The following is a 41,710-nucleotide window of genomic DNA, read 5'->3' as shown; positions in this document are numbered from 1 at the left end:
ACCGCACCCACCGACACCGAACCACCCACCCCGGCCCCAGCGATCCACCCCACCACCTGCTCCTCCGACGCCTCCAACGACGCCATCACCCCACCCGCGGGCAACGCCTGCATCAAACGACCACGAGCAGCCACCACCCGCACCGCATCCTCAAGCGACCACACACCCGCCACATACGCCGCAACCAACTCACCCACCGAATGACCCATCACCACATCAGGACGCACCCCACACCGCTCCAACAACCGGAACAGCGCCACCTCAAAAGCAAACAAGCCCGTCTGCGTATACACCGTCTCATCGATCAACGCCGCAACAGCAGAACCCTCCTCAGCCCACAACACCTCACGCAACGGCACCTCCAACAACCCGTCAAAAGCACCACACACCTCCTCGAACACCTCACCGAACACCGGCAAAGACACCAACTCACGCCCCATGCCGATCCGCTGAGACCCCTGACCCGAGAACACCAGGGCCAAGCGACGGGTGCCCGCGGTGACGTCGCGGACGACGTTCCCGGCCGGCTCTCCGGCGGCCAGGGCCTCCAGGCCCGCCAGGAATTCGGCGCGGTTCCCACCGAGCACGACGGCGCGGTGCTCCATGGCGGAGCGTGCGGAGAGCAGCGACCAGGCGACGTCCATGTCGGACGCCCGCTCCACGGCCACGGACTCCCGCAACCGCGCCGCCTGCCCACGCAACCCGGCAGCCGAACGCGCCGACAACACCCAGGGCACGACGACACCCGAGGATTCCACCGACGACTCGACCGACGGCTCGACCGGAGACACGTCCACGGACACCACCTGATCGGCCGGAGCCTGCTCCAGCACCACATGCGCGTTCGTCCCGCTGATACCGAACGAGGACACGGCCGCCCGACGCGGACGCCCCGTCTCCGGCCACGCACGACTCTCCGTGACCAACTCCACCGCGCCTGAAGCCCAGTCCACATGCGGCGTCGGCTCATCCACGTGCAATGACCGGGGCACGACTCCGTGCCGCATCGCCTCGACCATCTTGATGACGCCCGCGACGCCGGCCGCGGCCTGGGTGTGACCGATGTTGGACTTCACCGAGCCGAGCAGCAGGGGCCTGTCCTCGGGGCGGTCCTGGCCGTAGGTCTCAAGCAGCGCCTGGGCCTCGATGGGGTCGCCGAGCGAGGTGCCGGTGCCGTGTGCCTCTACGGCGTCGACGTCGGCGGTGGTGAGTCCGGCGTTGGCGAGCGCCTGGCGGATGACGCGCTGCTGCGCGGGACCGCTCGGCGCGGTCAGGCCGTTGGACGCACCGTCCTGGTTGAGCGCGGAGCCGCGCACCACGGCGAGGACCTCGTGCCCGTTGCGGCGCGCGTCCGACAGCCGCTCCACCAGGAGCAGGCCCACGCCCTCGGAGAAGCCGGTCCCGTCCGCGTCCGCGGAGAACGCCTTGCAGCGGCCGTCCTGGGACAGTCCGCGCTGCCTGCTGAAGGAGACGAGGAGCCGGGGCGTGGGCATGACGGCGACGCCACCGGCCACGGCCAGGGTGCACTCGCCCTGCCGCAGCGCCTGCACCGCCTGGTGCAGCGCCACCAGCGACGACGAGCACGCCGTGTCCACCGTCACCGCGGGACCCTCGAACCCGAAGGTGTAGGAGACGCGGCCGGAGGCCACGCTGGCCGCGTTGCCGGTGAGCAGGTGGCCGTCGAGACCGTCCTCCGTGGTGAAGAGGTCGGTGCTGTAACCGGAAACGGCGCCGCCGATGAAGATGCCGGTCGGGGTGGAGCGCAGGGTGCCGGGGTCGATACCGGCCCGCTCCAGCGCCTCCCAGGTCGCCTCGAGGAGCAGCCGCTGCTGCGGGTCCATGGCCAGGGCCTCGCGCGGCGAGATCCCGAAGAACTCCGCGTCGAAGTCCGCGACGCCGTCGATGAATCCGGCGGTACGGGAGTAGGAGCTGCCCACACCGGCCGGGTCCGGGTCGAACACGGCGTCCGCATCCCAGCCGCGGTCGGTGGGGAAGTCGCCCATGGCGTCGCGTTCGTCAGCGAGCAGCTGCCACAGGTCCTCGGGCGAGCTGACGCCACCGGGGAAGCGGCAGCTCATGCCGATGATGACGATCGGGTCGTCGTCGGAAGCCACGACCGGTGCGGCAACCGGAAGAACGCGCGCAGGTGCGACGCTCGCGTCCACTCCGAGCCGGACGGCGACTTCGGCCGCGAGGGCGGCGGGCGTGGGATGGTCGAAGACCACCGTCACCGGCAGCCGCAGCCCCGTAGCGGAACCGATCCGGTTACGCAGCTCCACGGCCGTCAGCGAATCGAAGCCCATATCACGGAAAGCACGGTCGACCTCCACCGCACCAGCACTGCCATGGCCGAGCACCAACGCGGCCTGAGCCCGCACCAGCTCCGTCAGCTCACGATCACGGTCGGCCGGAGCCAACGCCGCAAGGCGCTCACCCAGCCCGCCACCGGCAACCACCGTGGCATTGGCGGCGGTTCGCTTGGCCGTGGTGCGCACCAGGGCGCGGAAGAGGGGGTTCAGGGGGCGTTGCTCGCGCAGTGTCGCCAGGTCGAGGCGGACCGGGACGGTGTACGAGTACGGCAGACGCACCGCCGCGTCGAAGAGAGCCAGACCCTCCTCGGTAGCCAACGGACGTATCCCGGCCCTGCGCATGCGGTCCAGATCGGCCGTGCCCAACGCACCCGTCATCGCACTGCGGTCGGCCCACAACCCCCACGCCAACGAATGCGCCGGCAACCCCTGAACACGCCGCTCCTGCGCCAAAGCATCGAGGAAGGAATTCGCCGCCGCATACCCGCCCTGCCCAGGAGAACCGAAAACCCCAGCAGCAGACGAGAACAACACGAACAACGCGAGATCCCGCTCACGCGTCAACTCGTGCAAATTCCACGCCGCATCCACCTTCGGACGCAACACCGTATCCAGACGCTCCGCCGTCAACGCGGAAACCACACCATCATCCAAGGCACCGGCCGCGTGCACGACACCGCACAACCCGTCGAGCCCCTCCAGAAGAGCCCCCAAAGCCACACGATCGGCCGCATCACACGCCTCGACCCGCACCGTGGCACCCAACGCCACCAACTCAGCAACCAACTCCCCCGCACCCGACGCGTCGAGACCCTGGCGGCTGGTCAGGACAAGATCCCGCACACCGTGCTCGACGACCAACCGACGGGCCACCGCAGACCCGATCACACCCGTGCCACCCGTCACCAACACCGTCCCACTCAACCCCGAACGCGGGTTCGTCAGGACGACCTTGCCGACATGACGGGCCTGACTCATGTGCCGGAAAGCCTGCGGCGCCTGACGGGTGTCCCACGCCGTCACCGGCAACGGCACAAGCTCCCCACCAGCAAAAAGCTCCGCGAGATGCGCGAGCATCTCCCCCAACCGATCAGCACCCGCCTCCCCCAGATCAAAGGCCCGATAACGCACACCCGCATGAGCGGCAGCCACCTCACCCGCATCACGGATATCGGTCTTGCCCATCTCCAAGAACCGGCCCCCGCGCGGCAACACCCGCAACGAAGCATCCACGAACTCCCGAGCCAGACTGTTGAGCACCACATCAACACCCCGACCCCCGCTCTGCTCCAGGAACCGATCCGCGAACTCCACACTCCGCGAAGAAGCAAGCCGCTCCGCAGCAACCCCCGACCCACGAACGGTCGGCCACTTGGCCTCGCTCGCCGTCGCATACACCTCCGCCCCCAAATACCGCGCCAACTGCACCGCGGCCATACCCACCCCACCAGCCGCCGCATGCACCAACAACGACTCACCCGCACGCAACCCACCCAGGTCGACCAACGCGTAATAAGCCGTCAAGAACGTCACCGGCACCGACGCCGCCCGAGCGAACGACCACCCACCAGGCACCGGAACCACCATGCGCGCATCCGCCACCGCCACCGGACCCGCATACGCACCCGACAACAACCCCATCACCCGGTCACCCACCGCGAACCCCACCACACCAGGGCCCACCTCGGTCACCACACCCGCACCCTCACTACCGAACAACGCCTCCGTCTCGTCGACGGCACCGGCGCCATCGCTCGGCAGCCCGGCCGTCTTGGCCACGACGCCCAACGACACGAGTACGTCACGGAAGTTGACGCCGGTGGCACGTACGGAGATCCGTACCTCACCGGCTCCGAGGGGCTCGGCGGCGCGCGGGGCGGCCACCAGGCGCAGCCCGTCCAGGGCGCCGCCCGTGTCCAGCTCCACGCCCCAGGCGTCCGCGTCGGGCACGGCGAGGGTGTCGGCGTCGGTGGTGGAGACCCGGCCGAGCCGGGGCACGAGCACCGCTCCGGAACGCAGCGCGAGGGCGGACTCGTCAGCGGCCGCCGCGTCGGCGAGCGCGGCGGGCAGGGCCGCCGCGGACTCCGGGGCCCCGTCCAGGTCGGCCAGGAGGAATCGGCCCGGATGCTCGGAGGACGCCGTGCGGAGCAGGCCCCGCACCGCGGCCTGTCCGGGTTCGGGCCGCTCGCCGGGTGCCACGGCGGCGCCCGCTCGGGTCACCACCGCGAGGCGCGCCTCTTCCAGCTCCGCGAGACCGATCCATTCCTGGACGGTGGCGAGCACGGAGGCGAGCAGCGTGCGGACGGCGGTGGCGGGGTCCCCGGCCGCGGTCCGCGGGCAGGGCAGGAGCACGGTCGCGGGGACCGCGCCGCCGCCGCGGACGCTCTCGGCGAGCGCGGCGAGGTCCTCGTAACGCGGCAGATCGAGCTCCGCCAGACCCTCGCCCAGGACCACGGCGGACCCGGGAACACCGGCGAGGTCACTCGAACCGCCGCTCAGCAGAGCCCAGTTGATCTCGTACAGCGAGTCGACGCTCTGGCCGGAGAACGTGTCGGCGGTGAGCGGGCGCGAGGTGAGCGTGTCGATGGTGAGCACCGGCAGGCCGGTGCCATCGGTCAGCCGTACCGCGAGCGAGTCGGCGCCCGTGGGCGTCAGCCGGACCCGTGCCGCGGTGGCACCGGTCGCGTGGAGGCGAACCCCGGCGTACGAGAACGGCATCATCCGTTCGCCGCCGTCCTCCAGCAGGGTCACCAGACCCGTCTGCAGCGCGGCATCGACCAGCGCGGGGTGCACCCCGAACCGCCCGGCATCCCGCTCGGCACCCTCCGGCAGCACGACATCGGCGAACAGCTCCTCACCGCGCCGCCACACCGCCCGTACGCCCTGGAAGACCGAGCCGTATCCGTAGCCGGTGGCCGCGAGGCGGTCGTAGAACCCGTCGATGTCCACGGCCTCAGCTCCGGCCGGCGGCCAGGCGGTGTCGGCCTCGGCCGGCTCGTCGGCGCGTGCGGCGGGCGCGGCGATCAGCAGCCCCTCGGCGTGGCAGACCCACTCCGCGCCGTCGTCCTCCTGGCCCGGCCGGACCGTGCGGGAGTGCAGCCGCGCCGCGCGCCGTCCCCGCTCGTCGGGGGAATCCACGGCGACCTGGATGTCGACCCCGGCGTCGCCGGTCGGTACGACCAGCGGGGCTTGCAGTACGAGCTCGTCGAGGACTTCACAGCCGACGCTCTCACCCGCGCGCAGCATGAGTTCGAGCATGCCGGCCCCGGGCACCAGGACCCGGCCCTGCACCGCGTGACCGGCGAGCCAGGGGTGCGTGTGCAGGGATATGCGGCCCGTGAAGAGGTGGCCCTCGCCGTTCGCGAGCGTGATTCCGGCAGCCAGCAGCGGGTGACCGAGCGAGGAGAGACCGGCCCCGGACACCTCGGTGGTACCGGCCGCGCCGTCCAGCCAGTAGTGCTGGCGCTGGAAGGCGTACGTGGGCAGCCCGACCCGGCTCGCACCGCTGCCGGCGAACACGCCCTGCCAGTGCGGTTCCACACCCCGCACCCACAGCTCCGCCAGCGAGGTGAGGAAGCGCCGGACACCGCCTTCCTCGCGCCGCAACGTGCCGACCCCGTGCACCTCCACGCCCGCGGCCTCGCCGGTCTCCTCGACCGGGGACGTCAGCACGGGGTGGGGGCTGACCTCGACGAAGGTGGTGTGGCCCGCGGCGATCAGCTCCCGCACCGTGTCGAGGAACCGCACCGGCTGCCGCAGATTACGGAACCAGTACTCCGCGTCGGCCTGACCCTCCGCAAGGAGGTCACCGGTCACGGTCGAGTACATCGGTACGTCACCCGCGCGCGCCACGACCGGAGCAGCCAGCTCCAGCAGGGCCTCGCGCAATTGCTCGACCTGCGGGGTGTGCGACCCGTAGTCCACCGGAATGCGACGGGCCCGTACCCCGTCGCGCTCGCACGCGACCATCAGCTCATCGAGCGCTCCGGCCTCACCGGCGACGACCGTGGACCGCGGGCCGTTGATCGTGGCGACGCTGATCCGGCCCGCCCAGGGCTCGATCAGCTCCTCCGCAGCGGCCTCGTCGACCGGCACGGACACCATGCCGCCCTGACCCGCCAGCTCCCGGCCGATCAGCTGGCTGCGCAGCGCGACGATCCGCGCCGCGTCCTCGACCGACAGCACCCCCGCCACCGCAGCGGCCGCCAACTCACCCTGCGAATGGCCGACAACGGCGGCGGGCCTGACACCCGACTCGCGCCACACCGCGGCGAGCGAGACCATGACCGCCCACAACATCGGCTGGACCACGTCCACCCGATCCAGCGACGGAGCGCCCTCGCGCTCGCGCAGGACATCGACCGGCGCCCAATCGATGTGCGGGGCGAGGGCCGCCGCGCACTCCTCGAAACGCTCCGCGAACACCGGCGAGGAGTCCAGGAGCCCGACCGCCATACCGGCCCACTGCGAACCCTGACCCGGGAAGACGAAGACCACGTCCGGGGCGCCTTCCGACGCCACGCCCGTGACCACACCGGCCGCCGGTTCGCCCTCCTCCAGTGCCCGCAGGGCGGTGAGCAGTTCCTCCTGGTCCGCGCCGAGCAGTACGGCCCGGTGTCCGAGTGCCGCCCGGGACGACGCCAGCGACCAGCCCAGGTCGGCGATCGAAGCCCCGGAGGAGGCCACGAAGGGGCGCAGTCGCTCCGCCTGCCCGCGCAGTCCGGCCGCCGACCGGCCCGAGAGCACCCACGGCACGACGTTCCCGGTGGAGACGAGGCCGGCCGGACCGGATTCGGCCTCGGCCTCGGCCTCGGGGCTCTCCTCGCCCGGGGCCTGCTCGATGATGACGTGCGCGTTCGTGCCGCTCACGCCGAACGACGAGACGCCCGCACGGCGTGCGCGGCCGGTCTCGGGCCACGGACGCTCCTCGGTGACCAGCTCCACGGCGCCCGCGGTCCAGTCGACGTGCGGCGTGGGCTCGTCCACGTGCAGCGTCTTGGGCACCACGCCGTGCCGCATCGCCTCGACGATCTTGATCACGCTCGCCACGCCCGCGGCGGCCTGCGTGTGACCGATGTTGGACTTCAGCGAACCGAGCAGCAGCGGCTCGCCCTCGGGGCGGCCCTGGCCGTACGTGGCGAGCAGCGCGTCCGCCTCGATCGGGTCGCCCAGCTTGGTACCCGTGCCATGTGCCTCGACCACGTCCACCTGCGCGGGAACGAGCCCGGCGCTCTCCAGGGCCTGCCGGATCACGCGCTGCTGCGAGGGGCCGTTGGGCGCGGTCAGACCGTTGGACGCGCCGTCCTGGTTGACCGCCGAACCGCGGATCACGGCAAGGACCTGGTGGCCGTTGCGGCGCGCGTCCGAGAGCCGCTCCACCAGCAGCAGGCCCACGCCCTCCGCCGCGCTCATCCCATCGGCGGAGGCGGCGAACGCCTTGCAGCGCCCGTCCCGCGCCAGCCCCTGCTGCTTGCTGAGCCCCACGAAGACCTCGGGCGTCGACATGACCATCACGCCGCCCGCGAGCGCCATCGAGCACTCGCCGAGCTGCAGCGCGTTGATCGCCAGGTGCAGTGCGACCAGCGACGACGAGCACGCCGTGTCGACCGTGAGCGCCGGGCCTTCGAGGCCCAGGGTGTAGGAGATGCGGCCGGAGATGACGCTGTCGGCGCGGCCGGTGAGGAGATAGCCCAGCGCCTCCTCGGGGGCGGTGGCCGGGTCGCCGTACCCGTGGAAGCTGGAGCCCACGAAGACACCGGTGTCGCTGCCACGGAGCGTGGTGGGGTCGATGCCGGCGCGCTCGAACAGCTCCCAGGAGGTCTCCAGGAGCAGTCGCTGCTGCGGGTCCATGGCCAGGGCCTCGCGCGGCGAGATCCCGAAGAAGGCGGCGTCGAACTCCCCCGCGTCGTGCAGGAAGCCGCCCTCGGCCACGTACGAGGAGCGGGGGCGGTCGCCGGTCACGTCGATCAGCGAGGCGGGATCCCAGCCGCGGTCGGCGGGCAGGCCCGTAATGGCGTCGCCGCCCTCGGAGAGCAGCCGCCACAGGTCCTCGGGCGAGTCGACGCCGCCGGGAAGGTGGCAGCTCATTCCGACGATCGCCACCGGCTCGCTGCCGGCCGACTCCACGGCCTTGAGCCGTGACTTCGTCTCCTTCAGCTCGGCGGTCACGCGCTTGAGGTAGTCGAAGAGCTTCTCTTCATTCGGCATGCGCGGCGGGTCCATTCCTTAGCAGCATCACAGGGTCGGCAGTCGTGTTCCGGGTGGGGTCACAGGGGCGGGGCGCAGGGCCTCCGGCCGGTCCGGATCACGGCTCTCCCAGCTCGTCATCGATCATTGCGAACACTTCGTCATGGGAGGCCCCCTGCAGGTCCCAGCTCTGCGCGGCCCTGCCGCCCGAGGTGACGACCGAGTCGGGGCTCACCCGGCGCAGTAGTTTCTCCAGCCGCTCGGCCACTTCGCCCTTGACCGGGTCGTCGTCGCGCAGGGTGGCCAACTCGAGGTCGAGTCGGTCCAGTTCGACCAGCACCGGGCTGGTGTACGTCTCGTCGCCGACCAACAGGTCGCGCAGATAGGAGACGAGGTCGGCGACCGTCGGATAGTCGAAGACGAGCCCGGCCGGCAGCTTGTGGCCGACCATGGCGCCGAGGCGGTTGCGCAGCTCCACCGCGGTGACCGAGTCCAGACCGAGCTCGGCGAACGAGCGGGTGAGCGACACCGAATCGGCCCCGTCGTGGCCGAGGACGGCCGCGGCGTGGGTGCGGACCGCCTCGCGCAGCACCCGGTCCTGCTCCTTGCGGGCCAGACCGAACAGTCGCTCGGCGAGACCGGGGCCCGCCGTGCCTCCGGTACCCGCCCCGACAGCGGCCGCCTCCTGGGGGCGCTGGACCTCCGCGAGGCCGTACAGCAGCGGACTGGGCCGCGCCGCGGAGTAGGCGCGCTGGAACTTGTCCCACTCGATGTCGGCGAGGACCACGAAGGTGTCGTCGCCCGCCAGGGCCCGCTCCATGGCGAGGGTGGCGCGCTGCGGGTCCATGAGCGGCACGCCGTGCCTGCGGCGCAGATCGGCGACGGCGTCCTTCTCCGCCATGCCGCCCTGGGCCCAGGCGCCCCAGCCGATGGAGGTGGCCACCTGGCCGTGGGCCCTGCGGTACCAGGCCAGCGCGTCCAAGTAGGCGTTGCCCGGGGCGTAGTTGCCCTGGCCCGCGGCGCCGAAGGTGCCCGCCGTGGACGAGAAGAGCACGAAGGCCGACAGGTCCATGTCCGAGGTCAGCTCGTGGAGGTTCCACGCGGCGCCCGCCTTCGAGCGGAACGAGGCGGCTACGCGAGGGAGGGTCAGCGTCTCCAGCGGGCCGTCGTCCAGGGCGGCGGCGGTGTGGAAGACCGCGGTGAGCGGCAGCTCCTGCGGGATGCCGGCCAGGGCGGCCGCCAACGCGTCGCGGTCGCCCGCGTCGCAGGACACGACCGTCACCCGTGCGCCCGCCGCGCCCAGTTCGGCGCTCAGCTCGTCGACGCCCTCGGCGTCGGGGCCGCTCCGGCTCAGGAGCATCAGGTGCTCGGCGCCCTGCTCGGCGAGCCGTCGTGCGATGTGGCCGCCGAGCGCGCCGGTGCCGCCGGTGATCAGGACGGTGCCCTTGGGGGGCTGCCAGGAGCCGTCCCCTTCCACGGAAGCGGCCACGCGCACCAGCCTCCTGGCGAGGACGCCGGACGGGCGCACCGCGAGCTGGTCCTCGCCGGTCGCGCCGGTCAGCAGGGCGCAGAGCCGGTCGACGTCCCGCTCCCCGGGTTCGGCGGGCAGGTCGATCAGGCCGCCCCAGCGGTCCGGGTTCTCCTGGGCCGCGACCCGGCCGAGTCCCCACACCATCGCCTGGCGGGGGCCGGTGAGTTCGGCGCCGCCGCCGGTGGTGACCGCGCCGCCGGTGACGCACCACATGGGGGCGGTGACGGTGGTGGTGGCCAGTGCCTGGATCAGCCCGAGGGTGCGGGTGAAGCCGAGGGGCACGCCCGGGTGCGCCGGGTGGGAGTCCTCGTCCCGTCCGGTCAGCGCGAGGATGCCGGCCGCGTGCTCGTGTCCTTCAACGGCGAGCAGTCGTACGGATATCTCCTCCACGTACGGGAGTTCGCCCGCTGTGGTGGCGTACTCGGCGCGCTCCGCGGGGAGCAGGACCTGGCGCACGGAGCCGCCGCGGCGCTCGATGCCCGCGCCGATGGCCCACACCGTCGGATCGTCGGCGCGCTCCTCGGGCACGACGAGCAGCCAGGTGCCGGTGAGGCGGGCCTCGGTGTCCTGGACCGGCGCCCATTCGATCCCGTAGCGCCAGGCGTCCACGGCGGACTCCTCGCGCTGCTTGCCGTGCCAGGCGGAGAGCGCGGGCAGGACGGTGGCGAGCGAGGAGCGCACGGATTCGTCCGCCACGCCGAGCGCGGCGGCGAGCGATGCGGTGTCGCCGCCGTCGACGGCCGTCCAGAAGGCGCTGTCGACGCCGGAGCCCGCCGTGTCCTGCGCGGTCGCGGGGGCGTCCAACCAGTAGCGCTGCCGGTGAAACGCGTAGGTGGGCAGGTCCACGGTCCTGCCGCCGTCGAAGGTGCTCGACCAGTCCACGGGGGCGCCGGCGACGAACAGTTCGGCGAGGGAGGTCAGGAGTCGGCCGCGGCCGCCGTCCTCGCGCCGCAGGGTGCCCGCGACCACGGGGGCGCTCGCGAGGTCCGCGAGGCTGGCCTCGATGCCGGCGGTCAGGACCGGATGCGGGCTGACCTCGACGAAGACGCCGTGGCCCGCGTCGGCGAGGGCCCGCGCGGTCTGCTGGAAGCGGACGGGGTAGCGGAGGTTGCGGTACCAGTACTCGGCGTCGGCCACCCCGTCCCCGAGGAGCTCGGCGGTGACGGTCGAGTACATCGGCACCCGGGACGGGCGCGGGGTCACGGAGGCGGCGAGATCGAGGAGGGCCGCGCGCAGCTGCTCGACCTGCGGGGTGTGGGAGCCGTAGTCGACCGGGATGCGGCGGGCCCGTACGCCGTCGCGCTCGCACGCGACCATCAGCTCGTCCAGCGCCTCGGCCTCACCGGCGACGACCGTGGACTGCGGGCCGTTGATAGTGGCGACGCTGATCCGGCCCGCCCAGGGCCCGATCAGCTCTTCCGCGGCGGCCTCGTCGACCGGTACGGACACCATGCCGCCCTGGCCGGCCAGTTCGCGTCCGATCAGCTGACTGCGCAGCGCGATGATCCGCGCCCCGTCTTCGAGGGAGAGCACGCCCGCCACCACGGCGGCCGCCAACTCGCCCTGGGAGTGGCCCACTACGGCGGCGGGCTCGACGCCGTGCGCGCGCCAGACGGCGGCGAGCGAGACCATGACCGCCCACAGCATGGGCTGGATCACGTCCACCCGATCCAGTGACGGAGCGTCCTCGCGCTCGCGCAGGACATCGACCGGCGCCCAGTCGATGTGCGGGGCGAGGGCCGCCGCGCACTCACCGAACCGCTCCGCGAACACCGTGGATGAGTCGAGGAGTTCGCTGGCCATGCCCGCCCACTGCGAGCCCTGGCCGGGGAAGACGAAAGCGGTCCTGGTGTCGCGTGCCGCGGCGCCCTGGATCACGCCGGGGGTCTCGTCGCCGTGGCCGAACGCGGCCAGTCGCCGCAGCATTTCCTCGCGGTCGCGGCCGATGACGACGGCGCGGTGCTCGAACTCCGCCCGGGTGGTCAGGAGCGAGCGTGCGATGTCGGCGAGGCCTGCCTCGGGAGCGGCGCTGACGTGTGCGTGCAGGCGCAGTGCCTGCTCGCGCAGGCTCTCGGGGGTCTTGGCGGAGATCACCCACGGCAGGTGGTCGCCGGTCTCCTCGGCGGTCTCGGCCGCGGGCTCCGGGGTGTGTTCGAGGATGACGTGGGCGTTGGTGCCGCTGATGCCGAAGGAGGAGACGGCCCCGCGTCGCGGCCTGCCCGTCTCGGGCCACGGCACGCTCGCGTCGGCGAGCCGCACACCGGCCGAGTCCCACTCGATGTGCGCGGTGGGCTCGTCCACGTGCAGCGTCTTGGGCACCACACCGTGCCGCAGGGCGAGCACCATCTTGATGACGCCCGCGACGCCGGCCGCGGCCTGGGTGTGTCCGATGTTGGACTTCACCGAGCCGAGCAGCAGCGGCTTGTCCTCGGGGCGGTCCTGGCCGTAGGTGGCGAGCAGGGCCTGGCCTTCGATGGGGTCGCCGAGCGAGGTTCCGGTGCCGTGCGCCTCGACGGCGTCGACGTCGGCGGTGGTGAGTCCGGCGTTGGCGAGCGCCTGGCGGATGACGCGCTGCTGCGCGGGACCGCTCGGCGCGGTCAGGCCGTTGGACGCGCCGTCCTGGTTGAGCGCGGAGCCACGGATCACCGCGAGGACGGGATGCCCGTTGCGGCGCGCGTCGGACAACCGCTCGACGACGAGCATGCCGACGCCCTCGGCGAAGCCCATGCCGTCGGCATCGGCGGCGAACGCCTTGGAGCGGCCATCGGGCGCGAGGCCGCTGATCCGGCTGAACTCCACCATCGGGCGCGGGGTCGACATGACGGTGACGCCACCGGCGACCGCCAGCGTGCAGTCGCCGCTGCGCAGGGCGTGTGCCGCCTGGTGCAGGGCCACCAGCGAGGACGAGCACGCCGTGTCGACGGTGATCGCGGGGCCTTCCAGGCCGAGGGTGTAAGCGATGCGGCCGGAGGCGACGCTGTTGGCGCTGCCGTTGCCCAGGTAGCCCTCGTAGCCGCTGAGCAGGTCGGGGAACCGTACGGCGTAGTCGTTGTAGATCAGCCCGGTGAAGATGCCGGTCGGGGTGGCGCGCAGGGTGCCGGGGTCGATACCGGCCCGCTCCAGCGCCTCCCAGGTGGCCTCGAGGAGCAGCCGCTGCTGGGGGTCGGTGGCCTGGGCTTCGCGGGGCGACATTCCGAAGAATCCGGGGTCGAAATCCGCCATGTCGTAGAGGAATCCGCCGACCTTGGCGAAGTGCAGGTCCGGGGCCTCGGCGTTGTGCAGGTCGACGGAGTCCCAGCCGCGGTCGGTGGGGTAGTCGCCCATGGCGTCGCGCTCGTCCGTGAGCAGCTGCCACAGGTCTTCGGGCGAGCTGACGCCGCCGGGGAAGCGGCAGCTCATGCCGATGATGACGATCGGGTCGTCGTCGGAAGCCACGACCGGTGCGGCAACCGGAAGGACGCGCGCCGGTGCGACGCTCGCGTCCACTCCGAGCCGGACGGCGACTTCGGCCGCGAGGGCGGCGGGCGTGGGATGGTCGAAGACCACCGTCACCGGCAGCCGCAGCCCCGTAGCGGAACCGATCCGATTGCGCAGCTCCACGGCCGTCAGCGAATCGAAGCCCATGTCACGGAAGGCACGGTCGACCTCCACCGCACCAGCACTGCCATGGCCGAGCACCAACGCGGCCTGAGCCCGCACCAGCTCCGTCAGCTCACGGTCGCGGTCGGCCGGAGCCAACGCCGCAAGGCGCTCACCCAGCCCGCCACCGGCAACCACCGTGGTATTGGCGGCGGTTCGCTTGGCCGTGGTGCGCACCAGGGCGCGGAAGAGGGGGTTCAGGGGTCGTTGCTCGCGCAGTGTCGCCAGGTCGAGGCGGACCGGGACGGTGTACGAGTACGGCAGACGCACCGCCGCGTCGAAGAGAGCCAAACCCTCCTCGGTCGAGAGGGGCCTGATCCCGGCCCGGCGCATGCGGTCCAGATCAGCCGTGCCCAACGCACCCGTCATCGCACTGCGGTCGGCCCACAACCCCCACGCCAACGAATGCGCCGGCAACCCCTGAACACGCCGCTCCTGCGCCAAAGCATCGAGGAAGGAGTTCGCCGCCGCATACCCGCCCTGCCCAGGAGAACCGAAAACCCCAGCAGCAGAGGAGAACAACACGAACAACGCGAGATCCCGCTCACGCGTCAACTCGTGCAAATTCCACGCCGCATCCACCTTCGGACGCAACACCGTATCCAGACGCTCCGCCGTCAACGCGGAAACCACACCATCATCCAAGGCACCGGCGGCATGCACGACACCGCACAACCCGTCGAGCCCCTCCAGAAGAGCCCCCAAAGCCACACGATCGGCCGCATCACACGCCTCGACCCGCACCGTGGCACCCAACGCCACCAACTCAGCAACCAACTCCCCCGCACCCGCAGCACCAAGGCCCTGACGGCTGGTCAGGACAAGATCCCGCACACCGTGCTCGACGACCAACCGACGGGCCACCGCAGACCCGATCACACCCGTGCCACCCGTCACCAACACCGTCCCACCCAACCCCGGACGCGGGTTCGTCAGGACGACCTTGCCGACATGACGGGCCTGACTCATGTGCCGGAAAGCCTGCGGCGCCTGACGGGTGTCCCACGCCGTCACCGGCAACGGCACAAGCTCCCCACCAGCGAAAAGCTCCGCGAGATGCGCGAGCATCTCACCCAACCGATCAGCACCCGCCTCCCCCAGATCAAAGGCCCGATAGCGCACACCCGCATGAGCGGCAGCCACCTCACCCGCATCACGGATATCGGTCTTGCCCATCTCCAAGAACCGGCCCCCGCGCGGCAACACCCGCAACGAAGCATCCACGAACTCCCGAGCCAGACTGTTGAGCACCACATCAACACCCCGACCCCCGCTCTGCTCCAGGAACCGATCCGCGAACTCCACACTCCGCGAAGAAGCAATCCGCTCCGCAGCCACCCCCGACTCACGAACGGTCGGCCACTTGGCCTCGCTCGCCGTCGCATACACCTCCGCCCCCAAATACCGGGCCAACTGCACCGCGGCCATACCCACCCCACCAGCCGCCGCATGCACCAACAACGACTCACCCGCACGCAACCCACCCAGGTCGACCAACGCGTAATAAGCCGTCAAGAACGTCACCGGCACCGACGCCGCCCGAGCGAACGACCACCCACCAGGCACCGCCACCACCATGCGCGCATCCGCCACCGCCACCGGACCCGCATACGCACCCGACAACAACCCCATCACCCGGTCACCCACCGCGAACCCCACCACACCAGGGCCCACCTCGGTCACCACACCCGCACCCTCACTACCGAACAACGCCTCGGTGTGGGGTACGACGCCCAACGCCACCAGTGCGTCGCGGAAGTTGACGCCGGTCGCGCGCACCGCGATGCGGACCTGACCGGCTCCGAGGGGCTCGGCGGCGCGCGGGGCGGCCACCAGGCGCAGCCCGTCCAGGGCGCCGCCCGTGTCGAGGTCCACGCCCCAGGCCTCGGCCCCGGGCAGGGCCAGGGTGTCGGCGTTGGCCGGGGTGACCCGGCCCAGGCGGGTCACGAACGCGGCTCCGGAACGTACGGCCAGGGAGCTCTCGCCCGCGGCCAGGGCGTCGGCGACCGCGGCGGGCAGGGCGGCGGCGGACGACGGCGCGTCGTCCAGGTCGACCAGCAGGAAGCGGTCGGGGTGTTCGGAGTGGGCCGTGCGCACCAGGCCCTGGACCGCCGCGTGCCCCGGATCGGGCCGCTCGCCGGGGGCCACGACGGCGCCGCCGCGGGTCACCACGGCGAGCCTGGCCTCCTCCAGCTCCGGCAGGGCCAGCCACTCCTGCGCGGCACCCAGCACGGAGGCCAGCAGTTCACGGACGGCGGCGGGGACGTCGGCGGCGCCGTCGGCGTCGGGTCGCGGGCAGGGCAGGAGCACGGTCGCGGGGACGGCGCCGCCACCGTGGACGCTCTCGGCGAGCGCGGCGAGGTCCGCGTGCCGTGGCAGATCGAGGCCCGGCAGCCCTTCGCCGATGATCGCGGTCGATCCGTCGGCCTCGGGGCGCTTCGCATCACCGCTCAGCGGCGTCCAGTTGACCTCGTAGAGCGAGTCGACGCCCTGGCCTGCCAGCGCGTCCGCGGTCAGCGGCCGCGAGGTGAGGGTCTCGATGGTGAGGACCGGCAGCCCGGTGTGATCGGTCAGCTGGACCGACAGGGCGTCCTCGCCCATCGGCGTCAGCCGGGCCCGGACCGCCGTGGCACCGGTCGCGTGGAGACGGGCGCCCGCGAACGAGAACGGCATCATCCGGTCGCCCTGCCCTTCCAGCAGGGTCACCAGACGCGTCTGCAGCGCCGCGTCGACGAGGGCGGGGTGCACCCCGAACCGCCCGGCATCCCGCTCGGCGCCCTCCGGCAGCACGACATCGGCGAACAGCTCCTCACCGCGCCGCCACACCGCGCGGATGCCCTGGAAGACCGGCCCGTAGCCGTATCCCGTGGCCGCCAGGCGCTCGTACAGCCCGTCGATGTCCACGGCCTGCGCGCCGACCGGCGGCCAGGCGGTGTCCGGCGCGGCCGGCTCTTCGACGGGGGCGGCGATCAGCGCGCCCTCGGCGTGACAGGTCCACTCGGTGTCGTCGTCCTGCCCGGGGCGGTACGCCCGGGAGTGCAGCCGCACCGCGCGCCGTCCCTGCTCGTCGGGGGACTCGACGGTGACCTGGAGGTCGACCGCCGTGTCACCGCTCGGCACGACCAGCGGTGAGTGCAGGACGAGTTCGTCCAGCAGCTCGGCGCCCACGCTCTCACCGGCCCGCAGCATCAGCTCCAGTACGGCGGCCCCGGGCACGAGCGCCCGGCCCATCACCACGTGGTCGGCCAGCCAGGGGTGGGTGTGCAGGGATATGCGGCCGGTCGAGACGTGGCCGTTGCCGTCCGCGAGGGCGATGCCGACCGCCAGCAGGGGGTGGCCGAGCGCGGAGAGCCCGGCCCCGGACGCCCCTACGATGCCGGTCCCGCCGTCCAGCCAGTAGTGCTCGGTCTGGAAGGCGTACGTCGGCAGGGCGACCCGGCGGGCATCGCTTCCGGCGAAGACCGCCTGCCAGTCGGGCGTACCGCCGCGCACCCACAGCTCGCCGAGCGAGGCCAGGAAGCGACCGCTGCCGCCCTGGTCACGGCGCAGAGTGCCGCCCGCGAACACCTCGACGCCCACCGCCTCACCGGTCTCCTCGACCGGAGACGTCAGCACCGGATGCGCACTGACCTCAAGGAACGTGACGTGACCGTCCGCGATCAGCCCGCGCACCGTCGCCTCGAACCGCACCGGCTGCCGCAGGTTGCGGAACCAGTACTCGGCGTCAGCCTCGCCCTCCCCAAGGAGGTCACCGGTCACGGTCGAGTACATCGGTACGTCGCCCGCCCGCGCCACGACCGGAGCAGCCAGCTCCAGCAGGGCCGCGCGCAGCTGCTCCACCTGCGGAGTGTGCGAACCGTAGTCCACCGGAATGCGGCGGGCCCGTACGCCGTCACGCTCGCACGCGACCATCAGCTCGTCCAGCGCCCCGGCCTCACCGGCGACCACCGTGGACCGCGGACCGTTGACCGTCGCCACACTGATCCGGCCCGCCCAGGGCCCGATCAGCTCCTCCGCAGCGGCCTCGTCGACCGGCACGGACACCATGCCGCCCTGACCCGCCAGTTCGCGCCCGATCAGCTGACTGCGCAGCGCGACGATCCGCGCCGCGTCCTCGAGGGACAGCACCCCCGCCACCACGGCGGCCGCCAGCTCACCCTGGGAGTGGCCCACCACAGCCGCCGGCTCCACCCCATGCGCGCGCCACACCGCCGCGAGCGAGACCATGACCGCCCACAGCATCGGCTGGACCACGTCCACCCGGTCGTAGGACGGAGCACCCTCGCGCTCGCGCAGCACGTCCTGCGGCACCCAGTCGACGTACGCCGTCAACGCGGCCGCACACTCACCGAACCGCTCCGCGAACACCGGCGAGGAATCCAGCAGCTCCACCGCCATACCGGCCCACTGCGCACCCTGACCGGGGAAGACGAACACCACGCCGTCTTCCCTGTCCGCCCGTACTCCGGACACGACGCCCTCAGCAGGCTCACCCGCCGCCACCGCGTCCAGAGCGGCCAGCAGCTCCGCACGATCCGAGCCCAGCACCACCGCGCGGTGCTCAAGACCCGCCCGAGACGACACCAACGAGTAGCCGACGCCCGTGAGCGACGCGGCCGAAGAGGTCATGAACTCGCGCAACCGCACGGCCTGTTCGCGCAGGGCTGCGGCCGACTTCGCCGAAAGCGCCCACGGCACCACACCGCCACCGGCCACCACGCCGATCCGACCCGGCTCGCCGTCCGCGGCCTCGACCGGCTCCTCCAGCGGGGCCTGCTCCACGATCACGTGCGCGTTCGTACCGCTCACACCGAACGAGGACACGCCCGCACGGCGTGCCCGACCCGTCTGCGGCCACGCACGGCCCTCGGTCGCCAGCTCCACCGCACCCGCCGACCAGTCCACCTTCGGCGTCGGCTCATCCACGTGCAGGGTCTTCGGCACGACACCGTGCCGCATCGCCTCCACCATCTTGATCACACCGGCCACGCCCGCGGCGGCCTGCGTGTGGCCGATGTTGGACTTGAGCGAGCCGAGCAGCAGCGGCCGGTCCTCCGGACGGTCCTGGCCGTACGTCGCCAGCAGCGCCTGCGCCTCGATCGGGTCGCCCAAGGTGGTGCCGGTGCCGTGCGCCTCGACGACGTCGACCTCGGAAGCCTTCATCCCCGCGCTCGTCAGCGCCTGCCGGATCACGCGCTGCTGCGCGGGGCCGTTGGGCGCGGTCAGCCCGCTGGAGGCGCCGTCCTGGTTGACGGCGGAGCCACGGATCACGGCCAGCACCTGTTGCCCGTTGCGCCGGGCGTCGGAGAGCCGCTCGACCAGCAGCAGGCCCACTCCCTCCGCGGCGCTCATGCCGTCGGCGGACGCGGCGAACGCCTTGCAGCGGCCGTCGCGCGCCAGGCCCTGCTGCCGGCTGAACTCCGTGAACAGGTCGGGCGTCGACATGATCGCGACCCCGCCCGCGAGCGCCATCGAGCACTCGCCGTTGCGCAGCGCCTGAATCGCGAGGTGCAGCGCCACCAGCGAGGAGGAGCACGCCGTGTCCACCGTGACGGCGGGACCGGTCAGGCCGAAGCTGTAGGAGATGCGCCCCGAGGCCACGCTGCCCGCGGTGCCCGTCATGGCGTGGCCCTCGACCTCTTCGGGGATCGCGGGCAGCCTGCTTCCGTAGTCGCGGAAGCTGGAGCCGATGAAGACGCCGGTCCTGCTGCCGACCAGGGCATCGGGGGCGATGCCGGAGCGCTCGAACAGCTCCCAGGAGGTCTCCAGCAGGATCCGCTGCTGCGGGTCCATCGCGAGCGCCTCGCGCGGCGAGATCCCGAAGAGGCCCGCGTCGAACTGCCCCGCGTCGTGCAGGAATCCACCCTCCGCCACGTACGAGCTACCCGGGCGCTCTCCGGTCACGTCCACCAGGGATCCCGCGTCCCAGCCGCGGTCGGTGGGCAGTCCGGTGATGGCGTCGCCGCCTTCGGAGAGCAGCCGCCACAGGTCCTCGGGAGAGCCGACTCCGCCGGGGAACCGGCAGCTCATCCCGATGATCGCCATCGGCTCGCCGTCCACCGACTCCGCGGCCTGGAGCCGCGATTGGGTCTCTTTCAGCTCGGCTGTGACCCGGGTCAGGTAGTAACGGAGCTTCTTGGCGTCGTCCATGCTTGCGTGCCCCCGAAAGTGAGACGGAAGTGTGCGTGCGCCCCGCGGGAAGGCGCGTGTCAGAACCGCGGCGTCGATCAGGGGCTCAGGAGATCCCGAACTCTTTGCCGATGTAGTCGAAGAGGTCGTCGTTGCTCGCGGATTCGAGGTCCTCGGCGTCGATGACGTCCTCACCGTCCCCACCTGGTCCGGTCACGGTCCGCAGCAACTGCCTCAGCCGTCCCGCCAGTTCGACTCTGGAGGGATCTCCGTCGGGCAGTTGCCCCAGGAGCGCCTCGAACTGGTCGAGTTCGGCCGCGCCGGGAACCGGCGCGTCCGTGCCGCCTTCGGCTGCACCCTCGTCGCCGAACAGTGCGTCACCGAGGTAGCGCACGAGTTCGTGCACGGTCGGGCAGTCGAAGACGATCGTGGCGGGCAGCCGCAGACCGGTCGCCGCGTTGAGCCGGTTGCGCAGTTCCACGGCGGTGACCGAGTCCAGGCCGAGTTCCAGGAACCGGCGCCGCAGTTCCACCGTCTCCGCGGAGTCGTGGCCCAGTACGGCTGCCACGTGCCTGCGGACCATCGTGCGCAACTGCCGTTCGCGCTCGGCCGGTGCGAGGTCCGCCAGCCGCTCGGCCAGCGTGAGGGCGGCGGCCCCGTCGGTGGTTTCGTCCCGCGTGAGTACGGCGCGGGCCTCCGGCAGTTCGTCGAGCAGACGGCTGGCCCTGGCCGCGGTGTAGGCGTACGCGAACCTCTCCCAGTCGATGTCCGCGATCACGAGGCTGGTGTCGCCGTGGGCGAGCGCCGTCTCCAGTGCGACCGTGGCGCGCTCCGGCTGGAGCAGCGGCACGCCGTGCCGGATGCTGGTGTCGCCGACCACGTCCCGGCCCGCCATGCCGCCCTTGGCCCAGGAACCCCAGGCCACGGAGGTGGCCACGAGTCCCTGCGCACGGCGGTACTGGGCGAGTGCGTCCAGGTAGGCGTTGCCCGGCGCGTAGTTGCCCTGGCCGGCCATGCCGACCGTGCCCGCCAGCGACGAGAACAGCACGAAGGCGGAGAGATCCAGGTCCGCCGTCATCCGGTGCAGTTGGTGCGCACCGGCCGCCTTGACCCGCAGCACTCGGTCGAGCTGTTCGGGCGTCAGCGTGGTGAGCGCCCCGTCGTCCAGTACTGCCGCGGTGTGCACCACGGCGGTCAGCGGGCAGTCGTCGGGCACCGAGTCCAGCAGGCGGCGCAAGGCCTCCGGGTCCGCCACGTCGCAGGCGACCGTGGTGACGCGGGCTCCGGTGGCGGCCAGTTCGGCTTCGAGGTCGGTGGCGCCGGGGGCCGTCCCGCCCCGCCTGCTGACGAGCAGCAGGTGCTCGGCGCCCTGAGCGGCCAGTCGCCTGGCGACCTCGCCGCCGAGTGCGCCGGTGCCGCCCGTGATCAGGACCGTGCCCTTGCCCGGCGTCCAGCCGTCGCCCGGCTCGCCGCTGAGCGGCGCGCGGACGAGCCGGCGGCCGTAGGTCGCGGTCGAGCGGACCGCCACCTGGTCCTCGTCGGCCTCGGCCGCGAGCACGTCGCAGAGCCGCGCGAGGGCGCGTTCGTCCGGCTCCCGGGGGAGGTCGACCAGACCGCCCCAGCGGGTCGGCAGTTCCTGGGCCGCCACCCTGCCGAGACCCCAGACCAGCGCCTGTGCCGGGCTGGTGAGCGGGTCCCGCTCGCCGATGGACACCGCGCCCTGGGTGACGCACCACAGTACGGCGTCCGAGTCGGCGGCCTCCAACTGCTGGAGCAGCGCGAGGTTCTGGGCGAATCCGGCCGGAGTGGCGGGCGCGTCCGCGAGCGGGCTCTCGTCCTGCGCGAGCAGCGACAGCACACCGGCCGCCGCGGAATGCGCGGCCAGCGCCTCGGCCCACGACTGCTCGTCCTGCCCGGTGTCCCCGGCGCCGCGTACGAGCAGCGGCTCGACCACGGCCCCCTGCGTGCGCAGGGCCCCGGCCACCGCCTCGTACAGCGCGCCGTCGAGCTGGTCCGGGGTGACGGCGATCAGCCAGGTGTCGGACAGTGCGGCCTTGGGTCCGGAGGGCAGCGACTTCCACTGCGCCCGGTAGCGCCACGACTCCATGCCGACCGCTTCCGCGTGCCGCTTGTGCCAGGCGGAGAGCGCGGGCAGTACGGACGTCAGACCGGTCTGCGCCTCGTTCAGCCGCAGGGTCTTCGCGAATCCCTCCAGGTCCTCGCGCTCCACCACCTCCCAGAAGGCGGCGTGCGGATCCGCGCCCACCGCGGGGCGGACCGGCGCGGTGTCGAACCAGTAGTGCTTAGTCTGGAAGGCGTAGGTCGGCAGCGCGACCCGGCGGGCCCCGGTACCGGCGAACACCGCCTGCCAGTCCGGCGCTCCACCCTGTGCCCACAGCTGGGCCAGGGACGTCAGCCACCGCTCCTGCCCACCCTGGTCGCGGCGCAGGGTGCCGCCCGCGAACACCTCGACGCCCACCGCCTCGCCGGTCTCCTCGACCGGAGACGTCAGCACCGGATGCGCACTGACCTCGACGAACGTGGTGTGACCTGCGGCGATCAGCTCCCGCACCGTGTCGAGGAACCGCACCGGCTGCCGCAGATTACGGAACCAGTACTCCGCGTCGGCCACACCCTCCGCAAGGAGGTCACCTGTCACGGTCGAATACATCGGTACGTCGCCCGCGCGCGCCACGACCGGAGCAGCCAGCTCCAGCAACGCCTCGCGCAACTGCTCCACCTGCGGGGTGTGCGACCCGTAGTCCACCGGGATGCGACGGGCCCGTACGCCGTCACGCTCACACGCGACCATCAGCTCGTCCAGCGCTTCGGCCTCACCGGCGACCACCGTGGACCGCGGACCGTTGACCGTCGCCACGCTCACGCGACCGGACCACGGCGCGATCAGCTCCAGCGCGGCGTCCTCCGCCAACGGCAGCGACACCATGCCACCACGACCCGCCAACTCCCGGCCGATCAGCTGGCTCCGCAACGCCACGATCCGCGCCGCATCCTCCAGCGAGAGGACGCCGGCGACCGCGGCAGCCGCCAACTCGCCCTGGGAGTGGCCCACCACGGCGGCGGGCTCGACACCGTGCGCACGCCAGAGCGCCGCGAGCGAGACCATGACCGCCCACAGCATCGGCTGGACCACGTCCACCCGGTCGTAGGACGGAGCGCCCTCGCGCTCGCGCAGCACGTCCTGCGGCACCCAGTCGACGTACGCCGTCAACGCAGCCGCACACTCACCGAACCGCTCCGCGAACACCGGCGAGGAGTCCAGCAGCCCGACCGCCATACCGGCCCACTGCGCACCCTGACCCGGGAAGACGAACACCACGTCCGACGCACCCTCGCGCCGCACCCCCGACACCACACCCTCACCAGGCTCACCCGCCGCAACCGCCTCCAGAGCGGCCAACAACCCCTCACGATCCGAGCCCAGCACCACCGCACGGTGCTCAAGACCCGACCGCGTCGACACCAACGAATGGCCGACATCCACGAGCGAGACATCGGACGACGACACGAACTCCCGCAACCGCACCGCCTGCCCGCGCAACCCCGCAGCCGACTTCGCCGAAAGCGCCCACGGCAGCACACCCCCAGCGGGCTCCGCCACCGGGACCTGCTCCTGCTCGACCTCCGGGGCCTGCTCCACGATCACGTGCGCGTTCGTACCGCTCACACCGAACGAGGACACGCCCGCACGGCGTACCCGACCCGTCTGCGGCCACGCACGACCCTCGGTCACCAGCTCCACCGCACCCGCCGACCAGTCCACCTTCGGCGTCGGCTCATCCACGTGCAGGGTCCCCGGCACCACGCCGTGCCGCATCGCCTCCACCATCTTGATCACACCGGCGATGCCCGCGACGGCGGAGGTGTGGCCGATGTTCGACTTGAGCGAGCCGAGCAGCAGCGGCCGGTCCTCGGGCCGGTCCTGCCCGTACGTCGCCAGCAGCGCCTGCGCCTCGATCGGGTCGCCCAAAGTGGTGCCGGTGCCGTGGGCCTCGACGACGTCGACGTCCGACGCTTCGAGCCGCGCGTTGGCCAGCGCCTGACGGATGACCCGCTGCTGCGACGGCCCGTTCGGCGCGGTCAGGCCGTTGGACGCGCCGTCCTGGTTGACGGCCGTGCCGCGGATCACGGCCAGCACCTGGTGGCCGTTGCGCTGCGCCCGGGCCAACGGCTCCAGGAGCAGCACCCCGACGCCCTCGCCCCAGGCCGTGCCGTCCGCCGCGGCGGCGAAGGGCTTGCACAGGCCGTCGGGGGCGAGTCCGCGCTGTTGGCTGAACTCGGTGAAGACGCCCGGGGTCGACATCACCGTCACTCCGCCGGCCAGCGCCATCGAGCACTCGCCCTGGCGCAGCGCCTGCACCGCCAGGTGCAGGGCGACCAGCGAAGAGGAGCACGCGGTGTCCACCGTCATGGCGGGGCCCGTGAGCCCGAAGCTGTAGGAGATGCGTCCCGAGGCCACGCTGCCCGCGGCTCCGGTGAACAGGTAGCCGCCGGATTCCTGGGCGTTGGTGGCGTCGGCGCCGTAGCCGTGCGGGACGGCGCCGACGAAGACACCGGTCCTGGTGCCGCGCAGCGTCTCCGGGTCGATGCCCGCACGCTCGACGGCCTCCCAGGAGGTCTCCAGGAGGAGCCGCTGCTGCGGGTCCATGGCGAGCGCCTCGCGGGGCGAGATCCCGAAGAAGCCCGCGTCGAACTGCCCGGCGTCGTGCAGGAATCCGCCCTGGTCGACGTAGCTGGTGCCCGACCGCGAGGACTCCGGGTCGTACAGCGCGTCGAGGTCCCAGCCGCGGTCCTGCGGCAGGCCGGAGATGACGTCCTGCTCGTCGAGCAGCAGTCGCCACAGGTCGTCGGGCGACCGTATGTCGCCGGGGAACCGGCAGCTGGTGGCCACGATGGCGATGGGTTCGTCAGCGGACGCGTCGGATGCCGTGCGGGAGCGCAGGGCGGCGCTCTCCGCGTCGTCGCCGTCCGAATCCTCGGCGCCGACGATGCGGTCGCGCAGGTGCTCCGCGAGCCGCAGCGGCGTCGGGTAGTCGAACACGGCCGTCTGCGCGAGGGGCTGCCCGGTCGCGATGCCCAGCCGGTTGCGCAGGTCCACGGCGGTCAGCGAGTCGAATCCCGCCTCGCGGAACGCCCGGCCCACCTCGACCTCGTGCGCCGAGGCCCAGCCGAGTACGGCCGCTGCCTGGGTGCACACCTCGTCCAGCACGATGCGCAGGCGCCGGCCGGCCGTGGGCGCGTCGAGCACCTTCTGCCGGAATCCGTCGACGGGTTCGGCGACCGGGGCGGAAGGCAGCTCCACCTGGACGGGGGAACCGGCGGCCGAGGGCGCGAGCCAGTAGCGGTCGCGCTGGAAGGCATAGGTGGGCAGCTCGACGGGCTCGGTGCCTTCGTCGACCGGGGCGTAGACCGCCGACCAGTCGGGCGTACCGCCGCGCACCCACAGCTCGCCGAGCGAGGCCAGGAAGCGACGACTGCCACCCTGGTCGCGGCGCAGGGTGCCGCCCGCGAACACCTCGACGCCCACCGCCTCACCGGTCTCCTCGACCGGGGACGTCAGCACCGGATGCGCACTGACCTCCACGAACGTCGTGTGACCCGCGGCGATCAGCTCCCGCACCGTGTCGAGGAACCGCACCGGCTGCCGCAGATTACGGAACCAGTACTCCGCGTCGGCCTGACCCTCCCCAAGGAGGTCACCGGTCACGGTCGAGTACATCGGTACGTCGCCCGCGCGCGCCACGACCGGAGCAGCCAGCTCCAGCAAGGCCGCGCGCAGCTGCTCGACCTGCGGGGTGTGCGACCCGTAGTCCACCGGGATGCGGCGGGCCCGTACGCCGTCGCGCTCGCACGCGACCATCAGCTCGTCCAGTGCTTCGGCTTCACCGGCGACGACCGTGGACCGCGGACCGTTGATCGTGGCGACGCTGATCCGACCCGCCCAGGGCTCGATCAGCTCTATCGCAGCTGCCTCGTCGACCGGCACGGACACCATGCCGCCCTGACCCGCCAGCTCCCGGCCGATCAGCTGGCTGCGCAGCGCGACGATCCGCGCCGCGTCCTCGACCGACAGCACTCCCGCCACCGCAGCGGCCGCCAACTCGCCCTGCGAATGGCCGACAACGGCGGCGGGCCTGACACCCGACGAGCGCCACACCGCGGCGAGCGAGACCATGACCGCCCACAGCATCGGCTGGACCACGTCCACCCGATCCAGCGACGGAGCGCCCTCGCGCTCGCGCAGGACATCGACCGGCGCCCAATCGACGTACGCCGTCAACGCAGCCGCACACTCACCGAACCGCTCCGCGAACACCGGCGAGGAATCCAGCAGCTCCACCGCCATGCCCGCCCACTGCGCACCCTGACCCGGGAAGACGAAGACCGCGCCGCCCGGCGCGCCGGAGGCCTGGCCGCTGAACACGTGGGCGGCGGATCCGCCCGTCTCCAGTGCCTCCAGTCCGGCCAGGAACGTCTCGCGGTCCTCCGCCACCACGACGGCTCGGTGTTCCATCGCGGACCGGGTGGTGGCCAGGGCGCGCCCCAGCTCCTCGTCCGTCGCCGCGCTGTCGGCGGCGAGCCGCCGCAGCCGTGCGGCCTGTGCGCGCAGGCCTGCCGCCGTGCGGCCCGAGACGATCCAGGGCAGCGGGCCGCCGTCGCGCAGCCGCGCCCCGGGCACGGGTGCCGCCGCGGGTGCAGCGGCGTCGGCGGGCGCCTGCTCGACGATGACGTGGGCGTTGGTCCCGCTGATGCCGAACGAGGAGACACCGGCGCGCCGGACCGGGCTGGTCTCGGGCCACGGGGTGCTCTCCGTGGCCAGGCGCACCGCTCCGGTGGACCAGTCCACCTCGGGGGTCGGACCGTCGACGTGGAGCGTGGCCGGTACGAGCCCGTGCCGGATGGCCAGTACCGACTTGATGACGCCCGCGACACCCGCCGCGGCCTGCGTGTGGCCGATGTTCGACTTGAGCGAGCCGAGCAGCAGCGGGCGGTCCTCGGGCCGGTCCTGGCCGTACGTCGCCAGCAGGGCTTCCGCCTCGATGGGGTCGCCCAGTGCCGTGCCGGTGCCGTGGGCCTCCAGCATGTCCACGTCGGCGGAGCCGATCCCGGCTTCGGCCCAGGCGTCCCTGATCACCTGCTGCTGGGAGAGCCCGTTGGGCGCGGTGAGGCCGTTGGACGCGCCGTCCTGGTTGATCGCGGAGCCGCGTACGACCGCGAGCACCCGGTGGCCGTTGCGGCGTGCGTCGGAGAGCCGCTCGACCAGCAGCATCCCGACGCCTTCCGAGAAGCCGGTCCCGTCGGCGGCTCCGGCGAAGGCCTTGCAGCGGCCGTCGAGCGCCAGCCCCTGCTGGCTGGTCATTTCGGTGAAGATGCCCGGTGTCGACAGCACGGTGGCGCCGCCGGCGAGGGCCAGCGAGCACTCGCCGCGCCGCAGGGACGCCACGGCCAGGTGGAGCGCGACCAGTGAGGACGAGCAGGCCGTGTCGACGGTGAGCGCGGGCCCGGTCAGTCCGAGCACGTAGGCGATGCGGCCGGAGGCGACGCTGGTCGTCTTGCCGGTGAGCATCAGACCGTCGAGCGTCTCCGGGGCCTCGTGCAGCCGGGGTCCGTACTCCTGGTCCATCGCGCCGACGAACACGCCGGTCCTGCTGCCGCGCAGCAGCTCCGGATCGATCCCGGCGCGTTCGAGCAGCTCCCACGAGGTCTCGAGGAGCAGCCGCTGCTGCGGGTCCATGGCGAGCGCTTCGCGCGGGGATATCCCGAAGAAGCGGGGGTCGAAGTCCGTGGCGCCGTCGACGAAGCCGCCGACTCCGGTGGTGACGCGGCCCCGGCCGTCCGGGCTCAGCAGCCGTTCCAGGTCCCAGCCGCGGTCGTCGGGGTAGTCCGAGATCGCGTCCCGGCCCGCGGAGACGAGCCGCCACAGGTCCTCGGGAGAATCCACCCCGCCGGGAAAGCGGCAGCTCATGGCGACGATGGCGATGGGGTCTTCCGCGCCGTCGACCGCGGGGTGGCGGTCGGGCTCGCGCACGGTGACGGCCGCAGACGGCCGCTCTGCGGCGCTGTCGCGCAGGGATTCCAGGTGTTCTGCCAGCCGGGCCGGGGTGGGGTGCGAGAAGAGGGCGGCCGTGGTCAGCCGCCGGCCCAGCACGGTGTTCAGGCGACTGCGCAGGTCACCGAGCATGATGGAGTCGAAGCCGAGGTCCTTGAACGAGCGCCGTACGTCGACCTCCTCCGCGGAGCCGTGCCCGAGCACGGCCGCCGTGTGGGCCCGCACCGCGTGCGGGACGTCCGGCGACCCGTCGTGTGCACCGGCTGCCGGGACTGCCGTCGGCACGGCGACCGGGGCCTCGGGGTCAGCGACCGCGCTGTCCAGCCAGTAGTGCTTGGTCTGGAAGGCGTAGGTCGGCAGCGCGACTCGGCGGGCATCGCTTCCCGCGAAGACCGCCTGCCAGTCGGGCGTACCGCCGCGCACCCACAGCTCGCCGAGCGAGGCCAGGAAGCGACCGCTGCCACCCTGGTCGCGGCGCAGGGTGCCGCCCGCGAACACTTCGATGCCCACCGCCTCGCCGGTCTCCTCGACCGGAGACGTCAGCACCGGATGCGCACTGACCTCCACGAACGTGGTGTGACCCGCGGCGATCAGCTCCCGCACCGTGTCGAGGAACCGCACCGGCTGCCGCAGATTACGGAACCAGTACTCCGCATCAGCCACACCCTCCCCAAGGAGGTCACCGGTCACGGTCGAGTACATCGGTACGTCACCCGCGCGCGCCACGACCGGAGCAGCCAGCTCCAGCAACGCCTCGCGCAACTGCTCTACCTGCGGAGTGTGCGACCCGTAGTCCACCGGAATGCGGCGAGCCCGTACGCCGTCGCGCTCGCACGCGACCATCAGCTCGTCCAGCGCTTCGGCCTCACCGGCGACGACCGTGGACCGCGGACCATTGACCGTCGCCACACTCACGCGACCGGACCACGGCGCGATCAGCTCCTCCGCGGCGGCCTCGTCGACCGGCACGGACACCATGCCGCCCTGGCCCGCCAGCTCACGCCCGATCAGCTGACTGCGCAACGCGATGATCCGCGCACCGTCCTCAAGGGACAGCACCCCCGCCACCACAGCAGCCGCCAACTCGCCCTGCGAGTGGCCCACCACGGCGGCGGGCTCCACCCCATGAGCACGCCAGACCGCCGCGAGCGAGACCATGACCGCCCACAACATCGGCTGGACCACGTCCACCCGATCCAACGACGGAGCACCCTCGCGCTCGCGCAGGACATCGACCGGCGCCCAGTCGATGTGCGGGGCGAGGGCCGCCGCACATTCCTCGAAACGCTCCGCGAACACCGGCGAGGAATCCAGCAGCCCGACCGCCATACCGGCCCACTGCGCACCCTGACCCGGGAAGACGAACACCACGTCCGACGCACCCTCGCGCCGCACCCCCGACACCACACCCTCAGCAGGCTCACCCGCCGCAACCGCCTCCAGAGCGGCCAACAACCCCTCACGATCCGACCCCAGCACCACCGCACGGTGCTCAAGACCCGACCGCGTCGACACCAACGAATGACCCACATCCACGAGCGAGACATCGGACGACGACACGAACTCCCGCAACCGCACCGCCTGCCCGCGCAACCCCGCGGCCGACTTCGCCGAAAGCGCCCACGGCACCGCGCCGCCTCCGGCCACCACGCCGACCGGTCCCGACTTCGCCGCCGGGGCCGGATCCGCCACGGGAGCCTGCTCCACGACGACGTGCGCGTTCGTGCCGCCGAGGCCGAACGACGACACACCGGCCACCAGCGGTACGTCCGGACGCGGCCAGGGCGAGCGCTCGGTCTGGACCTGGAGGTGCCAGTCGTCCAGTGGGATGGCCGGGTTGGGCGATTCGAAGTTGAGGCTGGCGGGGAGCTCCGCCGCTTCCAGGGAGAGCAGGACCTTGAGCAGGCCGACGATGCCCGCGGCGCCTTCCAGGTGCCCGACGTTCGTCTTGGCCGAGCCGACGCGCAGGGGTGCGTCCGCCGGGCGGGCGGAGCCGATGACGGTGGCGAGCGCCGCGGCCTCGATGGGGTCGCCGACGGCCGTGCCGGTCCCGTGGAGTTCTACGTACTGGATGTCCTCGGGGCGTACGCCCGCCGCGGTGTGCGCGCGGCGGAGCACGTCCTCCTGGGCCTGCCGGCTGGGGGTGGTGAGGCTGTCGCCGCCGCCGTTGTTGACGGCGCTGCCGCGCAGTACGCCGTGGATGTGGTCGCCGTCCCGCAGCGCGTGGGCCAGGGGCTTGAGGAGGACGAAGCCGCCGCCCTCGCCCCGTACGTAGCCGTTGGCGCGGGCGTCGAAGGTGTAGCAGCGACCGTCGGGGGAGAGCCCGCCGAACCGGGAGACGCTCAGGGTGCCGTCGAAGCTGAGGTTGAGGTTCACGCCGCCGGCGAGGGCGATCTCGCACTCCCCCGCGCGCAGGCTCTGGCATGCCATGTGGACGGCGACGAGGGAGGACGACTGGCCCGAGTCGACGGTGAGGCTGGGGCCGTTCACGCCGAGGAGGTAGGAGAGCCGGTTGGCGATCATGCTGCGCTGCAGACCGGCGAGGGTGTGGTGCGAGACCGCTTGCGAACTGCGCTGGCGGGTGAGGGTCGCGTAGTCGTCGTTCATCGCGCCGACGAAGACGCCGGCGCGCAGGGCGGCGATGCGCTCGGGGGTGATGCCGCCGTTCTCCAGCAGTTCCCAGCCGAGTTCGAGCGCGAGGCGCTGCTGGGGGTCCATGGCCGCCGCCTCGCGCGGCGAGATGCCGAAGAAGTCGGCGTCGAACTGATCGACGCGGTCGAGGAATCCGCCTCGTTCGGAGGTTAACTCCGCGTCTTCGGTGGAGCGTTGTTGCCACCGCCCCGCGGGGAGTGGGGTGATCGCGTCGACACCCTCGCGCAGGAGTTCCCATAATCGCACGGAGGATTCGGCCCGCGGGAGACGGCAGGAGAGTCCGATCACAGCAATGCGATCGATATCGCCATCGTCGTCGTGGCGCACCGAACGAGCACTCCTGGCCAATGTGAACCCCCGCTAATCTTCGAATGTTCGCCGAAGCCGGACCGAAGATTCTCCGGGCCGGCTCCCAATCCCCACTCGCAAATATACAACTGGCGATCGGTGTCGGTTTCGCAATGCACTACACCTATAGAGCAGTTGATAAGCGCAAGATCGACTCTGTCACATAGCGCCAGACCGAGGCAATGTGACGTGGATCACCTTGCATCATGCATCTAGCCTTCCGAGTAAGGTACTTGTACGCGCGAGTACGGCCGCGTGGATCTGGAAACCCGCGATCGATCCGCGAATCCCTAACCCGTGGCGCGACCTGGAAAGTTTGACAGCCGAGCACCGGAGACGTAGGACTAGCAGGGTTCGATGGCGCATGCCCAGCCAGACTCCGGGTGACAGCAGGAGTTGACAGCACCTGCCCTACAGGGCCTGTTTCCGGACAGTTTTCCGGACATTGCCTGAAGGAGCGCGCCGCGGCAGCCGCCCTCGTCGGATGCCTGCTTCCACTTTTCGCACGCTGGTAACAATCCGCGGTGACAATCCGCGCCAGGGAACAGCCGGGGAACAAGGAGCGACTACTGATGACGCACGCCCTGCCGGGCAGCGCCGACGTCTTAACCGGGCCCGAGACCGGCTTAGCGGCCGGGTTGGCCCGTTCCATGCGGGAGGCCGAATGGGCCGCGTCCAGCCTGCGGGACTTTCACGCATGGTTCGCCGCGTACCTCGAAACGGAGAGTTCACAGATACGTCGCATCCCCTTCAGCGAGCTGAGGGGCTGGCGTTTCGAGGAGCCACACGGGAACCTCGTCCACGAGAGCGGCAAGTTCTTTTCGATCGAGGGCCTACGGGTACGGAACGCCCCCGGGGCGGTGCCCGATTGGGACCAGCCGATCATCCATCAGCCCGAAGTCGGCGTACTCGGCATCCTGGTCAAGCAATTCGACGGCATACCGCATTGCCTGATGCAGGCGAAGATGGAGCCGGGCAACCACAACAAGGTACAGTTATCGCCCACGGTGCAGGCGACCCGGAGCAACTACACCCGCGTGCACGGCGGCCGTCCGGTGCCCTATCTCGATTTCTTCCGGAACGCCGCCCGGCACCAAGTACTGGCCGATGTGCTCCAGTCGGAGCAGGGTTCCTGGTTCTACCGGAAACGAAATCGAAACATCATCGTCGAAACAAGCGACGACGTGGAATTACTGGACGGCTTCTACTGGCTGTCCGTCGGGCAACTGCACGCCCTGCTGTCAGAGCACGACCTGGTGAACATGGACTCGCGCACGGTCATGGCCTGTTTCCCGTTCACCTCTCCTTCACCTTCCGGCCCGCGGGCCTTTGACGGCGCACCAGCTGTTCCCTGGCCGGTGGAGGGCCCTCACTTCGGCTCCGCACTGGCCAGATCACTGGACCCCGGATACGGCTCGCTGCATTCCCCCGGCACCATCCGCAACTGGTTCACCGGGGCGCGGGCCGGATTCACGGGCGAGGCCCACCTGGTGGATCTCGCCGACGTCCGCGACTGGCAGCGCTGCGACGACCGCATCTCGCACCACCGCGGCGTGTTCTTCGACGTGATGGCCGTGGACGTGCGGACCGGCAGCCGCGAGGTCTCCAGCTGGACGCAGCCGATGCTCGAGGCACGCGGCCAGGGCGTCGCGGCCTTCCTCGTCCAGCGGATCGACGGCGTCCTGCACGTCCTGGCCCGGATCGGCGCCGAACCCGGCTTCATGGACGCGATCGAACTGGCGCCCACCGTGCAGTGCACTCCGGAGAACTACGCCGTCCTTCCGGCCGAGGCCGCTCCCCCGTTCCTGGACGAGGTGCTGCACGCCCCCGCCGACGCCGTCCGCTTCGACAGCGTGCTGTCCGAGGAGGGCGGCCGGTTCTTCCACACCCGCAGCCGCTATCTGATCGTCGAACTCCCCCCGGAGCGCGTGCTGGTGGAGCCGGACGACTTCCGGTGGCTGACCGTGCACCAGCTGTCGCACCTCGTGCAGCACAGCAACTACCTGAACATCCAGGCCAGAACCCTGCTCGCATGTCTGCACAGCCTGCTGGGATTCGCCGGAGGAGAATGCACGTGAGTACTTCCCCCTCGCCCGGCCCCCTGCGGGTCGGCGTGCTCGGCGCGTCCTCGATCGCGGCGCGGCGCACCCTGCCCGCGCTGCGCGAGACACCGGACACCACCATCACCGCCATCGCCAGCCGGGAGCGGGCGAAGGCCGAGTCCTTCGCGTCCCTCTTCGACTGCGAGGCCGTGCACGGCTACGCGCGGCTGCTCGAACGGGACGACATCGACGCGGTCTACGTGTCCGTCCCCAACTCCCTGCACGCCGAGTGGGCCGGAGCCGCCCTCGAAGCGGGCAAACACGTCCTGGCCGAGAAGCCCCTGACCACCTGCGCGGCGGACACCGCCGCGCTGACCCGGCTCGCGGGAGAGCGCGGCCTGGTGCTGCGCGAGAACCTCGCCTTCCTCCACCACGGCTTCCACGGGAGCGTGGCCGACCTGGTCGCGAAGGGGCGGATCGGGCGACTGCGGCACGTCGACGCGTCGTTCTGCTTCCCGCCGCTGCCCCCGCAGGACGTCCGCTACCGGCCCGAGCTCGGCGGTGGCGCCCTGCTGGACGTGGGCATCTACCCGGTGCGCCTCGCCCAGTACTTCCTCGGCGACGACCTCACCGTCGCCGGGGCCGTGCTGCGCGAGGACCCGGCGTCGGGCGTCGACGTCTCGGGCAGCGCGGTGCTCGCGTCGGCCACCGGGCAGATCGCCACGCTCAGCTTCGGCTTCCTGCACACCTACGGCTCCCGCTACGTCCTGTGGGGCAGCGACGCGCGGCTCTCCGTGGACCGTGCCTTCACCCCGCCGCCGTCGGCGGCGCCCCTGCTGCGCATCGAGGGGCAGAACCACGCCGAGGAGATCGGCCTGCCCGCCGAGCACCAGTTCGCGCACTCGGTGGCCGCGTTCGCCGCCGCCGTGCGGCGGACCGTCGCCGCAGGAACCGACCGGGACCACGACAGCTGGGCCGCCACCACCGTACGTACCGCAGAACTGCTGGACGCCATAGCGAAGTCGGCGATCCGCGTCACCGCCACGGAGGGCATCTGATGGAGATCGTCGGCAACGGCTTCATCGCCCGCAACCTGGCCGGCGTGGGCGAACGCCATCCGCACGCCACCGTGCTGGCCGCCGGTGTCTCGAGCACCAGCGTCCTCGCGGAGGCCGAGTTCGCCCGCGAGGCCGCTCTGGTGGAAGAGGTCACCCACCGGTGCCGCGCCGACGGCCGCCTCGTGGTGTTCCTGTCCAGCGCGTCCCACGCCCTGTACGACACCGGGGACACCGCGATGGCCGAGGACGTCGAGCTGAGCCCGACCTCGCCGTACGGCAGGCAGAAGCTCCGGTTGGAGCACATCGTCGCCGAATCCGGCGCGCCCTGGCTGATCCTGCGGGTGAGTCACGCGATGGGCCGCTGGCAGCGGCCGCACCAGCTGCTCCCCGCGTTCGTGCAGCAGGTGCGCAGCGGCAGCGTGCGGCTGTACCAGGGAGCGCACCGCGACCTGATCGACGCGGCCGACGTGACCCGGGTCGTCGACGGACTGCTCGCGCAGGACGTGGACAACGAGGTGGTCAACGTCGCCTCCGGCAGGCCGCTGCCCATCGAGGCGGTGATCCACGGCATCGAGAAGCGGCTGGGGCTCTCGGCGCGGCACGAGATCGTCGACGGGCCCGTGTCCCTCACCCGGGTGTCGGTCGAGAAGCTCTGCAAGCTGCTGCCCGAGATGCGGTCGGTGACCGACGCCGACTACCTCGACCGCATGCTCGACCGCTACGTCCCCTACTACTGAGACACCGCGGCACCACAAGAACACCGCAGCAACCGGGCGGCCCCCCTCTCACTCGTCCCTTCAGTACGGAGGACTCATGCAGGTCACACTCCTTGTCACGGGGTCACGGGGTGATGTCCAGCCGTTCATCGCGCTGGGCACCACCCTGATGGCCCGGGGGCACTCGGTCGTTCTCGCCACCCACGGAGACTTCGAGAAGCTGGTGCGGGAGGCCGGTCTGGACTTCGCCGAACTGCCGGGCAGCCCGAAGGACTTCCTGCAGCATCCGGCGCTCACCGAGGCGCTGCAGCAGGGCGCCTCGCTCTTCACGGCGGCCCGCAAGGTGCCGCGCCAGACGCAGGAGCACATCCGGCTGCTCGCCTCCCGCATGGAGGAGGCGTGCAAGGGCGCCGACCTGGTGGTCAACAGCGTCCTGAGCCGGATCCTGTTCCAGGACGACGGCAAGGCCCCCTGGGCCTCGCTGACGTGGTGGCCGCTGAACCCGACGGGGCAGTGGCCGGCGATGATAGCCCCGCAGTCCAAGCTCGGACCGCTCTACAACCGGCTGACGCACCGGATGGCGGGGCTGCTGGACTGGGTCTCCATCCGGGGCTACCGCAAGGAAGCGGACATGCCCGCGCTGCCCTTCGGCGCGCCCTACCGCGAGCTGGGCCGCGACGTACCGCTGCTGTGCCCGGTCACCCGCGAGATGTTCACCGAGCCGTCCGACTGGCCCGCGCTGTCGCGGTTCACCGGGTACTGGTTCTGGGACCGCGAGTGGAGCCCGTCGGCGGAGCTGGTCGACTTCGTGGAGTCGGGGGACGCCCCGGTGTCGCTGTCGTTCGGCAGCATCTGGCCGGTGCACCAGCCGGAGAAGACGCTGGAGAAGGTGCTCGGCGTGGTCCGCTCGCACGGCCGGCGGCTGGTGCTGGTGGGCGGCGGCCCGGACGACGTGCCGGACGACGTGTTCCGTGTCGACGACGTGCACTACCCCTGGCTGTTCCCCCGCTCCGCGGCCGTCATCCACCACGGCGGCTGCAACACCACGGGCGAGGCGCTGCGTTCGGGTGTTCCCCAGGTGGTCGTGCCGACCTTCGCGGACAGCCCGTTCTGGGCGGCCCAGGTCCACCGGATGGGTGTGTCGCCGCAGCCCATTCCGTTCTCGAAGTTCAGCGCCGAGCGCCTCGACGAAGCACTCGGCACGGCGCTGAACGACCAGGCCATGGCACGACGGGCGGCCAGTGTCGGGGAGGCCGTACGCGCCGAGAAGGGCACCGAGGCGGCCGTCGACGTCCTGGAGGACTGGGTGGAGCGGTGGAACGCCCGCCGCAGGACGTCCGGCGTCGCATGACCGGGGCTCAGGCGCGCTCCACAGATCCGATGACCAGGGAGTCTGCACGACCATGACCGAGACGACGGAACGCTCCAACGGTTCCATCCGGCGTTTCCACCCCTCCGAGGCGGGCGTCCGCCTCGTGTGCTTCCCGCACGCGGGCGGCGCCGCCAGCTACTTCTACCAGGTCTCGCGGCAGCTGTCGGCGGTGGCCGACGTGCTGGCGGTCCAGTACCCGGGCCGCCAGGAGCGGCGCAAGGAGCCCTTCGTCCCCGGCGTCACCGAGCTGGCCGACGTACTGGTGGAGGAGCTGCGCGAGTGGGCCGACCGGCCGCTGGCCCTCTTCGGCCACAGCATGGGCGCACTGGTGGCCTACGAGGTCGCCCGCAGGCTGGAGGAGGAGGGCATCAAGCCCGTCGCCCTCTTCGCCTCCGGGCGCGGCGCGCCCTCGCTCTCGCGGGACGACGGCGTGCACCTGCGCAGCGACGAGGGGCTGCTCGACAAGGTGCGGGAGCTGGGCGGCACCACGGGCTCCCTGCTGGAGGACCCGGACGTGGTGGAGATGCTCATCCCCGCCATCCGCAACGACTACCGGGCGGTGGAGACCTACCGGCACACCCCGGGCCCGCCGCTGGCCTGCCCGCTGGTGGTGTTCACCGGCGACGCGGACCCGCAGGTCACCGTGGCGGGGGCGCAGGCCTGGGACGCCTTCTCCACCGGCGACTTCGAGCTGAACGTGTACTCCGGCGGGCACTTCTTCCTCGACGCGCACGCCGCCCGCGTCCTGGGAAGGATCCGCACCCGGCTGGAGGGCTGAGCCCCCGCCGTCCGGTGACCCGTCGCCGCGGACGGACGTCCTGACGAAGCTCCCGGCCCGCGGCGTCGCGGGCCGGGAGCCACCGGCGACGGCCGACATGCGGGGGGACGTAGCACTCGATACCGTCGAGGAGGTGTCCGAACACGTCCGCTCCCCTCCCACCTCGTCGGAGTCGCCATGGCAGCGCCGTCGGACCCGCCCCGCCCACGCCGCTCCGGGACCTCGCTCCGGCCGGTCCTGGTTCCCCTCGCGGTCCTGATGGTGGTGGCCATGGCCGTGGGGTCGTGGCTGCAGTTCTCCGAGCGGCAGGCCGGCGACACGGTGCACACCGTCGGATCCGCGGCCGCCGACCGGGTGGACGTGGAGGCCAACGTCCAGTACGTCAACGCCGCGGCCAGAGAGCTGGTGCTCCGGATCCGGGTCTCCCCGCGCGGGGCCCTCGGCGAGGAGGAGGGGAACGCCCCCGTGGCCGATCTCAGCCTCGAAACCTCCACGGCCACCCTCGGCGACCTGGCGTTCAAGGCACACGAACGGCTCACGACCAGGGACGTGAAGGTCGCGCTCACCGGTGGATCGATCAGCGACTACCCGTTCGACACCTACGACACCGACCTCGGGTTCAGGGCGCTGCTGGGTGGCGAGCAGGTGCCGGTACGGCTGCTGTTCTCCAACAACGACACGCTCTTCTCGATCTCCGCGACGTCCTCGTCCGCCCAACAGGTCGCGGTCATGGATCTGGGGTTGGACCGATCGGCCAGTCTCCTCCTCTTCGCCTGCTTCATGATGGTCGTGATGTGGGCGCTGGCCGCGTCCGTGCTCATCGGGTCCTGGTACCTGGTCACCCGTGACCAGGGCCTGGTCTGGCCCGCCCTCTCCTGGATGGCCGCCACCCTGTTCGCCCTCGCGGCGTTCCGCAACACTGCCCCCGGCAGCCCTCCGATCGGCTGCGTGCTGGACTGGTTCGCCTTCCTGTGGGCCGAGACGGTCATCGCCCTCTGCCTGATCGCCGTGGTCGTCACCGGCGTCCGCACCGCCCTCCGCCCGGACGAGCCGAGCACTGCCTAGCCCTTCGGCCGCGTCGCGCAGGAGCTGCCGGTGCTCGGCGCAGCGGCCTTCTCCGGCCCGTACCAGGTCAGCGCCACGGCGGCCGTCAGCAGGGCGGCGCAGGCCAGGGTCGCCAGCACACCGAGGGTCAGGGCCCGGGCGGCGCGCAGCGCCTCCTCGTGCCCGGCGGTGACCGGCCCGGCGGGCAGCGTCCCCGGGGCCGGTGCGGGCAGTGCGGTGGCGGCCGGACGGCCGTGGGCGGCGCGCAGCAGCAGGACCGCGCCGCCCGTCCCGCACAGCAGGGCGCACAGCAACAGCGCACCGACCACCGCGCCGTAGGGCCCGGCGAGCGCCCCCACGTCCGTGCGCCCCTTCAACAGGCCGAAACCGATCAGTCCGGCCAGCAGCGTGCCCAGTCCGTTGCGCCAGGCCAGCGCCGATTCGCGGACCCTCGACAGTTCTCCGTGCAGCAGTCGGCGCCCCCGGCGGGCGGCCGTCCGGTCGGCCGGGGTCCCGGCCGGTCCGGGCAGGGCCCGCCAGGTCATGGAGCCGTCCGCTCCAGCAGGATGTTCCAGTAGGCACCGCAGCCCTCCTCGTCGGCGGGCCGCCCCGCGTGCGCGGTCTCGCACACGCACAGGACGGGCACCTGCAGGACGTCCGCGGCCCGCCCACCGGCGGGCCGGTGGCGGTAGACGCGGCGGACGTACGAGAAGTCGAACGGGCAGGCACAGCGCGGACAGGCGCCGCTCAGCACGGCGCCGTCCGCGGTGCCCGTCACCCGCAGCCCGGTGGTGTAGGAGGCCGCGTAGGACGCGGCGGTGACTTCGAGGTAGGGGAGCACGGTCAAAGGCGGCCGCCTTCCGGGTCGAGGGACCGGGCGGAGGCCGGACCGGTCCGCGTGGCCCCCGTGCCCCGATGCTGCCACGCGGACGGCCGGAGCGTCCGGCCGTCCCGGGCGCACTCCGGTCGATTGCCGGGCATGTTCCGCGAGCGCGCGCAACTGACCTCCCATGAGCGGAACTTCGGGTGATGATGGTCGGGATCCGCTTGCCTGGGAGGGGTGTTGGGGACACAGGACGCAACTACGGGGCCGCCCGTCGACGAACTCGCCGCGCGTGCACGTGAGTTGATTGAACGCTCCGAGGGTGCCCAGGTCACGCCGGTCGCGGAGGAGCCCGCCTCGGGGCCGTCGGCCGCCGAACGGGACGCGCTCATCGAGGAGATCCGGCTGCTGCTGCCGGATCTGGCCGGCCGACCGCCGGACGGGGCGCTGCTCCCGGTGCTCCTCGCCCGACTGGGCGCGCTGATCGGAGCCCGCTGGACCGAGGGGCGCGGGGAGGCCGACCGTACGGAGGCCATCGCCCTGCTGCGCCAGGCCCGCGCCGGCGCCCTGCTCGACGCGCGGCGGCACACGGACGCGGCACGGGACCTGCTGGTCCTGCTGGCCGGCCGGTTCGGCGCGCGCGCACAGCTGAGCATGGAGGCGGTGCAGGACATCCTGGACGCGTCGGTGCCGGAGCACCTCGACGGCCCCGGCCTCATCGAGGCCCTTCCCGAGATCGAAGGGCTCGCCCACGAGCTGGCCGCGAGCAAGGGCGGCGCGCTGCCTGCGGACATGGCCGCCCTCCTGGCCTTCCAGACGGACCTCCACACGGCGCTCACCGCTCAGGACGGCCCGGGGCTGCAGCGTCTGATGGGCCGGATCGACACCCTGAACCCGGACCTGCTGGGACCGATCGCACCGCTGGTCACCATGTTGGGCCGGATGGTCCCCACGTCCCCGCAGGACCTCCCCGCGGACGGTCTGCGGCCCCCCACTCGCGACGAGCAGCAGGAACTGCGCCCCCTGATGGGGCTGATGGCCGAGATCTCCGATCCGGGCGCGCTCTCGACGGACCAGATCGCCGACCTGATCGGGGCGGCCGCCGGTCCCGCACCGAAGACGGGTCTGGAGGTCTCCGACACCGTGCTCGCGGTGGCGCGCACGCTCCTGGGCGGGCGCACCGGCGACGCCGACCAGTACCAGGAGGCCTTGCGCCTGCTGCGCAAGGCCGCCGACGAGCACCCGCAGGACGAGGACCTCGCCTGGTTCGTGCGGGGCGCGCTGCCCGGGCTGCTCGCCGGATCCGCACTGACCGGCGGGAGCAGGCTGGACTCGGCCGTGGCCGGGCAGCTGCTCGAACAATCGCTCACGCCCGGCGCCGACTCCCTCGTCGCCCAGCGGCCCGCGGGCCGACCGGGGGCCCTGGACATGCTGAACTCGAACCGGCAGCTGCTGCTGATGACGCGGCTGTCGGCGGCCTCCGACGCGGAAGACGTACCGGCCCTGGAGACGCTGATCGACCAGGTGCTCGATCTCCTGGACGAACTCGACTCCCCGGACGGGACCGGGTACGCCGACGGGCCCGGCAGGCCCCCGGGGGCGGCGGACAGGCAGCGGTTCATGCCGCTCTTCCTGCTGGGCTACGCCCACATGGCCCTCGCGCGGACCACGTCCGACGCCGGGGCCCTGCGCAACGCGGCCCACCACCTGGACCAGGCGTACGCGGCCGCGGAGTCCCAGCCCTTCATGCGCCGGCTCATGGACGCCCTGTGGGCGCCCCTGATGGCCCTCACCTCCTTCCTCGACCCGCAACCCGAGCGGGTCGCCGCGGCGGTGGAGCGCGCCCGGGCCTCCCTCCGGGACACCCCCGTCTTCGCCGACCAGCACATCCGCACCCGGATGGGCATCGCGATGGCGCTCACCCTCCAGTACCGGGCCACGCACGAGCCGGGCCTGCTGGACGAGGTGCTCGCCGAGCTGGAGCTGGCCCGCGGCGAGCTGTCCTCGCCCACCGCTCAGGTGGCGTCCGCCCTGTACTGGGACCTGGCCGAGGGCTACGCCACCCGGGCGGGCCGCGACGGCGGCCCCGATCTGGTGCGGGCCGTCTCGGACGCCCGCGACTCGCTGAGCGCGACGGCCGCCGACGTACTGCTGCAACAGGGTGTCCAGCACGGGCTGGAGGTCGCCCGCGGCGGCGCCGCACGCGGGCTCGTCGCCGCCTCCTGGGCCGTTCGCGGCGGCCGCCCGGACGAGGCGGTGCTGTGCCTGGAGGCCGGTCGCGCCCTCGTGCTCGCGGCGGCGGCCGTCTCGGCCACCGTGCCCGAACGCCTCGCCGCGCTCGGGGAGGAGGAACTGGCCCGGCAGTGGCGTGACGCCGGGCCCGGCACGGGCGCCGCGGCGCCGGACGGCGAACCGGCCCGGCTGCTGACGGCGCTGCTCGACGCGCCGTCCCACGGGCCCGAGCTGCCCAGTGCGCTGCGCCGCCGGGCCCTGGAGCTGCTGCGCGGCCGGGACGACGGGCGGGACGGGGCGTCCGAGACCGCCGCGCTGCGGGACGCGGTCGCCCGGTCGGGCTCCGACGCGCTGGTCTACCTGCTGCCCGGCCAGGGGGACGAGGAGGGCTGGGCCCTGGTGCTGGAGCCGGACCGGCCGCCGCGGGCGCTACCGCTGCCGGCCCTGTCCGGGCCGGGCCGCGCCCCGGTCGCCGCCTACCTGGAGGCCACCGCGGCCCGGTTCGTGGCCCGCCGCGGCGCGGAGCGCTGGGAGACGGCCCTGGACGCGGTGTGCGACTGGGCCGGGGCGGGGGTGATGGGGCCGCTGCTGGACGAACTCGGCCTGTGGGAGCGGGGTCTGCGGGAGGCGGGCCTCCTGACCGGTGCGGGGTCCGCGCCGGTCGCCGCACCGGTGCGCCTGGCCCTCGTCGCCTGCGGGAACCTGGGCGCGGTGCCCTGGCAGGCGGCCCGGATCGCCGTCCCGGACCGGTGGCGCGGGGCGGGTGCGCCGGCCACCGTG

At 72.3% G+C, this 41,710-nt stretch carries 11 protein-coding genes and 1 pseudogene (1 of these 12 only partly in view); 7 read left to right on the top strand and 5 right to left on the bottom strand.

The annotated features are described in order from the left end of the window. The 3 genes and pseudogenes from ACFWAR_RS10245 to ACFWAR_RS10235 all read right to left on the bottom strand — a co-directional run. Positions 1-8,477: SDR family NAD(P)-dependent oxidoreductase (locus ACFWAR_RS10245; protein ID WP_385775125.1), on the bottom strand; the 8,477-nt coding region annotated here is incomplete at its 3' end. Positions 8,478-8,613: 136 nt separating this feature from the next. Beyond that, positions 8,614-19,722, bottom strand: a pseudogene (locus tag ACFWAR_RS10240) (type I polyketide synthase); the annotation flags it as partial. A 178-nt stretch (positions 19,723-19,900) separates the two neighbouring features. Further along, complete coding sequence (locus ACFWAR_RS10235) at positions 19,901-30,805, bottom strand: type I polyketide synthase (protein ID WP_385775123.1); 10,905 nt, start codon at positions 30,803-30,805, stop codon at positions 19,901-19,903. A 632-nt stretch (positions 30,806-31,437) separates the two neighbouring features. Here ACFWAR_RS10235 and ACFWAR_RS10230 point away from each other — a divergent pair. From ACFWAR_RS10230 to ACFWAR_RS10205, 6 genes are all read left to right on the top strand, one after another. Next, positions 31,438-32,943: an NDP-hexose 2,3-dehydratase family protein gene (locus tag ACFWAR_RS10230; RefSeq protein WP_385775117.1), complete on the top strand. Its 1,506-nt coding sequence runs from the start codon at positions 31,438-31,440 to the stop codon at positions 32,941-32,943. After that, positions 32,940-33,965: a Gfo/Idh/MocA family protein gene (locus ACFWAR_RS10225; RefSeq protein WP_385775114.1), complete on the top strand. Its 1,026-nt coding sequence runs from the start codon at positions 32,940-32,942 to the stop codon at positions 33,963-33,965. The genes ACFWAR_RS10230 and ACFWAR_RS10225 overlap by 4 nt, the downstream gene beginning before the upstream one ends. Beyond that, complete coding sequence (locus tag ACFWAR_RS10220) at positions 33,965-34,702, top strand: NAD-dependent epimerase/dehydratase family protein (protein ID WP_385775112.1); 738 nt, start codon at positions 33,965-33,967, stop codon at positions 34,700-34,702. Before ACFWAR_RS10225 ends, ACFWAR_RS10220 begins: the two co-directional genes overlap by 1 nt. 76 nt (positions 34,703-34,778) lie before the next feature. Then, positions 34,779-36,032, top strand: a complete 1,254-nt coding sequence (locus ACFWAR_RS10215; protein WP_385775110.1) for a glycosyltransferase — start codon at positions 34,779-34,781, stop codon at positions 36,030-36,032. Positions 36,033-36,084: 52 nt separating this feature from the next. Next, positions 36,085-36,831, top strand: a complete 747-nt coding sequence (locus ACFWAR_RS10210) for a thioesterase II family protein (protein ID WP_385775108.1) — start codon at positions 36,085-36,087, stop codon at positions 36,829-36,831. Between the two features lie 177 nt (positions 36,832-37,008). Beyond that, on the top strand, positions 37,009-37,896 hold the full coding sequence (locus ACFWAR_RS10205) for a DUF4436 family protein (RefSeq protein ID WP_385775106.1): 888 nt from the start codon (positions 37,009-37,011) through the stop codon (positions 37,894-37,896). Here ACFWAR_RS10205 and ACFWAR_RS10200 read toward each other — a convergent pair. Both ACFWAR_RS10200 and ACFWAR_RS10195 read right to left on the bottom strand, forming a co-directional pair. Next, the gene (locus ACFWAR_RS10200; RefSeq protein WP_385775104.1) at positions 37,893-38,420 is read right to left on the bottom strand and encodes a hypothetical protein; all 528 of its coding nucleotides are present in this window, start codon (positions 38,418-38,420) and stop codon (positions 37,893-37,895) included. The genes ACFWAR_RS10205 and ACFWAR_RS10200 overlap by 4 nt on opposite strands. Then, positions 38,417-38,722, bottom strand: a complete 306-nt coding sequence (locus ACFWAR_RS10195) for a hypothetical protein (protein WP_385775102.1) — start codon at positions 38,720-38,722, stop codon at positions 38,417-38,419. The genes ACFWAR_RS10200 and ACFWAR_RS10195 overlap by 4 nt, the downstream gene beginning before the upstream one ends. Before the next feature lie 279 nt (positions 38,723-39,001). On the opposite strand from ACFWAR_RS10195, the gene ACFWAR_RS10190 reads away from it, so the two are divergent. Beyond that, positions 39,002-41,710, top strand: the 5' portion of a protein-coding gene (locus tag ACFWAR_RS10190; protein ID WP_385775100.1) for a CHAT domain-containing protein. Its footprint extends 846 nt past the window's final position; only the first 2,709 of its 3,555 coding nucleotides appear in the window; the start codon lies at positions 39,002-39,004; its stop codon lies off the right edge, out of view.

It is taken from the genome of Streptomyces sp. NPDC059917 (genome assembly GCF_042730635.1).
Lineage (GTDB): Bacteria > Actinomycetota > Actinomycetes > Streptomycetales > Streptomycetaceae > Streptomyces.
This window is presented reverse-complemented; position numbering and strand designations above follow the sequence as displayed.

Excerpts from the sequence above, each read along its gene's own strand:
- ACFWAR_RS10230 (WP_385775117.1), top strand. The coding sequence starts at position 31,438 with ATGACGCACGCCCTGCCGGGCAGCGCCGACGTCTTAACCGGGCCCGAG.
- ACFWAR_RS10220 (WP_385775112.1), top strand. The coding sequence starts at position 33,965 with ATGGAGATCGTCGGCAACGGCTTCATCGCCCGCAACCTGGCCGGCGTG.
- ACFWAR_RS10215 (WP_385775110.1), top strand. The coding sequence starts at position 34,779 with ATGCAGGTCACACTCCTTGTCACGGGGTCACGGGGTGATGTCCAGCCG.
- ACFWAR_RS10210 (WP_385775108.1), top strand. The coding sequence starts at position 36,085 with ATGACCGAGACGACGGAACGCTCCAACGGTTCCATCCGGCGTTTCCAC.
- ACFWAR_RS10205 (WP_385775106.1), top strand. The coding sequence starts at position 37,009 with ATGGCAGCGCCGTCGGACCCGCCCCGCCCACGCCGCTCCGGGACCTCG.
- ACFWAR_RS10200 (WP_385775104.1), bottom strand. The coding sequence starts at position 38,420 with ATGACCTGGCGGGCCCTGCCCGGACCGGCCGGGACCCCGGCCGACCGG.